57 protein-coding genes, 4 tRNA genes and 1 riboswitch (1 of these 62 only partly in view) are annotated in these 54498 nt (G+C 59.3%); of the genes, 42 read left to right on the top strand and 19 right to left on the bottom strand.

The features are described 5' to 3' along the window. Positions 1-109 precede the first annotated feature (109 nt). Entirely contained in the window at positions 110-847 is a 738-nt protein-coding gene (locus MMG91_RS09290) for a DUF599 domain-containing protein (RefSeq protein WP_048394339.1), read from the top strand. Then, a complete protein-coding gene (locus MMG91_RS09285) occupies positions 847-1248 on the top strand; it encodes an MAPEG family protein (RefSeq protein WP_310659399.1) in 402 nt (133 codons plus the stop codon). The genes MMG91_RS09290 and MMG91_RS09285 overlap by 1 nt, the downstream gene beginning before the upstream one ends. 78 nt (positions 1249-1326) lie before the next feature. Here MMG91_RS09285 and MMG91_RS09280 read toward each other — a convergent pair whose 3' ends face one another. After that, positions 1327-1572: a hypothetical protein gene (locus tag MMG91_RS09280; RefSeq protein WP_305422562.1), complete on the bottom strand. Its 246-nt coding sequence runs from the start codon at positions 1570-1572 to the stop codon at positions 1327-1329. A 156-nt stretch (positions 1573-1728) separates the two neighbouring features. Between MMG91_RS09280 and MMG91_RS09275 the strand changes: the two genes are divergently transcribed. From MMG91_RS09275 to MMG91_RS09260, 4 genes are all read left to right on the top strand, one after another. After that, positions 1729-2217 carry a PaaI family thioesterase gene (locus MMG91_RS09275; protein WP_305448816.1) on the top strand — a complete coding sequence of 163 codons (489 nt, stop codon included), beginning with the start codon at positions 1729-1731 and terminating at the stop codon, positions 2215-2217. Then, the gene (locus MMG91_RS09270; protein ID WP_253548917.1) at positions 2214-2666 is read left to right on the top strand and encodes a PaaI family thioesterase; all 453 of its coding nucleotides are present in this window, start codon (positions 2214-2216) and stop codon (positions 2664-2666) included. The genes MMG91_RS09275 and MMG91_RS09270 overlap by 4 nt, the downstream gene beginning before the upstream one ends. Before the next feature lie 81 nt (positions 2667-2747). Then, the gene (htpG, locus tag MMG91_RS09265) at positions 2748-4652 is read left to right on the top strand and encodes a molecular chaperone HtpG (RefSeq protein ID WP_310659398.1); all 1905 of its coding nucleotides are present in this window, start codon (positions 2748-2750) and stop codon (positions 4650-4652) included. Positions 4653-4718: 66 nt separating this feature from the next. After that, a complete protein-coding gene (locus MMG91_RS09260) occupies positions 4719-5447 on the top strand; it encodes a dienelactone hydrolase family protein (RefSeq protein ID WP_310659397.1) in 729 nt (242 codons plus the stop codon). Positions 5448-5688: 241 nt separating this feature from the next. On the opposite strand, the gene MMG91_RS09250 is transcribed toward MMG91_RS09260, so the two are convergent. Both MMG91_RS09250 and MMG91_RS09245 read right to left on the bottom strand, forming a co-directional pair. Then, positions 5689-6576: a pirin family protein gene (locus tag MMG91_RS09250; protein WP_305448820.1), complete on the bottom strand. Its 888-nt coding sequence runs from the start codon at positions 6574-6576 to the stop codon at positions 5689-5691. A gap of 62 nt (positions 6577-6638) precedes the next feature. Continuing rightward, positions 6639-7055 carry an OsmC family protein gene (locus tag MMG91_RS09245; RefSeq protein ID WP_305448821.1) on the bottom strand — a complete coding sequence of 139 codons (417 nt, stop codon included), beginning with the start codon at positions 7053-7055 and terminating at the stop codon, positions 6639-6641. 164 nt (positions 7056-7219) lie between these two features. Here MMG91_RS09245 and MMG91_RS09240 point away from each other — a divergent pair, with 164 nt between their 5' ends. Both MMG91_RS09240 and MMG91_RS09235 read left to right on the top strand, forming a co-directional pair. Then, positions 7220-8230 carry an amidohydrolase family protein gene (locus MMG91_RS09240; protein ID WP_310659396.1) on the top strand — a complete coding sequence of 337 codons (1011 nt, stop codon included), beginning with the start codon at positions 7220-7222 and terminating at the stop codon, positions 8228-8230. A 124-nt stretch (positions 8231-8354) separates the two neighbouring features. Then, complete coding sequence (locus MMG91_RS09235) at positions 8355-8819, top strand: DUF3859 domain-containing protein (protein ID WP_305505398.1); 465 nt, start codon at positions 8355-8357, stop codon at positions 8817-8819. Between the two features lie 70 nt (positions 8820-8889). Here MMG91_RS09235 and MMG91_RS09230 read toward each other — a convergent pair whose 3' ends face one another. The 3 genes from MMG91_RS09230 to purM are packed head-to-tail and all read right to left on the bottom strand — an operon-like array spanning position 8890 to position 11332. Then, positions 8890-9603, bottom strand: a complete 714-nt coding sequence (locus tag MMG91_RS09230) for a DUF3108 domain-containing protein (protein ID WP_123496149.1) — start codon at positions 9601-9603, stop codon at positions 8890-8892. A gap of 8 nt (positions 9604-9611) precedes the next feature. Continuing rightward, positions 9612-10262 carry a phosphoribosylglycinamide formyltransferase gene (purN, locus tag MMG91_RS09225; RefSeq protein ID WP_018925121.1) on the bottom strand — a complete coding sequence of 217 codons (651 nt, stop codon included), beginning with the start codon at positions 10260-10262 and terminating at the stop codon, positions 9612-9614. Between the two features lie 11 nt (positions 10263-10273). After that, positions 10274-11332 carry a phosphoribosylformylglycinamidine cyclo-ligase gene (gene purM, locus MMG91_RS09220; protein ID WP_008013877.1) on the bottom strand — a complete coding sequence of 353 codons (1059 nt, stop codon included), beginning with the start codon at positions 11330-11332 and terminating at the stop codon, positions 10274-10276. A 387-nt stretch (positions 11333-11719) separates the two neighbouring features. On the opposite strand from purM, the gene MMG91_RS09215 reads away from it, so the two are divergent. From MMG91_RS09215 to MMG91_RS09195, 5 genes are all read left to right on the top strand, one after another. Further along, the gene (locus tag MMG91_RS09215; protein ID WP_310659395.1) at positions 11720-12778 is read left to right on the top strand and encodes a DUF2066 domain-containing protein; all 1059 of its coding nucleotides are present in this window, start codon (positions 11720-11722) and stop codon (positions 12776-12778) included. Positions 12779-12808: 30 nt separating this feature from the next. Continuing rightward, positions 12809-13882 (top strand): AI-2E family transporter, encoded by a 1074-nt coding sequence (locus tag MMG91_RS09210; RefSeq protein ID WP_305448825.1) that lies wholly within the window; start codon positions 12809-12811, stop codon positions 13880-13882. 227 nt (positions 13883-14109) lie between these two features. Continuing rightward, positions 14110-14814 carry a DnaA regulatory inactivator Hda gene (hda, locus tag MMG91_RS09205; RefSeq protein ID WP_007898944.1) on the top strand — a complete coding sequence of 235 codons (705 nt, stop codon included), beginning with the start codon at positions 14110-14112 and terminating at the stop codon, positions 14812-14814. A gap of 227 nt (positions 14815-15041) precedes the next feature. Continuing rightward, complete coding sequence (locus MMG91_RS09200; RefSeq protein ID WP_305448826.1) at positions 15042-15695, top strand: C40 family peptidase; 654 nt, start codon at positions 15042-15044, stop codon at positions 15693-15695. A gap of 165 nt (positions 15696-15860) precedes the next feature. After that, positions 15861-16397: a C40 family peptidase gene (locus tag MMG91_RS09195; protein WP_038979712.1), complete on the top strand. Its 537-nt coding sequence runs from the start codon at positions 15861-15863 to the stop codon at positions 16395-16397. 151 nt (positions 16398-16548) lie between these two features. On the opposite strand, the gene MMG91_RS09190 is transcribed toward MMG91_RS09195, so the two are convergent. Together MMG91_RS09190 and MMG91_RS09185 are read right to left on the bottom strand one after the other, a co-directional pair. After that, positions 16549-17856, bottom strand: coding sequence for a sorbosone dehydrogenase family protein (locus tag MMG91_RS09190; RefSeq protein ID WP_310659394.1), 1308 nt, complete (start codon positions 17854-17856; stop codon positions 16549-16551). A 68-nt stretch (positions 17857-17924) separates the two neighbouring features. Continuing rightward, the gene (locus tag MMG91_RS09185; RefSeq protein WP_305448828.1) at positions 17925-18509 is read right to left on the bottom strand and encodes a hypothetical protein; all 585 of its coding nucleotides are present in this window, start codon (positions 18507-18509) and stop codon (positions 17925-17927) included. Positions 18510-18663: 154 nt separating this feature from the next. After that, a riboswitch (cobalamin riboswitch) is annotated at positions 18664-18899 on the top strand. 80 nt (positions 18900-18979) lie between these two features. Here MMG91_RS09185 and cobO point away from each other — a divergent pair. From cobO to MMG91_RS09115, 14 genes are read left to right on the top strand one after another with little or no spacing between them, the layout of a single operon-like run. Continuing rightward, complete coding sequence (cobO, locus tag MMG91_RS09180) at positions 18980-19591, top strand: cob(I)yrinic acid a,c-diamide adenosyltransferase (protein ID WP_305448829.1); 612 nt, start codon at positions 18980-18982, stop codon at positions 19589-19591. Continuing rightward, positions 19588-20913, top strand: coding sequence for a cobyrinate a,c-diamide synthase (locus tag MMG91_RS09175; protein WP_310659393.1), 1326 nt, complete (start codon positions 19588-19590; stop codon positions 20911-20913). The genes cobO and MMG91_RS09175 overlap by 4 nt, the downstream gene beginning before the upstream one ends. Next, the gene (bluB, locus tag MMG91_RS09170; RefSeq protein ID WP_310659392.1) at positions 20910-21560 is read left to right on the top strand and encodes a 5,6-dimethylbenzimidazole synthase; all 651 of its coding nucleotides are present in this window, start codon (positions 20910-20912) and stop codon (positions 21558-21560) included. Before MMG91_RS09175 ends, bluB begins: the two co-directional genes overlap by 4 nt. After that, positions 21557-22465, top strand: a complete 909-nt coding sequence (gene cbiB / locus MMG91_RS09165; protein ID WP_310659391.1) for an adenosylcobinamide-phosphate synthase CbiB — start codon at positions 21557-21559, stop codon at positions 22463-22465. The genes bluB and cbiB overlap by 4 nt, the downstream gene beginning before the upstream one ends. Next, positions 22458-23450 (top strand): threonine-phosphate decarboxylase CobD, encoded by a 993-nt coding sequence (gene cobD, locus MMG91_RS09160; RefSeq protein WP_310659390.1) that lies wholly within the window; start codon positions 22458-22460, stop codon positions 23448-23450. The genes cbiB and cobD overlap by 8 nt, the downstream gene beginning before the upstream one ends. Beyond that, on the top strand, positions 23447-24898 hold the full coding sequence (locus MMG91_RS09155) for a cobyric acid synthase (protein ID WP_310659389.1): 1452 nt from the start codon (positions 23447-23449) through the stop codon (positions 24896-24898). Before cobD ends, MMG91_RS09155 begins: the two co-directional genes overlap by 4 nt. Positions 24899-24955: 57 nt before the next feature. Next, entirely contained in the window at positions 24956-25477 is a 522-nt protein-coding gene (cobU, locus tag MMG91_RS09150) for a bifunctional adenosylcobinamide kinase/adenosylcobinamide-phosphate guanylyltransferase (RefSeq protein ID WP_305448835.1), read from the top strand. Next, the gene (gene cobT, locus MMG91_RS09145) at positions 25474-26529 is read left to right on the top strand and encodes a nicotinate-nucleotide--dimethylbenzimidazole phosphoribosyltransferase (protein WP_310659388.1); all 1056 of its coding nucleotides are present in this window, start codon (positions 25474-25476) and stop codon (positions 26527-26529) included. The genes cobU and cobT overlap by 4 nt, the downstream gene beginning before the upstream one ends. Next, positions 26526-27101 (top strand): alpha-ribazole phosphatase family protein, encoded by a 576-nt coding sequence (gene cobC / locus MMG91_RS09140; protein ID WP_310659387.1) that lies wholly within the window; start codon positions 26526-26528, stop codon positions 27099-27101. Before cobT ends, cobC begins: the two co-directional genes overlap by 4 nt. A 2-nt stretch (positions 27102-27103) precedes the next feature. Then, on the top strand, positions 27104-27841 hold the full coding sequence (locus MMG91_RS09135; protein ID WP_310659386.1) for an adenosylcobinamide-GDP ribazoletransferase: 738 nt from the start codon (positions 27104-27106) through the stop codon (positions 27839-27841). Between the two features lie 50 nt (positions 27842-27891). Beyond that, positions 27892-28296: a MarR family winged helix-turn-helix transcriptional regulator gene (locus tag MMG91_RS09130; RefSeq protein WP_048394362.1), complete on the top strand. Its 405-nt coding sequence runs from the start codon at positions 27892-27894 to the stop codon at positions 28294-28296. 52 nt (positions 28297-28348) lie between these two features. Continuing rightward, on the top strand, positions 28349-29557 hold the full coding sequence (locus MMG91_RS09125) for an MFS transporter (protein ID WP_310659385.1): 1209 nt from the start codon (positions 28349-28351) through the stop codon (positions 29555-29557). Continuing rightward, positions 29554-29676: a hypothetical protein gene (locus MMG91_RS09120; protein ID WP_305448839.1), complete on the top strand. Its 123-nt coding sequence runs from the start codon at positions 29554-29556 to the stop codon at positions 29674-29676. Before MMG91_RS09125 ends, MMG91_RS09120 begins: the two co-directional genes overlap by 4 nt. Positions 29677-29732: 56 nt before the next feature. Further along, a complete protein-coding gene (locus MMG91_RS09115) occupies positions 29733-30284 on the top strand; it encodes a glutathione peroxidase (protein ID WP_305505416.1) in 552 nt (183 codons plus the stop codon). 89 nt (positions 30285-30373) lie between these two features. Here the strand turns inward: MMG91_RS09115 and MMG91_RS09110 are convergent, their stop codons facing one another. The 3 genes from MMG91_RS09110 to MMG91_RS09100 form a co-directional block, all read right to left on the bottom strand. Then, on the bottom strand, positions 30374-31645 hold the full coding sequence (locus tag MMG91_RS09110; protein WP_310659384.1) for an outer membrane protein transport protein: 1272 nt from the start codon (positions 31643-31645) through the stop codon (positions 30374-30376). Between the two features lie 147 nt (positions 31646-31792). Beyond that, positions 31793-32275: a hypothetical protein gene (locus tag MMG91_RS09105; RefSeq protein ID WP_038979731.1), complete on the bottom strand. Its 483-nt coding sequence runs from the start codon at positions 32273-32275 to the stop codon at positions 31793-31795. A 275-nt stretch (positions 32276-32550) separates the two neighbouring features. Continuing rightward, on the bottom strand, positions 32551-32775 hold the full coding sequence (locus MMG91_RS09100; protein WP_007898912.1) for a hypothetical protein: 225 nt from the start codon (positions 32773-32775) through the stop codon (positions 32551-32553). 993 nt (positions 32776-33768) lie between these two features. On the opposite strand from MMG91_RS09100, the gene MMG91_RS09095 reads away from it, so the two are divergent. Both MMG91_RS09095 and rmuC read left to right on the top strand, forming a co-directional pair. Continuing rightward, complete coding sequence (locus tag MMG91_RS09095) at positions 33769-34092, top strand: sel1 repeat family protein (protein ID WP_310659383.1); 324 nt, start codon at positions 33769-33771, stop codon at positions 34090-34092. A gap of 61 nt (positions 34093-34153) precedes the next feature. Then, complete coding sequence (rmuC, locus tag MMG91_RS09090; RefSeq protein WP_310659382.1) at positions 34154-35632, top strand: DNA recombination protein RmuC; 1479 nt, start codon at positions 34154-34156, stop codon at positions 35630-35632. 117 nt (positions 35633-35749) lie between these two features. On the opposite strand, the gene MMG91_RS09085 is transcribed toward rmuC, so the two are convergent. Together MMG91_RS09085 and MMG91_RS09080 are read right to left on the bottom strand one after the other, a co-directional pair. Continuing rightward, the gene (locus MMG91_RS09085; RefSeq protein WP_310659381.1) at positions 35750-39220 is read right to left on the bottom strand and encodes a PAS domain-containing hybrid sensor histidine kinase/response regulator; all 3471 of its coding nucleotides are present in this window, start codon (positions 39218-39220) and stop codon (positions 35750-35752) included. Between the two features lie 172 nt (positions 39221-39392). After that, positions 39393-39932 (bottom strand): TetR/AcrR family transcriptional regulator, encoded by a 540-nt coding sequence (locus tag MMG91_RS09080; protein ID WP_305448845.1) that lies wholly within the window; start codon positions 39930-39932, stop codon positions 39393-39395. Positions 39933-40023: 91 nt separating this feature from the next. On the opposite strand from MMG91_RS09080, the gene MMG91_RS09075 reads away from it, so the two are divergent. From MMG91_RS09075 to MMG91_RS09060, 4 genes are all read left to right on the top strand, one after another. Next, the gene (locus tag MMG91_RS09075) at positions 40024-41217 is read left to right on the top strand and encodes an MFS transporter (RefSeq protein WP_310659380.1); all 1194 of its coding nucleotides are present in this window, start codon (positions 40024-40026) and stop codon (positions 41215-41217) included. Positions 41218-41259: 42 nt separating this feature from the next. Then, positions 41260-41571 (top strand): cupin, encoded by a 312-nt coding sequence (locus MMG91_RS09070; protein WP_310659379.1) that lies wholly within the window; start codon positions 41260-41262, stop codon positions 41569-41571. A 105-nt stretch (positions 41572-41676) separates the two neighbouring features. Beyond that, complete coding sequence (locus MMG91_RS09065) at positions 41677-42828, top strand: TDT family transporter (RefSeq protein WP_310659378.1); 1152 nt, start codon at positions 41677-41679, stop codon at positions 42826-42828. A gap of 112 nt (positions 42829-42940) precedes the next feature. Next, on the top strand, positions 42941-44815 hold the full coding sequence (locus MMG91_RS09060) for an MFS transporter (RefSeq protein ID WP_310659377.1): 1875 nt from the start codon (positions 42941-42943) through the stop codon (positions 44813-44815). 101 nt (positions 44816-44916) lie between these two features. Here MMG91_RS09060 and sugE read toward each other — a convergent pair whose 3' ends face one another. The 3 genes from sugE to rdgC form a co-directional block, all read right to left on the bottom strand. Next, positions 44917-45231 carry a quaternary ammonium compound efflux SMR transporter SugE gene (gene sugE / locus MMG91_RS09055; protein WP_310659376.1) on the bottom strand — a complete coding sequence of 105 codons (315 nt, stop codon included), beginning with the start codon at positions 45229-45231 and terminating at the stop codon, positions 44917-44919. Between the two features lie 118 nt (positions 45232-45349). Beyond that, on the bottom strand, positions 45350-46315 hold the full coding sequence (locus MMG91_RS09050) for a bile acid:sodium symporter family protein (RefSeq protein WP_310659375.1): 966 nt from the start codon (positions 46313-46315) through the stop codon (positions 45350-45352). 145 nt (positions 46316-46460) lie between these two features. After that, complete coding sequence (gene rdgC / locus MMG91_RS09045) at positions 46461-47381, bottom strand: recombination-associated protein RdgC (RefSeq protein WP_052967943.1); 921 nt, start codon at positions 47379-47381, stop codon at positions 46461-46463. Between the two features lie 160 nt (positions 47382-47541). Here rdgC and MMG91_RS09040 point away from each other — a divergent pair. The 4 genes from MMG91_RS09040 to MMG91_RS09025 all read left to right on the top strand — a co-directional run bounded on the left by MMG91_RS09040 (position 47542) and on the right by MMG91_RS09025 (position 48071). After that, positions 47542-47617, top strand: a tRNA-Val gene (locus MMG91_RS09040). Between the two features lie 18 nt (positions 47618-47635). Next, a tRNA-Asp gene (locus tag MMG91_RS09035) sits at positions 47636-47712 on the top strand. Between the two features lie 187 nt (positions 47713-47899). Next, positions 47900-47975: transfer RNA gene (locus tag MMG91_RS09030), tRNA-Val, on the top strand. A 19-nt stretch (positions 47976-47994) separates the two neighbouring features. Beyond that, positions 47995-48071 (top strand) — tRNA-Asp (locus tag MMG91_RS09025). A 144-nt stretch (positions 48072-48215) separates the two neighbouring features. Here the strand turns inward: MMG91_RS09025 and MMG91_RS09020 are convergent. Both MMG91_RS09020 and MMG91_RS09015 read right to left on the bottom strand, forming a co-directional pair. Further along, entirely contained in the window at positions 48216-49352 is a 1137-nt protein-coding gene (locus tag MMG91_RS09020) for a catalase family protein (protein ID WP_310659374.1), read from the bottom strand. Between the two features lie 3 nt (positions 49353-49355). Further along, positions 49356-51185 (bottom strand): di-heme-cytochrome C peroxidase, encoded by a 1830-nt coding sequence (locus MMG91_RS09015; RefSeq protein ID WP_310659373.1) that lies wholly within the window; start codon positions 51183-51185, stop codon positions 49356-49358. A gap of 269 nt (positions 51186-51454) precedes the next feature. On the opposite strand from MMG91_RS09015, the gene MMG91_RS09010 reads away from it, so the two are divergent. From MMG91_RS09010 to MMG91_RS08990, 5 genes are all read left to right on the top strand, one after another. Further along, on the top strand, positions 51455-52168 hold the full coding sequence (locus MMG91_RS09010) for an FKBP-type peptidyl-prolyl cis-trans isomerase (RefSeq protein WP_305448853.1): 714 nt from the start codon (positions 51455-51457) through the stop codon (positions 52166-52168). 294 nt (positions 52169-52462) lie between these two features. After that, positions 52463-52918, top strand: a complete 456-nt coding sequence (locus MMG91_RS09005) for a YkvA family protein (protein ID WP_305505436.1) — start codon at positions 52463-52465, stop codon at positions 52916-52918. Positions 52919-53033: 115 nt separating this feature from the next. Next, positions 53034-53375, top strand: a complete 342-nt coding sequence (locus MMG91_RS09000; RefSeq protein ID WP_030131674.1) for a helix-turn-helix domain-containing protein — start codon at positions 53034-53036, stop codon at positions 53373-53375. Then, the gene (locus MMG91_RS08995; protein WP_007898892.1) at positions 53372-53743 is read left to right on the top strand and encodes a hypothetical protein; all 372 of its coding nucleotides are present in this window, start codon (positions 53372-53374) and stop codon (positions 53741-53743) included. The genes MMG91_RS09000 and MMG91_RS08995 overlap by 4 nt, the downstream gene beginning before the upstream one ends. Then, complete coding sequence (locus MMG91_RS08990) at positions 53744-54148, top strand: sel1 repeat family protein (protein ID WP_310659372.1); 405 nt, start codon at positions 53744-53746, stop codon at positions 54146-54148. Positions 54149-54400: 252 nt separating this feature from the next. Here the strand turns inward: MMG91_RS08990 and MMG91_RS08985 are convergent, their stop codons facing one another. Next, positions 54401-54498, bottom strand: the final stretch of a protein-coding gene (locus tag MMG91_RS08985) for a tetratricopeptide repeat protein (RefSeq protein ID WP_310659371.1). 1270 nt of this gene lie beyond the right edge of the window; 98 of the gene's 1368 nt are visible here — the last part of the coding sequence; the start codon falls outside the window, past its right edge — the gene reads right to left on this strand; its stop codon occupies positions 54401-54403.

Raw genomic sequence — 54498 nt, 5'->3', positions numbered from 1 at the left:
ATCAGTATTGCAAAAATGGGGGTGACCATAGATTTTTATGGGTGGGATGCGGTGTCTTTTTCCTTGCGCTAACGTCGAAGCATTGCCAAATCACATCACAAGGACCTGCATGTCGTTCATCCACGCCAATCTGATCCACATCCTCGCCGCGCTCTGGTTTGTCGTCTGCTGGGGTGGCTACACCCGTTACGCAACGTGGAAGGGCCGCGACACCGCGTGCCTGGCCAGCGTGTTGCACCTGTATCGCGAAGACTGGATGCGACGCATGCTGTTGCGCGACAACCGCATTGCCGATGCCAGCGTGATCGGTAACCTGGAGCGCAATGCCTCGTTCTTCGCTTCCAGCACATTGATTATCCTGGCCGGTATTCTCACCGTATTGGGTGCGTCCGACAGAGCCGTGTCGTTGCTGGCGGATATCCCGATGGTGCAACAGGCTTCCCAGGGGATGTCGGAGATCAAGTTGTTGTGCCTGGCGCTGGTGTTTGTCTATGCGTTCTTTACCTTCAGCTGGTGCATGCGTCAGTACAACTTTGCGGCCATTCTCGTGGGCTCGGCACCGATGATCGGCGAGCGCCATGTATCCGAGCAAGAGCGCAAAGCCTTTGCTTCCAGAGCCGCCCGTGTCATCTCCATGGCGGCCAACCAGTTCAACTTTGGTCTGCGTTCCTATTACTTTGGCATGACCATGCTGGCGTGGTTCGTCAGCCCCTGGTTGTTCATGTTGATGAGTGCCGGCGTCGTGCTGGTGTTGTATCGCCGCGAGTTTCACTCCGACGTTCTTGATGTGATGGTCTATACCCCTACAGAGGCGCCATTGCCTGAAGCAAACAAGGAAGCTGCTTGATGAGTATTCCGTTCTGGTGTGTGTTTATCAGCGCATTGTTGATTTACGTAGCTCGTATACCTGTGGCCAAAGCCATGAAAGAGCAGGGCGGTTACGACAATCACTTGCCGCGTCAGCAACAGGCGCAACTAACCGGTTTCGGCGCCCGCGCATTGGCGGCCCATCAGAACAGTTTCGAGGCGTTCATATTGTTTGCGGTAGGGGTGTTGATGGCGCACACCACGCAGACGGCGGGATGGCTGATCGATACGCTGGCAATCATTTTCGTGATCACGCGCATCATTTACTTGCTGTGCTATTGGGCAGATCTGGCCTGGCAGCGCAGTCTGGTGTGGTTTGTGGGTTTAGTGTGTTCGTTGTTGCTGATGATTAGTCCGACTTTTAGGACGATTTTGGTCTAATGCCGCATTGAAAAACAAAAGCCGCAGATAAAAGAAAACCCGCACTTGGCGGGTTTTCTTTTATCACTAAAAACGCTTTTAGTTTTTAGGTGCTTCTGGCGCGGCTTCTTTTGTCGCTGCTGCGTTCGATTCGGCCTGAGCTTTGGCAGCTTCGGCGTTTTCTTTTGCGGCTTCGTTCACTTTATCCTGAGCTTCGCTCATTTTTTCTTGAGCTTGCTCAGAATGTTTGGCGGCATCTTGAGCTTTGTCCTCGGATTTTTTATCGCAGGCAGCGAGACCGAGGGAAGCGGTCAACATCAAGGCAATAGCTAAAGTCTTACGCATGGGGTGTTTCTCCTTATGGAAAATATCTACTGGCCTTTCGAGCATGGCGATCAGGGTTAAGTTCCTCAAATCACACAGATATATAAGTTTGTTTTGCTACGGAACTTTTACCCCTTGGCCTGCTACTTTTCCCGGACACTAAGGAGCGTTTATCAAATGGCCGAAAACCCCGTTTTTGAGCGTGCGACGCGCTTTCTGTCGGCATTGCGCCATTGTCAGGTACTCGGCATGCGTGTTCACAGCGCCAGCAGCGAAGGGCTGACGGTGATTTTGCCGTACAGCCCGCAGATCGTCGGCAACCCGCAAACCGGGGTGATTCATGGCGGTGCGCTGACCTCGCTGATGGACACTGCTTGCGGCATGGCCACCCTTTGCGTGCTGCCCGAGTTCGAAGTCTGCCCGACGCTCGACTTGCGCATCGATTACATGCACGCCGCCGAGCCGCACAAGGACGTGTACGGCTTCGCCCAATGCTACCGAGTGACCACCGACGTGATCTTTGCGCGCGGTTTTGCCTATCAGGATGACCCCGAACAGCCCATTGCCCATGTGGTGGGCACCTTCATGCGCATGGGCAAGGGCATCAAAGGCACCAAAGGGTTTGGCGGTGTCATTGCCGGTGCCCTTACTGGAGTTGCGAAATGACCGACACATTCAAGGAGCAACTTCAACAGGCCCATGCGCAGGGCGACTACGCCTCTCTGCTGCAACTGATCCCTTACGCCAGACTGATCGGTGTTGAATGTTCGCGTGTCGGGGATGAGCTGCTGTTTCGTCTGCCGGCCAACAAAGACAACATTGGTAATCCTTTATTGCCAGCGATTCATGGCGGGGTGATTGCCGGCTTCATGGAACTCTCGGCGGCACTGCACCTGCTGATTTTCACCGGCTCGCCCGGCGTGCCGAAGATTATCGACTTCTCCCTCGATTACCTGCGCGCGGGGCAGTTTCGCGATACCTGGGCCAGATGCCAGGTGTGCCGACAGGGGCGCCGAGTGGCAAACGTGGCAATTACCGCCTGGCAAAGCACCGAAGCCGAGCCCATTGCCACGGCCCGCGCTCACTTCAAAATCGAAGAGCCCTTGAAATCCTGATCTCAGCCCCCAACTCTGATGACAACCCGCCGCCGACCCTCAAGGTCGCGGCTTATGCCATCTGATTGGAGTTTGATGACCATGAGTGTGGAAACTCAAAAGGAAACCCTGGGCTTCCAGACCGAGGTGAAGCAACTGCTGCACCTCATGATCCATTCGCTGTATTCCAACAAGGAAATTTTCCTTCGCGAATTGATCTCGAACGCCTCTGACGCTGTCGACAAATTACGCTTTGAAGCGCTGGCCAAGCCTGAGTTGCTGGAAGGCGGCGCTGAACTGAAAATCCGTGTGAGCTTCGACAAAGACGCTAAAACCGTCACCCTCGAAGACAACGGCATCGGCATGAGCCGTGACGACGCGGTCACCCATCTGGGTACCATCGCCAAGTCCGGCACTGCCGATTTCATGAAACACCTGTCTGGCGATCAGAAAAAAGACTCGCACCTGATCGGTCAATTCGGTGTCGGTTTCTACTCGGCCTTCATCGTCGCCGATAAAGTTGACGTATTCAGCCGCCGTGCCGGCCTCGCTGCCAGCGAAGGCGTGCACTGGTCGTCCAAGGGCGAAGGCGAATTCGAAATTGCCACCGTCGAGAAAGCCGACCGTGGTACTCGCATCGTTCTGCACCTGAAGTCCGGTGAAGACGAGTTCGCCGATGGCTGGCGTCTGCGTAACATCATCAAGAAGTATTCCGACCACATCGCCTTGCCGATCGAGTTGCCGAAAGAAGTGGCAGCCGTTGAAGGTGAAGACAAGCCAGCCGTTGAATGGGAAACCGTCAACCGCGCCAGCGCCCTGTGGACTCGCCCTCGCACTGAAGTGAAAGACGAGGAGTATCAGGAGTTCTACAAGCACGTCGCTCACGATTTCGAAAACCCGCTGAGCTGGAGCCACAACAAGGTCGAAGGCAAGCTCGAGTACACCTCGCTGCTTTATGTGCCGACCCGTGCTCCGTTCGACCTGTACCAGCGTGAAGCGCCGAAAGGCCTGAAGCTGTACGTGCAGCGTGTGTTCGTCATGGATCAGGCCGAATCGTTCCTGCCACTGTACCTGCGCTTCATCAAAGGCGTTGTCGACTCCAATGACCTGTCGCTGAACGTGTCGCGGGAAATCCTGCAGAAAGACCCGATCATCGACTCCATGAAGTCGGCGCTGACCAAGCGCGTTCTGGACATGCTGGAAAAACTGGCGAAGAGCGAGCCTGAGCAATACAAGGGCTTCTGGAAGAACTTCGGTCAGGTCATGAAAGAAGGCCCGGCTGAAGACTTCGCCAACAAAGAAAAAATTGCTGGCCTGCTGCGTTTCGCGTCCACTCAGGGCGATGATGGCGAGCAGGTCGTAGGTCTGGCCGACTACCTGGCTCGGGCCAAGGAAGGTCAGGACAAGATCTACTACCTGACCGGCGAAACCTACGCGCAAGTCAAAAACAGCCCGCACCTGGAAGTCTTCCGCAAGAAAGGCATCGAAGTGCTGCTGCTGACCGACCGCATCGACGAGTGGCTGATGAGCTACCTCAACGACTTTGACGGCAAGAGCTTTGTCGACGTGGCACGCGGTGACCTGGACCTCGGCAACCTGGATTCGGAAGAAGACAAGAAAGCCGCGGAAGAAGTCGCCAAGTCCAAAGAAGGCCTGGTTGAGCGTCTCAAGACCGCTTTGGGTGAATCCGTCGCTGAAGTGCGGGTTTCCCACCGCCTGACCGATTCCCCGGCGATTCTGGCCATCGGTGAGCAGGACCTGGGCCTGCAAATGCGCCAGATCCTGGAAGCCAGCGGTCAGAAGGTTCCGGATTCGAAGCCGATCTTCGAATTCAACCCGGCTCACCCGCTGATCGAGAAACTCGACAACGAGCAGAGCGACGAGCGCTTCGGCGACCTGTCGCACATTCTGTTCGATCAGGCGGCCCTGGCGGCCGGCGACAGCTTGAAAGACCCGGCCGCTTATGTGCGCCGTCTGAACAAGCTGCTGGTTGAACTGTCGGTTTAACCGCGTTGTAAAAAAACCCGCTTCGGCGGGTTTTTTCATTCTGGGGCTTTTTACTGGGAGTTAGTCATGAGCCAAATCACTGTTCGTTCCGTCGCCTATCAGATCGACGGCCAGTCGTATGAAAGCCGTCTAGTCTTCGATGCCGACCATAAGAGCCCGCGCCCCGGTCTGTTGATGGCGCCGAACTGGATGGGCGTCAGTGCCGGTGCTGAAGAGATCGCCAAGTCGGTGGCCTCCAAGGGCTATGTGGTGTTGATCGCGGATCTCTATGGTCAGGCGACTCGTCCGCAGAACGGCGACGAGGCGGGCGCAGCAATGATGCCGTTGAAGAATGACCGCGCCTTGCTGCGCAAACGCATGCAGGCTGCCTTCGAACAGCTGCAAGGGCAGGGCGAGGCGGCGATCGATACCTCGAAACTGGCAACGTTCGGTTTCTGCTTCGGTGGTTGCTGCGCGCTGGAACTGGCTCGTACGGGCGCGCCGGTGAAAGCGGCGGTGTCGTTCCACGGCACATTGGATACGCCGAACGTGAACGATGCGAAAAACATCAAGGGCTCGGTGCTGGTGCTGCATGGCGCTGCCGACCCGCTGGTGCCGAAAGAGCAACTGCCGGCGTTCGAAGCTGAAATGAACACCGCTGGTGTGGACTGGCAATTGCTGAGCTACGGCGGCGCGGTGCATTCGTTCACCGATCCCCACGCCAATGTGCCGGGCAAAATGATGTATGACGCAAAGACCGCGGCTCGCGCGTTCATGTCGATGCATAACTTGCTGGATGAAGTGTTTAAAGGTTGATGGCTGGACACNGATCCCCACGCCAATGTGCCGGGCAAAATGATGTATGACGCAAAGACCGCGGCTCGCGCGTTCATGTCGATGCATAACTTGCTGGATGAAGTGTTTAAAGGTTGATGGCTGGACACTGATCGTTCCCACGCTCCGCGTGGGAATGCCTCTAGGGACGCTCCGCGTCCAGTGACGCGGAGCGTCACGGGCTGCATTCCTTTGCTGCGCGTGGGAACGATCAGCCGATCAGTTACAAGGGAGTTGGCGGGCTTCGGTGTTTCGGTAACTCGATCCGCTCGCTTTCGCCCGGCACTGTCGGCCAATCCCCGGCCGCCCAGCGCCGACGTGCTTCATCGATCAATGCCGGATCGCTGGCGACGAAATTCCAGTTGATCCGTCGCGGGCCATCCAGCGGCGCGCCGCCAAACAGCACGGCATGACAGTCGCTCTCGGCAAACAAGGTCATCTCTTTCCCGGCCGGCAATACCACCAGCGCATGCGGCTCTAGCGACTCGCCATCCAGTTGCGCTTCACCGCTCAGCACATACAGTGCCCGTTCTTCATGCTCGGTGGGAATCAGCAATGTGGTCGCCGTTTGCAGGTTCAATTCGGCGTACAGCGTAGGAGAAAGCACCGGCACTGGCGATTCGAGGCAAAAGCCTGACCCGGCGATCATCCGTATCTTCACGCCAAGGTTATCGCTGACGGGCAGCGTGGCAGCCGGATGGTGGCTGTAGTGTCCCGGGCCGTGTTCATGATCCTTGGGTGAAGCCAGCCAGATCTGTAAGCCGTGCATCGTAAAGCCGCTGTCTTTCAATGCTTCGGGTGTGCGTTCGACGTGGGCAATTGCACTGCCGGCGGTCATCCAGCTGACATCGCCGGCATTCACCACCTGATCGGAGCCGAGGCTATCCTTGTGCTGGATTTGCCCTTCGAACAAGTAGGTGAGGGTGGACAGGCCGATGTGCGGATGCTGACGGATGTTCATGCCTTTGCCCGCCGGGTAACGGGTTTCGAGCATGTGGTCGAAAAAAACGAAAGGCCCGACGTTGCGGCATTTGGCTGATGGCAACGGGCGAAGAATCGGCTGACCTTCGACATCTTCGGCGCGGGGACGGATCACAAGCGGAGTGTTCATGGTGCATTCCAGGCTGAGCGGGTGACGCAGAGGAGCATAACCCGCTTGTGCAGCCCTTGCCGCTATTGGCTGAAGGCGCCTTCGGACAGGTGGGTTTCAATGCTGATGTCGGAAGTGGTCATCAGCTTGTGTACCGGGCAGCGGTCGGCCACGCGGTGCAGCTCGTCACGCTGGGCGTCGGTGAGCACACCTTTGAGCGTGAGTTCGACGTGCAGGGCGTATTTGCCTTTCTGCTCTTCGCTGTTGTCGCGCGTGACCTCAACCTCGACGCCTGTCAGCGGGATGTCCTTCTTCTTGGCATACATTTTCAGCGTCAGGGCCTTACAGGCACCGAGGGCGGCGTCGAAGTAGTCGTGTGGTTCAGGCGCCGTGCCTTCGCCGCCAGAGGTTTTCGGCACATCGGCAAAAAGTTCGTGGTCATCGATCTGGACGCTGTGACGAAAACCTTCGGCGGAGACGGTATTGACGGTAACAGTCATGGGAAACCTCGCGGGCAATATGAAAAGTCATTCGATCAAAAAAGACCCTGAAGTTATAGAGCATTCCTTCAAATTCGCGTTCCACTTTCTTACCGGCTGAACCCCGGTTTGCGTGGTGCGGTCTATGTTGCTCGTACCGCAGTTGCCCATCACAGGAGAATTCCGTGCCCCCGATCCGCTTGAGCCTCGCCTGGTTGCTGGCACTGTGCGGCACTGATGCCTACGCCCGCGAATATGCCTACAGCGATGCGCACCTGCATTACGTCGATTTCTTCCAGGAAACGGCGGGCATGTCGAAATTGCTCACAGCCATGGACGACAATGCTATCGATCATGTGATGATTTCCGGCATTCCGGTGGCCAAGAAATGGCACGAAGACGAACCCAAACGCCCACGTTATTACGCCGGCGATGACGCCGATGCCTATTGGTATAGCGCGACCGATGTGATCGTCGCGGCGGCGGTGAATAAGCTGACCACAGAGCAGCGCCAGCGTTTTCACCCTTTCCTGTCAGGCTTCAACCCGAATGACAAAAACTCCGCGGCACACATCCAGCGCATGCTCGACCTCTATCCCGGGCTTTGGCAGGGCATTGGCGAAGTCTTTACCCGTCACGACGATCTGACTGCGCTGACATCCGGCGACACGCCGCGGGCCAACAATGAGGCGATGACCCGTATCTATCACTTGGCTGCCGAGAATGACTTGCCGGTGATGCTGCATTCCAACATCACCTCCAAACGTGAGAAAAATCCGCTGTACCTGGCAGAAATCGAAGAGCCGCTGCGCAATCATCCACACACGCGATTCATTTGGGCTCACGCGGGCAGCAGTGCGGAAATTCATCGGCACCAGACCCAGCTGGATTTTCTGTTGCCGACGCTGTCGCGAATGCTCGAGGCTTACCCCAATCTGTTCGTTGACCTGTCCTGGAGCATGCTGACGCCTTACCTGCTGGACGAGCAGGGCACGCCTCGGGATGAATGGGTGAGACTGGTGGAGCGCTTTCCGGAGCGCTTCATGCTCGGTTCCGATGTGGTGGGACGTTTCAACAAGCTCGGTCAGGAAATGCACAGCTTCGATCCGTTTCTTGATGCCTTGCCGGAGGATGTTGCCAGAAGGGTTGCGCGGGATAACTTTTTGGCGATTCTGCCTCGGGCTGTTGTGAAGTAACAATGGGACTTCAACTCCCGGATTGGGCAAGCCCCCTCACTTCAGGGTTGCTGAACTCAAGGTTGTCATCGTCCTGTCACCCCCGCGTCATACCCTCGCGCTCATCTCAATCAAGGAGCGCACCATGCACCTCACCCGTTTAGCCGCCCTGGCCACAATGATGTTCGTCAGTGGTCTGGCCAGTGCCGAAGTCCGCGTCGAAGGTCCGGTGGAATATGGCGTGTTCGCTGGCCCGAAAGCCGAACTGCAATCGGGCGAGCGAGTTTTGCGCCGCAGCAATGAACAGATCCAGCAAACCGAAATCGTCCCCGCCAAACTCGGCACCAAGTTCGGTATGCGTTACCAGTTGGCCGGTAAGGTCGCCGAAGATCAGCCGCTGACTTTGCTCTATTTCACGCCGGGCATCCGTACTCCGGATGGCGTGCGTCACGACAAACTGGAAGTGACTCAAAAACTGGTACCCGGTGCTCCGCAGGATGTGATGGCATACGAGTTCACCGAAAGCCACGAAGTCGTTCCCGGCGAATGGCGTTTCATGGTGTTTCAGGGCGACCGTTTGCTGGCCCAGCACCGCTTTACCGTGCGCTGATCGCTCTCGCCCAGCCAAATGCCAGACGAAAAAAAGCCCCGCGTTTGCGGGGCTTTTATATCGTTGCGAATCAGCTGCCTTTGACCGTCTTGCCGTTGACCGTACCGTCGAGGAGCATGATGTTGTACTCCTTGCCGTCGGTTTCGACCTGTTGCAGACGGACCAGCAGGTAATCCCAATCCTTGGCGAACCACAGCACGGTGATGCGCTTGCTTTGTGTCGGATCGCGCACGCGTTCGACCTTGATCGCATCGATCTGGCCAGCCTTGGTGTCGACTTTCTCCGAGCCCAGTACGCGGAAGTCATAGGTATCGACTTCGCCGTCATCGACGACCTGATAGCTCATGCTTTTCTTGCCGGCGGCCACGTCATGCTGCAGCGCCAGTTGGTAGGTGGATTTGTCGACCATGCCGCGGTTGAGTGGAAGCTTGACGGCGTCACCGCGATCGGTGCCGGTGACCATCTTGTTGGTCCAGTCGAAGTCCAGGTCAGCCTTCTTGGCTTTGCCCAGGCCACCACGTTCGAAGTGGTAGGACTGTGGCAGCAGCGTGTCCTTGTCCAGGGTCAAGGTGCTTTCTTCGGTCAGGCTGGCGATCATCATCGACGCCTTGAAGCTGAGTTTCCAGACGCCGTTGGCTCCCTTGGTCAGGCTGCGTTCGGCGGTGCCGCTCATGGGCAGCTGTTTCCAGTCGGCGGTGTAGCTGGCGGAGAAGGGCTGAAGGTCTGCGGCCTGCGCAAACGGCAGGGCGAGCAGAGCACAAGCGAAGAGCAGGGCGCGACGCATAAAATCTCCTAGGTTCGAATCAAGTGGCCGCTGGCCGCGAGTAACTGTCCGTCCAGTAAAGCACCTTGTTCACCGAGTGATAAACGGCCTTCGGCAAACCAGCGTACGGCCATCGGGTAAATCAGGTGTTCCTGGGTATGGACTCGCTGCGCCAGACTCTGCGGCGAATCGTGCAACTCTACCGGTATTACTGCCTGTACGACCAGTGGTCCGCCATCGAGTTCCTCGGTGACGAAGTGCACGGAACAGCCGTGTTCAGTGTCGCCGGCCTCCAGCGCGCGCTGATGGGTGTGTAACCCTTTGTATTTGGGCAGCAGCGAAGGATGGATATTGAGCAGGCGACCCTGATAGTGGCGCACGAAGTCAGCGCTGAGAATGCGCATGAAGCCGGCCAGTACCACGAGTTTGGGGTTGAAGGCGTCGATCAGTTCGATCAGCGCGGCATCGAAGGCCTCGCGACCTTCGAAAGCCTTGTGATCCAGGGTGCGGGTGTCGATACCCGCGTCCCTGGCGCGTTGCAGGCCGTAAGCGTCGGCGCGGTTGGAGATCACCGCGGCGATGCGGGCCGGGCTGTCGCCGGTCCGCGTGCTGTCGATCAAGGCCTGCAAGTTACTGCCGGTGCCGGACAACAGCACCACCACATCACAGGTCTGGGACATCCGCTCTTGCATCAGTGTGCCTTGAGGTTCTTCAGTTCAACCTGAGCCGCGCCTTCGGCAGCGGTGGCGATCTGACCGATGACCCAAGGCTGCTCGCCGGCTTCACGCAATACGTTCAGCGCGGTTTCAACGTGCTCTTGAGCCACGCAGATAACCATGCCGACGCCGCAGTTCAGCACGCGGTGCATTTCGTTTTCGTCAACGTTGCCTTTCTCTTGCAGCCAGTCGAACACGGCAGGGCGAGTCCAGCTTGCAACGTCAACTACCGCTTGTGCGCCTTTTGGCAGAACGCGCGGAATGTTGTCCAGCAGGCCACCACCGGTGATGTGGGCCATGGCTTTGACGGCGCCGGTTTCTTTGATCAGCTTGAGCAGCGGCTTCACGTAGATGCGGGTCGGAGCCATCAGCAGGTCGGTCAGCGGTTTGCCGTCGAGCTGGATGTTTTCGATGTCTGCACCGGACACTTCGATGATCTTGCGGATCAGCGAGTAGCCGTTGGAGTGCGGGCCGGAAGACGGCAGGGCGAGCAGGGCATCGCCGGCAGCGACTTTGGAACCGTCGATGATTTCGGACTTTTCCACGACGCCGACGCAGAAGCCGGCCAGGTCGTAGTCTTCGCCTTCGTACATGCCAGGCATTTCAGCGGTTTCGCCGCCGACCAGGGAGCAGCCGGACAGTTCACAGCCAGCGCCGATGCCGGTCACGACCTGGGTCGCGGTTTCGACGTTCAGTTTGCCGGTGGCGTAGTAGTCGAGGAAGAACAGCGGCTCGGCGCCGCAGACCACCAGGTCGTTCACGCACATGGCAACCAGGTCGATGCCGATGCTGTCGTGCTTGTTCAGGTTCAGCGCCAGGCGCAGCTTGGTGCCGACGCCGTCAGTGCCCGATACCAGCACCGGTTGTTTGTAACCGGCCGGGATTTCGCAGAGGGCGCCGAAACCGCCCAGGCCGCCCATGACTTCCGGGCGCGCAGTGCGCTTGGCGACGCTCTTGATGCGTTCGACCAATGCTTCACCGGCGTCGATGTCTACACCGGCGTCCTTGTAGCTCAGGGAGGGTTGCTTGCTCATGATCCAGGCCTTTAGGGGGGATTCAGGGGTAACGACCGAGTCCAGTGGGACCGCCGAAACAAACGAAGGCGAGTGCCATCCGCGAATTTCAGGGTGCCCGGCTGTTGCCGGTCTGCGAAGGCGCGCGATTTTATCAGGCTTGAGGGGCAGCGGCCATCCTCGTACCGACGGGCAGGAGCATATCGCGTTAAAAAAACCGATATTGCCCGTGTTGGTGGCGTCCCGGATGGCTGTATAAGGTATCGACGTTAACCGTCTATCGTTATGACAGTGCGAAAACTACCGGGATCGGGTGAATGTTTTGCTTGAACGTGTGGTCAACAGACCCCTGGTTCAATCATCTTCACGCGGTCTGTTCCAGCCGCTCTTGTCGTCAGGAATCTTTTTATGCGTTTTCTTAAATTCTTGTTCGTGGGCTGTTTATCCGTGGTCAGCCTGACCACTCATGCCGAAACCGTCAAAGGACTCTATCAAGTGCGCGAGCCTGTCAGCAGCCAGACGCCGGAGGAGCGCGATCAGGCGACTCAGCGGGCGCTGGATACGTTGGTGTTGCGCCTGACCGGTGACCCCAAGGCGGCGCAGAGCCCGGGTCTGGCGACCGTGCGCAAAGATCCTCAGCAGATCATCAGCCAGTTCGGTTATGAGGCCGGGCCGCCGCAGGTGCTGAAAGTCGATTTCGATCCTGCTACCACCGAACAGGCCTTGCGTCGTGCCGGGTTGGCCATGTGGGGCAGCAACCGGCCGTCGATTCTCGGTTGGTGGTTGAACGATTCCACTGAGGGTTCGAGCCTGGTCGGCGATGGCCAGGCCAGTGCCACGCCGCTGCTTCGAGCGGCGCAACATCGTGGGCTGCCGCTGCGTTTGCCACTGGCAGACCTGAACGAGCAGATTGTCGCCACTGCGCCGAATCTGGAAAGTGCAGACCCTGCACCGCTGCGGGGTGCATCCGACCGTTACAATGCCGACGCCTTGCTGGCGGTGCATGCCCGTGAAGAGAGTGGCCAATGGCAAGCCAAGTGGCGTTTGTGGTTGGGCGATCAGAAAGAAGTCGGTAGCGTGCAGGGCGCCGATACCGCAGCGCTGGCCGATGCGGTGATGCTGGCGGTCAGCCAACGCCTGGCGCCGCGTTTTGTCGCCAAACCGGGTGCATCGAGCGAGCAATTGCTGGAAGTGCAGGGGATGAATCTGGAGCGTTATGCGACGCTCGGGCGTTTGCTGGAACCTTTTGGTGCTCGCCTGCAAAGCGTTGATGGCGACCGCGTACTTTATCGGGTCAACGGCAGCGCCGATCAGCTGCGGGCGCAGTTGTCTTTGGCCAAGTTGCAGGAAATTCCGGCAGGTGAGGCGCCGGCCCCCGCGATGTCTGTTCAACCCGTGGCGGCTGGCGCGACACCGGTCGCAGCGCCAGCCTCGGTACCGACGCCGCAGTTACGTTTTCGCTGGTAGTTTTTCTTTATATAGAAGCAGGAGTGGTAAATGGCCGATTCACGGCGTTGGTTCTGGCTCGGTGGGGTGGTCCTGCTTTGCGCGTTTGTTTACCTGTTGCATCCGATCCTGACACCATTCCTGGTGGCGCTGTTGCTGGCCTATCTGTTCGACCCGCTGGTGGATCGGCTGGAGAAGTACGGTCTGTCACGGACCTGGGGTGTGGTGGCGGTGTTCGCCTTGTTCACGTTGATCGTTACCGCGTTACTGTTGGTGTTGGTGCCCATGCTCGCCAAGCAGCTGTTTCGCTTGTATGAACTGGCGCCGCAAATGCTCGACTGGTTGCAGCACACCGCCGTGCCGTGGGCGCAATCGAAGATCGGGTTGTCGGACGGCTTCTGGAAGTTCGACAAGCTCAAGGCGGCGTTCAGCGAGCACATGGGTCAGACCACCGATGTGGTCGGCGTAGTGCTGAGTCAGGCGACGGCATCAGGCCTTGCGCTGATCGGGTGGCTGGCCAACCTGGTGCTGATTCCGGTGGTGAGTTTTTACCTGCTGCGCGACTGGGATCTGATGATGGCCAAGATCCGCAGCCTGCTGCCCCGTGATCGTGAAGAACGCGTCATGTCCCTGGCGGGAGAATGCCATGAAGTGCTCGGGGCCTTCGTGCGCGGGCAGTTGCTGGTGATGCTGGCGCTGGGCGTGATTTATGCCGCCGGCTTGATGATCGTCGGGCTGGAGCTGGGGCTGTTGATCGGTCTGATTGCCGGGTTGGCGGCGATCGTGCCGTACATGGGGTTCGTCATCGGGATTGGCGCGGCGTTGATTGCCGGTCTGTTCCAGTTCGGTGGCGATCTGTATCCCATGATTGGTATTGTCGCGGTGTTCATGGTCGGCCAGGCGCTGGAAGGCATGGTCCTGACGCCGTTGCTGGTGGGTGACCGGATCGGCCTGCACCCGGTGGCGGTGATCTTCGCGATCCTGGCCGGCGGCGAACTGTTTGGTTTTACCGGTATATTGCTGGCGTTGCCGGTGGCGGCGGTGATTATGGTCCTGGTGCGTCACGTACACGATTTGTACAAGGATTCAGAAATCTACGGCGGTGTCGACGAATCCGAGGTGTAAGCTTTTAATCCCCGTAGCGGGCAGTCTGGTTTCGTGCCAGGTTTGCCCGTATCCCTCGCGTGGCTGTCACATGCGCCGTCAAAGAAACTGTCATAAAACCAGCACGTTAACGCAAACCTTTGATTTTGCTTGTGGTCTGTCGCATTGTGCGCTCAGCCTCACGGGTATAAACTTCGCAAACTTTACACAGAGGCCACTAACGGTTCCTTTGGAACTGTTCAGTCAGCATGAAACCGATTCAGCTGCCCCTAGGTGTGCGTCTGCGTGATGACGCTACCTTTATCAATTACTACCCAGGCGCCAATGCCGCTGCACTCGGCTATGTCGAGCGGCTCTGCGAAGCCGACGCCGGCTGGACGGAAAGCCTGATTTACCTCTGGGGCAAGGATGGGGTAGGGCGCACGCATTTGTTGCAGGCGGCGTGTCTGCGCTTCGAGCAACTGGGTGAGCCGGCGGTGTATCTGCCGTTGGCCGAGTTGCTGGACCGTGGCATCGAAATCCTAGACAACCTCGAACAGTACGAACTGGTCTGCCTGGACGATTTGCAGGCGGTCGCCGGCAAGGCGGATTGGGAAGAGGCGCTGTTCCATCTGTTCAATCGTCTGCGTGACAGCGGCCGGCGTCTGCTGATCGCCGCCTCGACGTCCCCGCGCGAACTACCGGTGAAGCTGGCGGATCTCAAATCGCGGCTGACACTGGCACTCATCTTCCAGATGCGCCCACTCTCTGACGAAGACAAATTGCGTGCCTTGCAGTTGCGCGCATCCCGTCGTGGCCTGCACCTGACCGACGAAGTCGGGCATTTTATTTTGACCCGTGGCACCCGCAGCATGAGTGCGCTTTTCGAGCTGCTCGAACGCCTCGATCAGGCCTCCCTTCAAGCTCAGCGCAAGCTGACAATCCCGTTCCTGAAAGAAACCCTGGGCTGGTAAAGAACCTGATCAAGCTCAGATTTTACGCGGGTTTTGGCAAATTCCAGGCGTCAACAAATCCGCTTTCCTGCAAGAGGGCAGGCTGCGCAAAGGTTCAAAATGGGCTTAAGCGCTTAGATGTAAACGAGAAACCGATAAGTCACATAAAGATCGATTGAATTTGCAAATGAGGTTGATAGCGGGCATAGTCTCGGCTTCTTTAGAAACTATCAGCCACGGTCGTGCCCATGCTAAATCGCTTCGCACCCCTCGTGCCTCTCGCACTCGTCACCCTGCTGTTCGGTTGCGCTGCTCACTCTCCAGTGTCCCAGCCAGAGCAGCAACAGCAGGTTAAAAACTCAGTTACTGCGCAATCTTCTTCCGTTCTTTTCCAGGAAGCTCTTTACCAGGACGGCGTGGCCACCGATAAAGAACTGGCAGACTTCGCCGGCGGCAAGTCGTACCAGCTTCCGGTTCTGGCCGACAGCATCCTCGAACGTGGCATGTCCCTGATCGGTACCCGGTATCGTTTTGGCGGCACCTCCGAGGCTGGCTTCGACTGCAGCGGCTTCATCGGTTATCTGTTCCGTGAAGAAGCCGGCATGAACCTGCCGCGCTCCACTCGCGAAATGATCAACGTTGACGCTCCTCTGGTTGCTCGCAGCGCCCTGAAGCCGGGTGATCTGCTGTTCTTCGCCACCAATGGTCGTCGCGGTCGTGTCAGTCACGCCGGGATCTACCTGGGTGACAACCAGTTCATCCACTCCAGCAGCCGCAAAAGTGGTGGTGTCCGGATCGATAGCCTGGGCGACAGCTACTGGAGCAAGACCTTCATCGAAGCCAAGCGCGCACTCGCGATGGCACCGACGACGGCCCCGGCTATCGTTACTGCACGCAAGTAAGCGGACAGTTTGTAAGGCGAACTTAAAGTCTTACTTGAAGTTTGCCGTGTAGCCGCTAGAATCCTGATCTATTATTGATGGCAAACCGCCTGCGTTCTGCGCAGGCGGTTTTCTTTTCTGCCTTCTCGGTAGAAAAAGCCGCAGCCAGATCAGGATGTTCTGCTTATGACGATGTCGGCCCGCCTCGCACTCATGTTCTTCGCAGCGCTGCTCAGCGCCTGCGCCAGCCGCACACCGCCACCTGCGCCGGTGGTCCGCGCTCCGATTGTTTTTGGTCCTTCCCAAGCCTTCTCCCCCGCGGCAGAAGACGTGCTGTTTCGCGCGTTGGGCCTGGTGGGAACGCCTTATCGCTGGGGCGGCAACACGCCAGATTCCGGGTTCGATTGCAGCGGTCTGATCGGTTATGTGTATCGCGATGTCGCAGGCATTTCCTTGCCGCGCTCCACCCGCGAGATGATCGGCATGCAGGCCCCCAATATCGGTAAGGAAGGCCTGCAAACCGGTGATCTGATTTTCTTCGCCACCAATGGCGGCTCCCAGGTCAGTCACGCCGGGATCTACGTCGGCGAAGGCCGCTTCGTCCACGCGCCAGCCACGGGCGGCACGGTCAAGCTGGACAGCTTGTCCAAAGCTTACTGGCAGAAAGCTTATCTGAGCGCCAAGCGCGTCTTGCAACCTGAGCACTTGGCACATAATCCGTAGCGGAGGTTGTCATGACCGCTCGTTTGAAGGCTGAGGCTGCGCAGAAAACTGTAGGAGCGAGGCTTGCCCGCGAAAGCGGTGTGTCAGTCGATATCAATGTTGACTGTGATGCCGTCTTCGCGGGCAAGCCTCGCTCTTACAGTCGAGCTGATTACTTGGCTGCGGAAACGCGCCACACCTTGTTCCCCACATCATCCGCCACCAGCAAGCCTCCTTGCTGATCGATCACCACGCCCACCGGCCGGCCCATGGCTTTTTCCTCGTCATTGAGGAAGCCAGTGAGCACATCCACCGGTTGCCCGGTCGGTTTGCCGGCGTTGAACGGCACGAAAATCACCTTATAGCCGCTGTGCGGTTTGCGGTTCCAAGAGCCATGCTGGCCGATGAAAGCGCCTTGAGTGAACGGTGCGGGCAGTTTGCTGCCTTCGGCAAACGTCAGGCCCAGTGACGCAGTATGTGGCCCCACCGCATAGTCCGGTGCAATCGCCTTGGCCACCAGATCAGGGTTTTGCGGTTCGACGCGAATGTCGACGTGCTGTCCGTAATAGCTGTAGGGCCAGCCGTAGAACCCGCCGTCCTTCACTGACGTGATGTAGTCCGGCACCAGGTCGCTGCCGATTTCGTCACGCTCGTTGACGGCGGTCCACAGTGCGCCGCTCTGAGGCTCCCAGGCCAGACCGTTTGGATTGCGAATCCCCGAGGCGAAGATCCGATGATTGCCGGTGGCGCGATCCACTTCCCAGATCGCAGCGCGGCCTTCCTCCTGATCCATGCCGTTTTCACCGACGTTGCTGTTCGAGCCCACGGTGACGTACAGCTTGCTGCCATCCTTGCTGGCGATGACATTTTTGGTCCAGTGATGATTCAGCGTGCCGCCCGGCAAGTCGACCACCTTGATCGGCTGCGACTTGATCGCCGTCTCACCGTTTTCATAGTGGAAACGCAGCAGGCGATCAGTGTCGGCGACATACAAATCATTGCCGACCAGGGTCATGCCAAAGGGCGAGTTGAGGTTTTCCAGGAATACCGTGCGGGTTTCGGCGACGCCGTCGTGGTCCTTGTCCCGCAGCAGGGTGATGCGGTTCGGGCTGGGGACGCCAGCACCGGCGCGGCCCATGACTTTGCCCATGATCCAGCCACGAATACCGCCATCGGATTTGGCCGGTGCATTGGTTTCGGCCACCAGCACATCGCCGTTGGGCAATACGTAGAGCCAACGTGGGTGTTCGAGGCCTTCGGCAAATGCCGCCACTTGAGTTCCTGCCGCGGCGACAGGTTTCTTGCCTTCAGGCCAGCCGATCGCCGGGGCGATGTTCACCGTCGGGATCAGGGTTTTATTGGGTTCTGGCAGTTTGGGCGAGGGGCCTGTGCCATCCGAGACTTGCAGGCTGGAGGTTTCACCACAGGCGGCGAGCCCTCCGGCGAGCGCGATGATGAAAACGAGCTGGGGTTTGCGCATTACTGATCTTCCCTATGAATGCATTGACGTAATCATAGAGAAGCGTAGACGCTCGATGGTTCAACCGGTCAGCCGCGGGCTTCCTTGAGCAGAACAGCGATGCCTGGATGGTAGTTGCCGGCTTCATTGCGCAACTTGCGGTAGGCGTATGGGAAATACCAGGCCACGGCGCAGCTGTGTTCCTTTTGCAGGTCGTCGACCATGTCCTGAAGTTCTTCCGGTGTAGCGCTCTGCTGAGCTTTTTGCGGCGCTACGAACAGGCAGCCGAGTTTCAGATCGCTGGCGTAGCTGATTCGCTTCGCGTCACTGGTGATGTCCGCCAATGCCTGAGTCAGGTTCAGGCTATTGACCCGTGGCCAGCGCTGGGTGGCCTGGAGATACGCGCGTTCTTCGCTGCTGGCGATAAACAGATCGGCGTGGGCGTTGCGTTCGCCTTCTTCAGTCTGTTTGCGCGTGGATGTTTGTTGCAGCGTGACCATTTCTGCCATCCAGGCTGCGGCGGAGAGCAGGCCGAGGTTGGCGTTTTCGTCGTACCAGTAAGGTGTATCGTTATCGCCGCGTACGGCGTTGAAGCGGTCGATACAGTCAAACCAGCGTTCCAGCACCGGCCGCAGGAATTCCAGCTTCGGATTGCTGATGATCATGCCTTGCATGTGGCTCACCCTTGTTATTGTGTTGTGAGGTTGTGGCTCTTTGATATCACTGCTTGTAGTGTGGCACAAGATTGGCGTCAGTTAATTGATCAATGGCAGTTATTCGCTCAGCGGCGCCCCGGGTTTAATTGACGCTCCACCCCCAACCCTCTAACCTTCGCGGCTTGTTTCAGGTGCTCTGTGACCTTGGTCGACAGAGTGAAACAGGGAAGCCGGTGAGTGAATTTCTTCCCGTGAAAAATGATCACGATCCCGGCGCTGCCCCCGCAACGGTAAATGAGTAAAAGCTGCGCCTTGAGCCACTGTGTCGATTGTCGACATGGGAAGGCGCGCAGTTGGCCCTGGTGCCGCTCATGAGCCCGGAGACCGGCCTGATTCATCCAACGGCATCACGGTGGGCGATGCCAGGCTTCTTGCCGTCTATTCTTGTGCCTGCCCGCCGTTATCCAGCCTCAACGGAGAGCTCCCCCATGACTGATACTCCCGATCGTGACGAACGCCATCTGGCGCGCATGCTGCGCAAAAAAGCGGTGATCGACGAACGCATCGCCAACTCCCCGAATGAATGCGGTTTGCTGCTGGTGCTCTCCGGCAACGGCAAAGGCAAGAGCAGCTCGGCGTTTGGCATGCTTTCCCGGGCCATGGGCCACGGCATGCAGTGCGGCGTGGTGCAGTTCATCAAGGGGCGCACCAGCACCGGTGAGGAGCTGTTCTTCCGACGCTTCCCGGAGCAGGTGCGTTTTCATGTGATGGGCGAGGGCTTCACCTGGGAAACCCAAGACCGCCAGCGCGACATCGCCGCCGCTGAAGCCGCCTGGGCGGTGTCCCGCGAATTGCTGCGTGATCCATCCATCGGTCTGGTAGTGCTCGATGAGTTGAACATCGCCCTCAAGCACGGCTACCTCGATCTCGATCAGGTGCTCAGCGACTTGCAGGCTCGTCCGCCGATGCAACATGTGGTGGTCACCGGTCGTGGCGCCAAACCGGAGATGATCGAGTTGGCGGACACCGTCACTGAAATGGGCATGATCAAGCACGCCTTCCAGGCCGGAATCAAAGCGCAAAAAGGCGTCGAGTTGTGAGTCAACCACATCATTGCCCGGCGGTACTGATTGCCGCGCCGGCCTCCGGTCAGGGCAAGACCACCGTCACCGCCGCGCTCGCTCGTTTGCATCGCAATCAGGGGCGCAAGGTCCGCGTGTTCAAATGCGGCCCGGATTTTCTCGACCCGATGATTCTCGAGCGCGCCAGCGGTGCACCGGTTTATCAACTCGACATGTGGATGGTCGGCGCGCGGGAAAGTCGGCGGCTATTGTGGGAGGCCGCGGGCGAAGCCGATCTGATCCTCATCGAAGGCGTCATGGGGCTGTTCGACGGTACGCCTTCCAGCGCCGACCTGGCGCGGCACTTCGGTGTGCCGGTGCTCGGCGTGATCGACGGCACCGCCATGGCGCAGACGTTTGGCGCGCTGGCCCTGGGCCTTGCGCGTTATCAGCCGGATTTACCGTTTGCCGGTGTGTTGGCCAACCGGGTCGGCACCGTGCGCCATGCGCAGTTGCTCGAAGGCAGCCTGACTGAAGGCTTGCGCTGGTACGGCGCGTTGTCCCGGGAGACCGGCATCGAATTGCCGAGTCGGCATCTCGGCCTGGTTCAGGCCAGTGAGCTGAATGATCTCGATCTGCGCCTCGACGCGGCGGCCGACTCACTGGCCAGCAGTTGTGATGTGGCTCTACCGCCGGCCGTGGAATTCGCCGCGCCTGAAATGATCGCAGCCGAACCGTTGCTGGCCGGGGTGCGGATTGCCGTGGCCCGGGACGAAGCTTTCGCGTTTACCTACGGTGCGAGCCTTGATCTGTTGCGGGCCATGGGCGCCGAATTGTCTTTCTTCTCGCCGATCCGCGACAGCGGGTTACCGGAGGCGGACAGTCTTTATCTGCCGGGCGGTTACCCCGAATTGCACCATGTGGCGTTGTCACAAAACACGCCGATGCTGACCGCGATCCGCGCTCATCACGCGGCGGGCAAACCGTTGCTGGCCGAGTGTGGCGGCATGCTGTATTTGCTCGATTCACTGACCGATGTCGAGGGCACACGCGCTGAATTGGTCGGCTTGCTGGCCGGTGATGCGGTGATGCAGAAGCGTCTTGCCGCGTTGGCCTTGCAGGCGGTCGAATTGCCGGAAGGTTTGCTGCGTGGGCACACGTACCACCACTCGTTGACCAGCACTGAACTTGAGCCAATTGCTCGAGGTTTGAGTCCCAATGGCGGGCGAGGGGCGGAGGCGGTTTATCGTGAGGGGCGGATGACGGCTTCTTATGTGCACTTTTATTTCCCGTCCAATCCGACAGCGATTGCAGCGCTGTTTGCGCCTGACCCTGAAACCGCTTTCGCGAGCAGGCCATGACGGACAACACATTCAGCCAGGCCGAACGCGAAGCTGTTTATCGCGCGATTGCAGAGCGCCGCGACATGCGTCACTTCAGTGGCGGCTCGGTTGAGCCCGAGTTACTGAGGCGTCTGCTCGAAGCCGCGCATCAGGCCCCAAGTGTTGGCCTGATGCAGCCCTGGCGTTTCATCCGCATTAGCGACCGGGCACTGCGCGGCAAGATCCAGCTGCTGGTGGAAGACGAACGCATCCGCACTGCCGAAGCCCTCGGCGAGCGCTCCGACGAATTCATGAAGCTCAAGGTCGAAGGCATCAACGATTGCGCCGAGGTGCTGGTCGCCGCGCTGATGGACGATCGCGAGCGACATATCTTCGGCCGTCGTACATTGCCGGAAATGGACATGGCCTCGTTGTCCTGCGCCATCCAGAACCTTTGGCTGGCGTCCCGCGCCGAAGGCCTGGGCATGGGCTGGGTGTCGCTGTTCGAGCCGCAAGCGCTGGCGGACTTGTTGGGCTTACCGGCCGGGGCCAAGCCTTTGGCTGTTCTTTGCCTGGGGCCGGTCAAGGAATTCTATCCGGCGCCGATGTTGGTACTCGAAGGTTGGGCGCAGGCGCGTCCACTCAGCGAGTTGCTGTATGAAAATTATTGGGGAGTGAGTCAATGAGTGTGGCGTTGTTGAGTGTCGCCGCGGTCGCGCTGGATGCGCTGCTGGGTGAACCCAAACGCTGGCATCCGCTGGTGGCGTTCGGTCGTTTTGCCGATCGCATCGAGCAACGTTTCAACTCCGGTGGCCGTGGCTGGCGCAGTCATGGGGTTACGGCCTGGGTGATGGCGGTCGTGCCGCTGACCTTGCTGGGCACCGCACTTTCCTGGGCGCCTTATGTCGGTTGGATTGTCGAGATTCTCGTGCTCTATTGCGCCCTCGGCATGCGCAGCCTCGGCGAGCATGTCGAGCCGGTGGCCAAGGCCCTGCGCAGCGATGACTTGATCGAGGCGCGCAAACGTGTCGGTTATCTGGTCAGCCGTCAGACCAGCGAACTGGATGAAACCGAAGTCGCCCGCGCCGCCACCGAATCGGTGCTGGAGAACGGCAGCGATGCGGTGTTCGCCGCACTGTTCTGGTTTGCCGTGGCGGGTGCGCCCGGCGTGGTGCTCTATCGCCTGAGCAACACCCTCGATGCAATGTGGGGTTATCGCAACGAACGCTTCGAACGTTTCGGTTGGGCAGCGGCGAAGATCGATGATGTTCTGAACTACATTCCTGCACGCCTGGTGGCGTTGACTTACGCACTGCTGGGCAAAACCCGACTGGCGCTGAAGTGCTGGCGTACCCAGGGCTCGACCTGGGACAGCCCGAATGCCGGGCCGGTGATGGCGGCCGGGGCCGGTGCGCTGGGTGTCGAGTTGGGCGGGGCGGCGATCTATCACGGTGAACTGCATCAGCGTCCGCCATTGGGCGAAGGCGTGCCGGCGGATGCCGATTCCATCGACCGTGGCTGGCAATTAGTCCAGCGCGGGGTATGGTTATGGCTGCTGATTCTCTGCGTGGGGGCTGAATTCTATGCTTGAGCACGGTGGCCGGCTGCGCAAGGCGGCGCTTGAATACGGCATCGCCGAGGCCGATTGGCTGGATCTGTCCAGTGGCCTGGCGCCCTGGCCATTTCCGGTCCCGGACATTCCGCTGCGAGCCTGGGCGCGCCTGCCGGAAACCGATGACGGTCTGGAGCAGGCCGCCTGCGACTATTACGGTGCGGCCCAGGTGTTGCCAGTGGCGGGTTCGCAAATGGCGATCCAGTTGCTGCCGCGTTTGCGCCGGGCCGGCAAGGTCGGCGTGCTGTCGCCGTGTTACGCCGAACACGCCGAAGCCTGGCGTCGCAACGGTTACATCGTGCGTGAAGTGCTGGAGCAGGAAGTCGATTTTTTTCTCGACAGCCTCGACGTGCTGGTGGTGGTCAACCCGAACAATCCCACGGGCCTGAGCCTGACCCCGGCCCGCCTGCTGGATTGGCATTCGCGGCTGGCCCAGCGCGGTGGCTGGCTGGTGGTGGACGAGGCGTTCATGGACAACACGCCGCATTTGAGTCTGGCGCCGTTCGCCGATCAGATCGGCTTGATCGTGCTGCGCTCCTTCGGCAAGTTTTTCGGCCTGGCCGGTGTGCGGCTGGGTTTTGTGTTGGCTGAGCGCAAGTTGCTCAAGCTGCTGGCTGAACAGGTCGGGCCTTGGGCGGTCAGCGGTCCCACTCGAGTGCTGGGCCAGGCGTGTCTGACAGATACGGAGGGGCACACCCGACAGCGCATTCGTACTGACGAGGCCGGCGAGCGTCTGGCGTTGCTGCTTGAACAATACGGTTCCAAACCTCAGGGCGGCTGCGCGTTGTTTCAGTGGCTGATCACCGAGCGAGCCGAAGCGCTGCATGAGTTCATGGCCCGACGCGGCATTCTGCTGCGGTTGTTCACCCACAACAGCAGCCTGCGTTTCGGCTTGCCGGCGGATGAAGCGGATTGGCAGCGTCTCGAGCAAGCGCTTGAAGCCTACGTTAAGGAAGCGCAATGACAACGTTGATGGTGCAAGGCACCACGTCCGACGCCGGTAAAAGCACGCTGGTGACGGCGCTGTGTCGCTGGGTCACGCGCCAGGGCGTGAGCGTCGTGCCATTCAAACCGCAGAACATGGCGCTCAACAGCGCGGTGACTGCCGACGGTGGCGAGATCGGGCGTGCTCAAGCGGTGCAGGCTCAAGCCGCCAATCTCGAACCGCACACCGACATGAACCCGGTGCTGCTCAAGCCCAACAGCGATACCGGCGCCCAAGTGATCATTCATGGCCGCGCAGTCACCACCATGAACGCGGTCGCGTATCACGACTACAAGGCCATCGCCATGCAAGCGGTGCTGGCCTCCCATGAACGTTTGAGCGCGGCATATCCGGTGGTGATGGTCGAAGGGGCGGGCTCGCCGGCAGAGATCAACCTGCGGGCCGGCGACATCGCGAACATGGGGTTTGCCGAGGCGGTGGACTGCCCGGTGGTGTTGATCGCCGACATCAATCGCGGCGGGGTTTTCGCGCATTTGGTCGGTACGCTGGAGCTGCTGTCGCCCAGCGAACAGGCACGGGTCAAAGGCTTCATCATCAACCGTTTTCGCGGCGACATCGCCTTGCTGCAACCTGGTCTCGATTGGCTGGAGGAGCGCACCGGTAAGCCGGTGATCGGCGTGTTGCCGTATGTGATGGACCTGCATCTTGAGGCCGAGGACGGCCTCGATCAGCGTCAGACCGACAAGGCCGATCAAGTGCTCAGCGTGGTGGTGCCGGTGTTGCCGCGTATCAGCAACCACACCGATTTCGATCCGCTGCGCCTGCATCCGCAAGTGGACCTGCAATTCATCGGCCCCGGTCAGGCGATTCCGCCGGCCGACGTGATCATTCTTCCCGGCTCGAAAAGCGTGCGCAGCGACCTCGCGTACCTGCGGGCCAACGGCTGGGATACGGCTATCTCGCGACACTTGCGCTACGGCGGAAAAGTACTTGGAATCTGCGGCGGTCTGCAAATGCTCGGCGAGCAGGTGCACGATCCGCTGGGCCTCGAAGGCGCGCCGGGTTCCAGTGCCGGTTTGGGCCTGCTGGCGTTCGAAACGCAGCTCGAAGAAGAGAAGCAGTTGCGCAATGTGCGTGGGCGTCTGGCGCTGGAAGATGCGCAGGTCAGCGGCTATGAAATTCATGCCGGCGTGACCACCGGGCCGGCGCTGGAAAACGCCGCGGTGCAGCTCGACGATGGTCGCTGCGATGGCGCGCAAAGTGTTGATGGGCAGATTTTCGGCACGTATCTGCATGGCCTGTTCGAGTCACCGGCGGCGTGCGGTGCACTGTTGCGTTGGGCTGGGTTGCGGGATGTGCAGGAAGTGGATTACCACGCCTTGCGAGAGCGCGATATTGAACGGCTGGCGGATCTGGTGGAGAAGCATTTGGATACCGGGCTGTTGCGGGAGCTCTGTGGTTTTTAAGGGGAGTGTGCTCGCGAAGACTGGAGTCGCCTCACCGCACATCTTAAGGAATAAACCATGCTGCAACTGATCCTCGGCGGCGCCCGCTCCGGCAAAAGTCGCCTGGCTGAAAAACTGGCGACAGACAGTCAGCTTCACGTCACCTACATCGCCACCAGCCAACCCCTGGACGGTGAAATGAACGAACGGGTAGCCCATCACCGCGCCCGCCGTCCGGCCGAGTGGGCGTTGATCGAAGAACCGCTGGAACTGGCACGCGTGCTGCGCGAAAGCGCCAGTGCCGATCGTTGCTTGCTGGTGGATTGCCTGACGCTGTGGCTGACCAACCTGCTGATGCTCGATAACGCCGAGCGTCTCTCGGCCGAACGCGAAGCCCTGCTGGACTGCCTGGCGTCATTGCCAGGTGAAATCATTTTTGTCAGCAACGAGACCGGCATGGGTGTCGTGCCGCTGGGCGAGTTGACTCGCCGCTATGTCGATGAAGCCGGTTGGTTGCATCAAGCCTTGGCCGAGCGCTGTCAGCGAGTCGTCCTGACCGTCGCCGGCCTGCCCCTGACTTTGAAAGGAACTGCGTTATGACTCACTCCTGGTGGCTGAACCCGTGCAAGCCAATCGACGCGCAAGCGGTCGAACAGGCGCAGGCGCGTCAACAGCAACTGACCAAGCCTGCCGGCTCGCTCGGTCGGCTCGAATCGGTGGCGGTGCAACTGGCCGGGTTGCAGGGGCAGGTCAAGCCGACGCTCGATCAGTTGTGGATCGCGATTTTTGCCGGTGACCATGGTGTGGTTGCTGAAGGCGTGTCGGCGTTTCCGCAGGAAGTCACCGGGCAGATGCTGCACAACTTTGTCAGCGGCGGCGCGTCGATCAGCGTGTTGGCGCGGCAGTTGGGTGCGTCCCTGGAAGTGGTCGACCTCGGCACCGTCACGCCGTCGTTGAATCTGCCGGGTGTACGTCACCTGAATATCGGCCCGGGTACGGCGAATTTTGTTCAGGGGGCGGCGATGACCCAGGCCCAGGGCGAGCTCGCCTTGCAGGCCGGCCGCGACAGTGTGCAGCGCGCCATCGCGGCAGGCGCGCAGTTGTTCATCGGCGGCGAAATGGGCATCGGCAACACCACCGCGGCCAGCGCGTTGGCCTGTGCCTTGCTCGATTGCCCGGTAGTGCATCTGGCCGGGCCGGGTACCGGATTGAACGCGGCGGGTGTCAGCCATAAAGCCCGGGTCATCGAACGTGCTTTGACGTTGCACAGTGTTCAGCGTGGCGATGCGCTGCAAACTTTGCTCAACCTCGGCGGTTTCGAAATCGCTGCGCTGGTCGGCGCGTACCTGGCCTGTGCTCAGGAAGGCGTCGCGGTGTTGGTTGACGGATTTATTTGCAGCGTCGCCGCACTGGTGGCGGTGCGTTTGAATCCGGCTTGTCGTGAGTGGTTGCTGTTCGGCCATCGCGGCGCCGAGCCAGGCCATCGCCATGTACTCGAAACCCTGAAGGCCGAACCGTTGCTGGATCTTGGCCTGCGACTGGGCGAGGGCAGCGGTGCGGCATTGGCCGTGCCATTGCTGCGTCTGGCCTGCGACCTGCACGGGCAGATGGCGACATTCGCCGAAGCCGCGGTGGCGGATCGCCCGGCATGACCTTGCGCCTGGACCTGTTGCGCCATGGCGAAACCGAACTCGGCGGCGGTTTGCGCGGCAGCCTCGACGATGCGCTGACCGGCAAGGGCTGGGAGCAAATGCGCGCCGCGGTGGTCGAGCAGGGGCCCTGGGATCGACTGGTCAGTTCGCCGTTGCAGCGTTGCGCGAGTTTTGCGCAAGAGCTTGGGGCGCAACTGGGTTTGCCGGTGCAGCTGGATAAGGATCTGCAAGAGCTGCACTTCGGCAACTGGGAAGGGCAGAGCGCGGCGGCGCTGATGGAAACCTGCGCCGAGGCGTTGGGCTTGTTCTGGGCTGATCCTTATTCGTTCACGCCGCCTGAGGGTGAGCCGGTGGCGGACTTTTCAACGCGGGTGTTGGCGGCCATCGAACGGCTGCACGCGGCCTATGCGGGTGAGCGGATCTTGCTGATCAGCCATGGCGGCGTCATGCGTTTGTTGCTGGCTCAAGCGCGCGGATTGCCGCGTGAGCAGTTGCTCAACGTTGAAGTCGGCCATGGCGCGCTGTTCTCGCTGTCGGTCGAATCCGGTGTCTTGTTAAGGGAAGCGATCTGACCATGTTGCCGTTCTGGATCGCCCTGCAATTTTTGAGCAGCCTGCCGATTCGCCTGCCGGGTATGCCGACGCCCGAGGAATTGGGCCGGTCGCTGCTGTTTTATCCGCTGGTCGGTTTGCTGTTCGGCGCGATTCTGTGGGGGCTGAACGGGCTATTGCTGGGCACGCCATTATTGCTTCACGCGGCACTGCTGCTGAGTGTTTGGGTCGTGCTCAGCGGCGCGTTGCACCTGGATGGCCTGGCCGATAGCGCCGATGCGTGGCTCGGGGGGTATGGCGACCGCGAACGAACTCTGACGATCATGAAAGACCCGCGCAGCGGGCCGATCGCCGTGGTGACGCTGGTGCTGGTGTTGCTGATCAAGTTCGCCGCGTTGCTGGCGTTGATCGAGCAGCAGCACAGCGTGGTCCTGATCATCGTTCCACTGATTAGCCGCAGCGCGTTACTGGGGTTGTTCCTCACCACGCCTTATGTGCGTCCGGGTGGATTGGGGCAGGCGTTGGCCGATCATCTACCGCGTTTGGCCGGGAAGCAGGTGTTGGTGATCAGTGCGGTGGCTTGTGTGCTGATGGCTGGACTCGGCGCTGTATGGGCGCTTGCACTGGCGACAGTGCTGTTTGTCTGGTTGCGGCAAGTGATGGTGCGGCGATTGGGCGGGACAACGGGTGATACAGCGGGGGCTTTGCTGGAATTGTTGGAGGTGGCGGTGCTGGTGGGGCAAGCCTTGCTCCTACGGTAATATGTGTCAAAAAATTTGCTTTCATTTAACCGCGGGTATATACACGCACTATGCTTCCTTCTCAATGTTTGTGCACTAATCTGCGTCGCGCCGCTCGTGGCGTCAGCAGGCATTACGACGGCGCCCTCGACGGCTTCGGGATCAACGTTGCCCAGTATTCTCTGCTGTGCAATCTGCAGCGTCTGGATCAGCCGAGCATCTCATCTCTGGCCGAAGCCATGGGCCTGGATCGCAGTACCCTCGGGCGCAATCTGCGAGTGCTGGAGGGTGAAGGCCTGGTGACGCTGGTCGAGGGCGAGGACATGCGCAATCGCATCGTCCTGCTCACCGAGACTGGGCGCGAACGTTTGGCAGCGGCCTTGCCGGCCTGGGAAGCGGCGCAACAGCGGTTGATCGACCGTCTGGGTGCCGAGAAGCGTGAAACCTTGCTGAAATTGCTGGACGAACTGGCTTGAGGCCAGTTTGTTCGATCTTAAGCGGGTATATACCCGCTACCGGAGAACAAGAATGACATCAATGTGGCGTACATGCGGTTGGGTGCTGTTGGGAAGTGCGCTGATTCTGGCGTTGTCCCTGGGTGTGCGCCACGGCTTCGGGCTGTTTCTGGCGCCCATGAGTGCCGAGTTCGGCTGGGGCCGCGAAGTGTTTGCCTTCGCCATTGCTTTGCAGAACCTGATCTGGGGCCTGGCGCAGCCATTCACCGGCGCACTGGCCGACCGCTTTGGCGCCGCGAAAGTGGTGTTGATCGGTGGTGTTCTGTACGCGTTGGGTCTGGTGTTCATGGGGCTGTCCGATTCGGCGGTGACCTTGTCCTTGAGCGCCGGCTTGTTGATTGGTATCGGTCTGTCCGGCACTTCGTTCTCGGTGATCCTCGGCGTGGTCGGCCGTGCCGTGCCACCGGAAAAACGCAGCATGGGCATGGGTATCGCCAGCGCCGCCGGTTCTTTCGGTCAATTCGCCATGTTGCCCGGCACGCTGGGGCTGATCGGCTGGCTTGGCTGGTCTGCGGCATTGCTGGTGTTGGGTCTGATCGTGGCGTTGATCGTGCCGCTGGTGAGCATGCTCAAAGACAAGCCGCTGCCGGTTCTCGGGCACGAGCAAACCCTCTCTGAAGCGCTGCGCGAAGCCTGTTCCCATTCAGGATTCTGGCTGTTGGCGTTCGGCTTTTTTGTCTGCGGTTTTCAGGTGGTGTTCATCGGCGTGCATTTGCCGGCCTATCTGGTGGACCAACACTTGCCGGCCTCCGTCGGCACCACGGTGTTGGCGCTGATCGGGCTGTTCAATATCTTCGGTACTTATACCGCGGGCTGGCTTGGCGGACGGATGTCCAAGCCGCGTTTGCTCACCGGTCTGTATCTGTTGCGGGCGGTAGTTATTGTGCTGTTCCTCTGGGCGCCGGTCACTCAGGTCACGGCTTATTTGTTCGGCATGGCCATGGGCTTTCTCTGGTTGTCGACGGTGCCCTTGACCAACGGCACGGTGGCAACCTTGTTCGGTGTACGAAATTTGTCCATGCTCGGTGGGATCGTTTTCCTCTTCCATCAGCTTGGCTCGTTCCTCGGCGGCTGGTTGGGCGGGGTGGTGTATGACCGAACCGGGAGTTACGACTTGATCTGGCAGATGGCGATTCTCTTGAGTCTGGTGGCTGCAGCCCTGAACTGGCCGGTGCGCGAGCAGCCGGTGGCGCGTCTGCAAACCCGGATGAGTGCCGCATGAACAGTCTCTGGCCGCGGATGGCTGTAATCGCCATCGGCGTACTGCTGCTGGCTGTGGCTTGGTGGGGCTGGCATCAGGGTGGCCTGGCATTGATGCAGCTGGGTATGGGTGCTTGCTAGCGAGCGGTGAAGGCGAGTAATTTCGTTTCCTGACGATTGTTCAAGGATGCACTGACATGCTGATGCGCTGGCTTGCAGTTCCCGCGTTGTTGATGGCTTTTACCGGGTTGGCCCAGGCGGCGGAATGCCCGGAGTTGCTACAAGGCTCATTGCCCAAGCTGCGTGCCAAGGAATCCATCGATCTGTGCCAGCGCTTCGCCGGCAAGCCGCTGGTGGTGGTCAATACCGCGAGCTTCTGTGGTTTCGCCCCGCAGTTCAAAGGCCTTGAGGCGTTGTATCAGCGTTACAAGGATCAAGGGCTTGAGGTGGTCGGTGTTCCGTCCAATGACTTCAAGCAAGAGTCCAAAGATGGCGCAGAGACTGCCAAGGTCTGTTACGTGAACTACGGCGTGACCTTTACCATGACCGAGCCGCAGAAAGTCCGCGGTAATGACGCAACGCATTTGTTCAAGGTCCTTGCTGAACAAAGCAGTGCGCCAAAGTGGAATTTCTACAAGTATGTGGTCGATCGCCAAGGCAAGGTGGTCGCCAATTTCTCCAGCCTGACCAAACCGGATAATCCCGAATTCATCGAGGCGGTGGAGAAAGCCCTGGCCTCGAAACTCTGATCGACGGCCACTAAAAAGCCCCGCCTCTGTACAAGAGTGCGGGGCTTTTTCAATTCAGGCGGCGAGTGATTCAAGTTCGCCGTGAATCATCAGAAACGGTAGGTCGCGCCGACACCGAAACCGTTCGCCCGGTTTTCATACTTGGCGTTGTAGGTCTGGCCACGGTTGTTGCTGTTGTTGATCTTGACCGACTCTTCATGCAGGTACGAGTACGCCACGTCGATGGTCAGGTCGTCGGTCGGGCTCCAGCCGGCGCCCAGACTGAAAATCTTGCGATCGCCTGTCGGGATGCGTGGGGAACGATCGACGTTGTTGGTCGGTGCCTGGTCAATGGACAGACCGGTACGCAGTACCCATTGCTTGTTCAACTGGTAGGACGCGCCGATGGCGTGAGCCCAGGTGTCGTGCCAGTTCTGCTCTTCGGTGATGGTGCCGAATTGGCCATTCAGGATGGTCGGAACACCTTTGTTTTCGACGGTGATTTCTTTCAGGCGGCTCCAGCGAGTCCAGGTGCTGCCTGCATAGAGGGTCCACTTGTCGTTCAGCTCATGAGTGACCGAGAAATCCACCGACTCAGGCGTGGTCAGGTCCAGCGAAGCATCGTACTTCTGGTTTGGGCTCTGGCCCACGGCCGCGAGGACGTTGTAATCGACCTTGGTGTCGCCTTCGAGCTTGTACTTCACTTTCGAGTGATAGGTCAGACCGACGCGCGTGCTGTCGGTGGCTTGAACCAGCACGCCGATGTTGTAGCCCAGCGCGGTGTCGTCACCCTTGATCTTGACCTTGCCGTCCGGCGCGGCCTGGGTAATCGACAGATTCGATTCCAGGGTGCCCTCGATACGGTTGATGGTCGGGCCGAAGCCGATCGATACCTTGTCGTTGAAGGCGTAGCTGACCGTCGGTTGCAAAGTGATGACTTTTACTTCGCTCTTGCTGCCGAAGTAACGGCCAGCAAAGCCGTTCTCGTAGTCGGTCACCAGACCGAACGGGGCATACATGCCAATGCCGAATGCCCAATGTTCATCGATTGGCTTGACGTAGTAGCCCATTGGTACGGCAACGAGGGGAACCATGTCGCCATCGTTGCTGCCGCTGTTCGGGCTGGAACTGGCGTCGCTGATGTCAGTGCGTGCGTCGAGCAGTGCAGCGCCGCCGGTCACTTGTTCGCGCTTGAGGCGAGATATACCGGCAGGGTTGCCAAAAATGGTGCTTGCGTCGTCGGCAGAGGAAGATCGCCCGGCAAAACCTGTGCCCATCCCACTGATGCTTTGTTCGTTGAGGGCAAAGCCACTTGCGAAGATCTGGGTGGATGCCAAGGCAACGGCAAAGCTAAGGGTTGTTTTGAGCATTACTTTTTTCATTATTAGAACTCTTGGTGATCACCGGGGCGAAAATTACCAACATTTTCGTCTGGGCGCTATAGCCTGTAACGCTTGATTTAGAGCGGTTTTGTAGGACAATCCGACCAAAATCGCGACATGTTGTGCGATCTTTCGGAAACGGGTGGGTCAGCAGGCGACCTGATTCAATGATGAAACACAGGTTTGCCAGGCGTAGGTGAAATCTCGCAGACGACCTTGGGGCTGGAAAGTCTGGCGCCAGATTCGGGCCATTCCCAGTAGATCATCGGAGGCGGGGAGGGGGGTGTTCTGTTCTTCCACCAGCAGCCAGGCGATGGCGGTGGCGTAACGTAGGTTGACGGTCAATTCCAGGTGCGGCCCACTGAGAAAAGCATGCTGGCTGGCGAGGCCGCGGACCAGACTTGCCCGATCCGGGTCCAGGGCCAGATAGTGATCCCATAAGGCCTGGTGGCGGGGTTCGGCGATTCGGTACAGGCCGTGTCCACGGCGGTCATGCAGGGCTGACCCAAGGGCTGACTGACTGGCGGCAATGCCCAGCAGCAGGGATTCGGCAGTTGCGCTATGGCGTCCGAGGTAGATCAACGTCGGACGGATCACATAACGACACAGTTCGCTGGCAGCGATTCCCATAAAGCCCTCGAAACCTGAAGTGGTCGGCGATACCTGAAGGGGGCCTTGGCAGCAATGGATCGATTCAGGCTCGCCGGAAGCGGATCAAGCCGCTTGAGTTGAAGTGTAGTGTCATTATTTTGCTGTAAAGGACTGTTTTTAAAATATTTCCGGCTTCGAGTTATAACCGTTATATCGGTTGGTGCTTAGCCGTAGGCCACGAAATGAGAAATATCGGGCAATAAAAAGCCCCGCTTTTCAGCAGGGCTTTTGAGGTTTTCAGCCTTTCTGGCGTCTCAGGCAACCAGTGCCTGGCGAGTACGCTCGATCACAGCCTGCAGCGGTTCTGCGCTGGAGTATTGATCAGGGTACAGGCGTTCGCTGTGACGAGCGATACCGTGTTCGTTGACCAGAGTGAAGCTGAAGCAGCCTTTGCGAGCGGCCATAATCAGGCAGTTCATTGGAGCAAAAGCGTTGGTTAGGGTGCGAATGGCATCCTGAGTGTGGATTTGAGTGGACATAATTGGTGTTCCTACAAGCGACACGGATAAGAACCGTGCAAAGTTAAAACGTTCCAGTGACGACGACCACCATTGGTCGAACGAAGAACCCGACTGGAACAAAGCAGCCAGTTTGAAGCGCTGATAAATTGGCGCGCTTGGGCTGGCAGGTAGGTACTTAGGAGGGCAGGCAACACATCAAGGGCAAAGGTTCTGGGCCCGGGGTGAAGATCCTGATCAATTTGCAGGCTGGTTCGGTCAGAGTAAGTGAGCTTGGCAACACCCTTTGCTTTCGATTCAAAGGCTGTGTTGGTGCAAGATTTACCTGGAAACCATCGAGGTGGTCGATCCCGTTTTGTCGGTGGAGGCTTCTCTTAGGGAAGGCTGACCGGGGGATTTGTTCGACCAGAATTGACTTTCAGCTTGGTACTAACGCCGCGGATACTAACGGATTGAATGGCCGAAGGGAAGTCTGTTCGCAAAAAAGATCGCTGGAGTGCCTGCCGTCCAGACCCGGCTGATCGATTGGAAGAGCCCTTCGGCAGACCCTGCGCCCCGTAATAGCCCAGAACCCGACCGTTGATCCGAGAGGACGATCGAGCCAGGATCAATCTGTAGCGCGGGTTGCCCTGGTTTTGTCCCCAGACCTTACCTGAAAACGCGCCGAAAAAGCGCATCGATATAACCGCCTTGCAGGTACTTGTGCACATAAGTTGCGGGAACTGTCATCCCACTGTCATCCTCGCCTCAATGGGAGTGGGTGCCTGTAATGAAAATTTAAGTCAATGAAAAACATCGCTTTTTTTTACTGGTGAAAAAATCGTCAGTTTGACTGCGAGCCCCACACCACACGGCTTTGCGCGAGTTCAAAGGCGGTTGTCCACTGAGTTATCCACAGCTTCTGTGGATTGTCCCAAGCGCTTGCTCTAGGACGGGCGTGCAGGCTTTTTTCGACTTTACCTGTACGAAAAAAAGAGTAGAGTGGCGCGCCTCCGATCTGCCCCACAGTGCTTTATGAAGTTTCGCTCAGTATCAGTCACTGCTACCTCAACAACCCTCAGTGTTACCCCACCCAAGCGCTTTTCGATGCGCGTGGCTGAGTGGTTACTCGACAGCCCGCGCCTGGGCGAAAACTCCAACGTCAAACATTTCGCCGGACGCTTGCTCAAGCAGCCTGCCCGTGAAGGCGTGGTGGCTGCGCAAAGCCGTCTCGGCCAGCTGATGTGCCGCGAATGCGGTAACGCCCGGGATCGCCGCATCGGTCAGGAGCTATTGCGTCAGGCCGCCCGTGCGGGCGACCGACGCGCGCAACAGGAACTCGGCCTGAGCGAAGACTGAGCTGTCCAAGACCTGACGCCTTGGTTAACCTTCACGCTTTATCGAATGGGCAGGAGTGGCTATGGCGATGGACTTGACCAGCGTATTGCTGGGTCTGGCGGGCGCTGGGCTGCCGTTACTGGTACTGGCCTGGCAACTTCAGCGTCGGGCGAGTGCGGGGCAGGCCGAGCTGGCGCTACTGGAAGAGCGCCTTGCCATTGCCCAGCTGACACAGAATGGCTTGAATGCTCAGCTTGACACCTGCCGTGATGAAATCGCTGACCTGAGCCAGGCCAACGCCTCCAAACAGGCCGACTTGGCCGCCGTGCGCCGTGAAGTCGAACTGCTCCAGATCGAACGCGACGACGCTCGCGACGCGGCCCACGCCTGGAACATCGAACGTGCCGGCAAAGAGGCTGAGCTGCGTCGTCTCGACGCTCAGGCTGCCTCCCTTAACGCCGAGCTGCGCGAGCAGCAGGAAAGCCATCAGCAGCGCCTCAACGACCTTCAAGGCTCGCGAGACGAACTGCGCGCGCAATTCGCCGAGCTGGCGGGCAAGATCTTCGACGAGCGTGAGCAGCGTTTTGCCGAAACCAGTCAGCAGCGCTTGGGGCAGTTGCTCGATCCGTTGAAGGAACGTATCCAGTCGTTCGAAAAGCGCGTTGAGGAAAGCTATCAGGCTGAAGCCCGCGAGCGTTTCTCCCTGGCCAAGGAACTGGAGCGGCTGCAACAACTGAACCTGCGCCTGAGCGACGAAGCCACCAACCTGACGCGAGCCTTGAAAGGACAGAAAACCCAAGGCAACTGGGGCGAACTGATTCTCGAGCGGGTGCTTGAGCATGCGGGCCTGGAGAAGGGGCGCGAGTACCAGACTCAGGTCAATCTCAAGGGGCCGGACGGTGAGCGTTTCCAGCCGGATGTGATTATTTATCTGCCCGGCGACAAGCAGGTCGTGGTCGATTCCAAGGTCAGCCTCACGGCTTATCAGCAGTATGTGGCGGCCGAGGACGATGCCATCGGCCAGATTGCCATCAAGCAGCATGTGCTGTCCCTGCGCAGTCACGTCAAAGGCTTGGCCGGCAAGGACTACAAGCGGCTCGACGGCTTGCACAGCCTGGATTTCGTTCTGCTTTTCGTCCCGATCGAAGCGGCGTTTTCTGCAGCGTTGCAAGCTGAGCCGACGCTGTTTCAGGAGGCATTCGACCGCAATATCGTGATCGTCAGTCCGACCACGTTGCTGGCCACTTTGCGGGTCATCGACAGCCTGTGGAAGCAGGAGCGCCAGAGCCAGAACGCCCGGGAAATCGCCGAGCGCGCCGGTTGGCTATACGACAAGTTCGTGTTGTTTATTCAGGATCTGGATGAAGTCGGCAATCGCCTGCAGCAACTGGATAAAGCCTACAGTTCTGCACGCAATAAGCTGACGGAAGGCCGCGGCAACCTGGTCAGTCGCAGCGAGCAGCTCAAGTTGCTTGGGGCGCGGGCCAGCAAGAGCTTGCCGGCGGACCTGCTGGAGCGGGCGATGACAGATGTCGATGGCTTGGCCGAACTGCCCGAATAAAGAGCAAAAGATCGCAGCCTTCGGCAGCTCCTACATTGACCGCGTGGAAACTCGATCCTGTAGGAGCTGCCGAAGGCTGCGATCTTTTCGAAGACAACACAGACCTCAATCATCACCCTACAACGGCAAATGCCGACTCAACAACGCCCGCAACGCCGCCGGTTTCACCGGTTTGGCCAGGTAATCCAGGCCCGCGGCATGCACCTGCGCCACTGTCTCCGGCCGACCATCGGCACTGATCACCACCCCCGGCACCGGCTCGCCCAGTTGCGTGCGTAACCAAGCCATCAACTCGGTCCCGGTCTCGCCATCGTCCAAGTGGTAATCAACCAGTGCCAATTGCGGACGCATCCCGTCGCCAAGCAGCGTCGCGCATTCCTCACGGTTGCGCGCGGTCCAGACCTGGCAACCCCAGCGGGTGAGCAAGCTGTTCATGCCGATCAGGATGCTGTCTTCGTTATCGATACACAGCACCTGCGCGCCGCTGAGCAAGTGGCCATTGAGTTCGGCCACCTTGGCCGGCGTCGCGGTTTGTGCCCGAGCCAGCGGCACGCTGACACTGAACACGCTGCCGCGACCCGGCCAGGAACGCACGCGCAAGGTGTGACCCAGCACGCGACACAGCCCATCGGCAATCGCCAGGCCCAGGCCCAGACCTTTCTCGGCCCGGGTCTGGTGGCTATCGAGGCGTTTGAACTCTTCGAAAATCACCTGCAGTTTGTCTTCCGCAATGCCCGGTCCACGGTCCCAAACCTCCAGACACAGCTCGCTATTGCGCCGCCGAACGCCGAGCAGCACCGGGCCTTTGGCGTAGCGGAAGGCATTGGTCAGGAAGTTCTGCAAAATCCGCCGAAGCAGTTTGATGTCACTGTCGACCCGCAGCGCGCTGCCCCTGACGCGAAATTTCAGCCCCTGTTCCTGCGCCAGTGCCTTGAATTCGGCGCCTAGCGTATGGAATAAATCATTGAGCTCGAAGGGCTTGCGATCAGGGTTGATCTTGCCGTTTTCCAGGCGGGAAATGTCCAGCAGGTCGCTGATCAGGTCCTCGGCCGAGCGCAGAGAACTGTCCAGGTGATGAACCAGTTTCCGGGCTTCACCGGATAAGTTTTCCTCCTGGTGGGAGAGGGCGGCAGAGAACAGTCGCGCAGCGTTCAGCGGTTGCATCAAGTCATGGCTGACGGCGGCCAGGAAACGGGTTTTGGATTGGTTGGCCGATTCGGCGATGCCTTTGGCTTCGGTCAGGGCAACGTTGAGTTGCGACAGCTCGTGGGTCCGTTCGGTGACCCGTTGCTCGAGGCCTTCGTTCGCTTCGGTCAGCGCCTGCTCGGCCTCGCGGAACGCGGTGATGTCGGTGAAGCTCATGACGAAACCGCCACCGGGCATCGGGTTACCGATCAGCTCGATCACTCGACCATTGGGGAACAACCGCTCGGAGGTATGGGCTCGGCCCTGACGCATCCAGTGCAAGCGCCGGGCGACGTGCACTTCAGCTTCGCCGGGGCCGCACAGACCGCGCTCGGCGTTGTAGCGAATAATGTCGGCAATCGGCCGGCCCACGCTGATCAAACCGTCGGGGTAATTGAAGAGTTCAAGATAACGCCGGTTCCAGGCCACCAGTTTCAACGACTGGTCGACCACGCTGATGCCTTGGGTGATGTTCTCGATGGCACCTTGCAGTAGGGCGCGGTTGAACTGCAGCACTTCTGAAGTTTCGTCGGCGATCCGCACGACATCCTCGAGTTGCATTTCCCGACCTTCGATGGCGGCTTTTACCACCGCCCGGGTCGAAGATGCGCCGAGTACGCCGGCCAGCAAGCGTTCGGTATGGGCGATCCATTCACCGTCCGCGTTCTGGTTCGGGTTGAAGCCTTTGCCCTGACGGTAGGCGAAACGGATGAAGCTCTGACGAGCCCGCTCTTCGCCGACAAAACGGGCGGCCAGTTGCAGCAAGTCGTTGATCTGTACCGCCAGCATCGAGCGGGCGCTCGGGCGGGCACTGATTTCCTGGCCGATGAAGCGGCCGGCCTGCCAGTGCTCCGAAACCCGCGTGCGTGACAGTAGCGAGACCCAGGCGAACAAGGTGAAGTTGCCCGCCAGGGACAGCACCACGCCTTGAGTCAGCGGCGTGATCGGCAGGTTCAACGGGTTGCCTTGCAGCCATGCCAGCCCCGGAAAACTGCTCAGGGACAAGCCGAGACTCTTGGCGGCGATCGGCAACACCAGGGTGTAGAACCAGAGGAACGTCCCAGCGGCCAGCCCCGCGAACACCCCACGACGGTTAGCCTGTTTCCAGTACAGCGCGCCGAGCATGGCCGGGGCCAGTTGGGTCACGGCGGCGAAGGCGATCTGGCCGATGGTTGCCAGACTTGCGGTGGAGCCCAGCAGTCGATAACTGACGTAGGCCAGCAGCAGAATGACCACGATGCTCACCCGGCGCACCGACAGCATCCATTGGCGGAACACTTCGAACGGCCGCTCGGCGTTGTTACGCCGCAGCAACCACGGCAGCAGCAGGTCGTTGGAAAGCATGGTCGACAACGCCACGCTGGCCACGATCACCATGCCGGTCGCCGCCGAAGCGCCACCGATAAACGCCAGCATCGCCAAGGCGGGGTGAGATTCGGCCAGCGGCAGGCTGATGACGAATGAGTCCGGCAGCACCGAACTGGGCAGCATCATCTGACCGGCCAGCGCGATTGGCACGACAAACAACGCCGCCAGTGCCAGATAGGCCGGGAACACCCACTTGGCCAATCGCAGATCCTGAGGATCGATGTTTTCCACCACCGTCACATGGAACTGGCGGGGCAGGCAGATGATCGCCATCATCGCCACGCCGGTTTGCACCACCATGGACGGCCAGTTGATGGTTTCTTTCCAGTACGCTTCGAGGCGCGGGGCGAGCATGGCCTGGTCGAACAGGTCGTCGAAACCGTCGTACAGGCCATAGGTCACGAACGCGCCGACCGCGAGAAAAGCGAACAGCTTGACCAGCGATTCAAAGGCAATCGCCATTACCATGCCGCGGTGGTGTTCCGTGGCATCGAGGTTGCGGGTACCGAAAACGATGGTGAACAGCGCCAGCACCAGCGACACGATCAGCGCCGTGTCCTGCGCGCGCGTGCCCATGGCATCGGCTCCGGCGCCGATCAGCAGGTTCACGCCGAGCACAATGCCTTTGAGTTGCAAGGCGATATAGGGCAATACACCGACCAGACAGATCAGCGCCACCACCACCGCCAGCGATTGGGATTTACCGTAGCGGGCGGCGATGAAGTCGGCGATGGAGGTGATGTTTTCCTGCTTGCTGATCATCACCATTTTTTGCAGAACCCACGGCGCGCACACCAGCAGCAGGATCGGCCCGAGGTAGATCGGCAGGAATGACCAGAGTTGTTCGGCCGCCTGGCCCACGGCGCCAAAGAATGTCCAACTGGTGCAATAAACGGCCAGCGACAAGCTGTACACCCAGGCACGCACCCGTGGCGGCAACGGCGCGCTGCGCCGGTCACCGTAAAAGGCGATAGCGAACAGGATGGCCATATAGGCCAGGGCGACGGTGGCGATCAGCCCGATGGACAGCGACATGGGAACTCCAGGCAAAAGACATCCGGGGCTCCGCCCGGTCAGGACAGTCTCGCATGACCGCATGAGTTAGTCAGTGTCGACCAAGGTCGTGGCGTGGCTGGGTGTCGCAGGTTGGGAGACTGCCAGATCTTTGGTGTCTGTGCGGCCTGTGGGAGCCTGCTCGCGATGGCGGTTACTGACTCAACGCAATATCGATCAACCGATGCAGCTCTTCAACCTCCAGCGCCTGCGCCGCAAACAGGATGCGAAACACCGTCGGCGCCACCACCATATTGATCAGTTGATCGACATTTGGCTTCGGCTGATCAGGATAGCGATCCAGAATCGTCTGCAACTGCCCGCCAATGATCGTCACGCAATAGCCCGGCGTAGCGCTGGATTGCACGTCGCGCATCATGTTGCGTCCGGGCTCGGAACTCATTTCGTCCAGATACTGCTCCGCCCACGCCCGCACGTCACCGCGCAGGCTGCCGGTATTGGCCGGTTCACTGTCGGGGCGCATGCGGGCGAGGGCGACGTCGGCCAGCAGCACCGACAGATCACCCCAGCGCCGGTAAATGGTCGACGGCGTCACACCGGCCCGGGCAGCGATTTGCGGCACGGTCACGCTCGCGCGATCCTGCTCTTCGAGGAGCGCGCGGACTGCCGAATGAATCGACTCTTGCACCCTGGCGCTGCGGCCACCAGGACGTAAACCTTCTTTAATAGCCATACGGCGGACCTTAACACAAAGAATTTGCTTTAAGCGTTTACCAGTAGCACACTCCGCAAAAGCAAAAAGTTAGCTTTTGCGGAGTGTGCTTATGTCCCGTTTAACATCAAACCGTTCCAGCCTGTGGTTTCTGGCGATCACCTTACTCAGTTTTCTCGCCGCTTCCACCGCGCCAACGCCGTTGTATCACTTGTATCAAGAACACCTGCAGTTCTCGGCAGCGACCTTGACCCTGATTTTCGGCGTTTACGCCCTCAGCTTGCTGGCGGCGTTGCTCACGGTCGGTTCGCTTTCGGATTATCTGGGGCGCAAACCGGTGATTTTTACTGCCGTATTGCTGAACATGCTGGCGATGTTGCTGTTTATCAACGCCGACAGCGTCGCTTGGCTGATCAGTGCGCGGGTCCTGCAGGGTTTTGCCACGGGCATGGCCACCGCCGTCTTGAGTGCGGCGCTGCTGGACACCGACCGTCAGCAGGGGCCAATGGTCAACAGTGTGGCGCCGTTGCTGGGCATGGCGCTGGGTGCCATGGGCTGCGGCGTGTTGGCCGAGTTTGCTCCGCTGCCGCTGCAATTGACGTATTGGGTGCTGTTCGCGCTGTTTGTGATGCAAGCACTGTACGTCTGGCGCCTGCCGGAAAGCGTCACACGGCAATCGGGTGTCTGGGCCTCGCTGCGCCCGACGCTGCATGTGCCGATTCAAGCGCGGCGTATGTTGTGGCGGGTGCTGCCGATAGATCTAGCAGTGTGGGCGCTCGGCGGTTTTTTCGCCTCTTTGGCGCCGTCTCTGGTGCGGACCGCCACCGGGTCCACCTCGAATCTGATTGGCGGGGCGACGGTGGCCGTACTGACGGTGACCGGCGCCTTGACGATCTACACCTTGCGCAATCGGTCGGCCGACAAAGTCTTGCTGTTGGGCGCTAGCCTGCTGCCGGCAGGCGTAGCGCTGATTCTGCTGGCGGTGCACAGCGCCAGCCTGCCGTTGTTTTTCTTCGGCACCCTGGTGGCGGGCGGCGGGTTTGGCGCGGGCTTCCTGGGTGCCCTGCGAAGCATTGTGCCGCTGGCCTTGCCTCATGAGCGTGCGGGTTTGATGTCCGCGTTTTATGTGCTCAGTTACCTGGCGTTCTGTTTGCCGTCGTTGCTGGCCGGCAGTCTGACGCGGACCTTTGGGCTCGTGGCCACCACCGATGGTTATGGGGCGGTGCTGATCATCTTGTCGCTCGGTGCGCTGGTCGGGTTGATGCGTGAGCGGTCTGTCGAAGTCTGTGGCGTCGATGTTCGATGACCGTTAGCCTTGGCACCGCCATTCATTTCGACGGACCGACCCATGAAGATCATCCGCAGCAAATCCTTCACCGCTGACCGCGCCTGGGCGGCGCTGGACATCGCTAACATGAACGGCATCACCACCCGTTTGCACTGGACCGATCAGCCTTACAAATGGCACATCAACGATGGCCAGGAAGTGTTCGTGGTGCTCGATGGCCAAGTGCAGATGCGTTATCGCGAAGAAGGCCTCGAGCAGGAAACCCTACTAGAGGTTGGGGATATTTTTTATGCGTCGGTGGGCACCGAGCATGTGGCTCATCCACTGGGCGTGGCACGGATATTGGTGATAGAGACTGAAGGTAGCGTCTGATTCAATATCTGTAAAACAGATAACTGTTAGAGATATTACCCGTTATATCGATATTCGATTCGGATCTACCATGAGCTCCACCTCACGAGAGGACAGGAGTTCACCATGACCTGCACCCATAGCATTAAACCCGGTATCAAACCGCTCAGTCATTTGCAGCACCCACGAGAGGCCATCCGCCAATTCACCCCCAACTGGTTCGCGGCGACCATGGGCACGGGGGTATTGGCGCTCGCGCTTGCGCAATTGCCGGTGTCCAATCCCGGTCTGCATGCCTTTGCCGAAGGCCTGTGGCTGTTCAATATTGTTCTGTTTGTTGTGTTCACGGCCATGTATGCCGCCCGTTGGGTCATGTTCTTCGACGAGGCGCGGCGGATTTTTGGGCACTCCACGGTTTCGATGTTTTTCGGCACCATTCCCATGGGCCTTGCGACCATCATCAATGGCTTTCTGCTGTTCGGTTTGCCGCGCTGGGGCGACGGTGTGATTCATCTCGCCGAAATGCTGTGGTGGCTGGACGTGGCCATGTCACTGGCCTGCGGCGTGTTGATTCCCTACATGATGTTCACCCGCCAGGAGCACAGCATCGACCAGATGACCGCCGTCTGGCTGTTGCCAGTGGTGGCGGCGGAAGTGGCGGCTGTCTGCGGCGGCTTGCTGGCGCCACACCTGGCCGATGCTCATTCACAACTGGTGGTGTTGGTGACCAGCTACGTGCTCTGGGCGTTTTCCCTACCGGTGGCGTTCAGCATTCTGACTATCCTGTTGTTGCGCATGGCGTTGCATAAATTGCCCCATGAGAATATGGCTGCTTCGAGCTGGCTGGCCCTTGGGCCGATTGGCACCGGTGCGCTGGGGATGTTGCTGTTGGGAGCCGACGCGCCAGCGATCTTTGCCGCCAATGGTCTGCCGGGTATCGGCGAGATTGCCGCAGGGCTTGGCTTGGTGGCCGGCATCACGCTGTGGGGCTTCGGGCTCTGGTGGATGCTAGTGGCGTTGTTGATCACCGTGCGTTATTTGCGCGCCGGTATCCCGTTCAACCTCGGCTGGTGGGGCTTCACTTTCCCGCTGGGTGTCTATTCCCTGGCTACGCTGAAACTCGCCGGCACCTTGAACCTGATGTTTTTCAGTGCCTTTGGTTGCGTGTTGGTCGCGTTGCTGGCGTTGTTGTGGCTGATTGTCGCCAACCGTACGGTGCAAGGCGCGTGGCGGGGCGAGTTGTTCGTTTCGCCGTGCATTGCAGGATTAAAGAAATAACCGGCGAAGATTAGGTAATCTGTGGCCTGGATCGACGTTCGACATTCCAAAAACAGTATCCACGCCACTCTCTACCTAACATCAGCTACCCAACATCAGGGACACATGGAAGATGAGTCACCCCTCACAGTTCACCTTGCTCCGCACTCGGCGCTTTCTGCCGTTTTTTGTCACGCAGTCCCTCGGGGCCTTCAACGACAACATCTTCAAGCAGTCCCTGATCCTCGCCATTTTGTACCGGCTGACTATCGAGGGTGACCGTTCGATCTGGGTCAACTTGTGTGCGTTGCTGTTTATCCTGCCGTTCTTCCTGTTCTCGGCCCTGGCCGGGCAATTCGGGGAAAAGTTCGCCAAGGACGCGCTGATCCGTCTGATCAAGCTCGGGGAAATCGTCATCATGGCGGTGGGCGCGGTCGGTTTCATGTTCGATCACCTGTCACTGATGCTGGTGGCGCTGTTTGCCATGGGCACCCACTCGGCGCTGTTCGGGCCGGTGAAGTACTCGATCCTGCCGCAGGCTTTGCGCGAAGAGGAGCTGGTGGGCGGCAACGGTCTGGTGGAAATGGGCACCTTCCTGGCGATTCTCGCCGGGACGATTGGTGCCGGGATCATGATGTCCACCAGCAACTACGCGCCGGTCGTGTCCACGGCAATCATCGGGATCGCGGTGCTCGGTTACCTGGCCAGCCTCAACATTCCTCGGGCCGCGGCGGCATCGCCGGAAATGCGTTTGAACTGGAACATTTTCAGCCAGTCCTGGGCCACCTTGAAGCTGGGCCTTGGGCAAACCCCTGCGGTATCGCGTTCGATCGTCGGCAACTCATGGTTCTGGTTTGTCGGGGCGATTTATCTGACGCAGATTCCGGCGTATGCCAAGGAATGGATGCACGGCGACGAGACTGTGGTAACGCTGATTCTTACGGTGTTCTCAGTCGGTATCGCACTGGGGTCGATGCTCTGCGAGAAGCTCTCCGGGCGCAAAGTCGAGATCGGTCTGGTGCCGTTTGGCTCATTCGGTCTGACGGTGTTTGGCCTGCTACTGTGGTGGCACTCAGGCGGAATTCCGGACAGCGTTGCCGGCCATGGCTGGATCGAAGTCCTTGGGTTCGGTCACGCCTGGCTGGTGTTGATCGACATCCTCGGGCTTGGTGTCTTCGGCGGTTTCTACATCGTGCCGCTGTATGCGCTGATCCAGTCGCGCACCGTCGAGAATGAGCGTGCGCGGGTGATCGCTGCGAACAACATTCTTAACGCCCTGTTCATGGTGGTGTCGGCGATTGTGTCGATCGTTTTGCTGAGCATCGCCAAGCTGTCGATCCCGCAGCTGTTTCTGGTGGTGTCGCTGCTGAACATCGGTGTTAACGCTTATATCTTCAAAATCGTCCCTGAGTTCAGCATGCGCTTCATGATCTGGCTGCTCGGCCATTCCATGTACCGTGTCGAGCATCGCAACCTGGAACTGATTCCCGATGAAGGCGCGGCATTGCTGGTTTGCAACCATGTGTCGTTCGTCGATGCCTTGCTGATTGGCGGCGCAGTGCGTCGGCCGATTCGCTTTGTGATGTATTACAAGATCTACAACCTGCCGGTCCTGAACTTCATCTTCCGCACGGCCGGGACGATTCCGATCGCAGGGCGTCAGGAAGACATTCAGATTTACGAAAAAGCCTTCACCCGCATCGCCCAATACCTGAAGGACGGCGAGTTGGTGTGCATTTTCCCTGAGGGCAAGTTGACCACCGATGGCGAGATCAATGAATTCAAGGGCGGGCTGACGCGGATTCTTGAAGAAACGCCGGTGCCGGTGATTCCGCTGGCGTTGCAGGGGTTGTGGGGGAGTTTCTTCAGCCGTGATCCGGACAAGGGCGTGTTTCGCAGGCTGTGGTCGCGGGTGACCCTGGTGGCGGGGCCGGCGGTGGCCGTTGAAGTGGCTGAGCCGGCGACATTGCAGGCGTTGGTGGGGGATTTGCGTGGGACCGTCAGGTAGTCGGTGACTTTGCGGGCCTCTTCGCGAGCAAGCCCGCTCTCACCCCCAGTCTAATTCCTGCGCAAGACACAAGCGGGCTTGCTCGCGAAAGCGGTAGAGGCCTAAGCGCTAACCTTGAGCCCAACCAACCCGGCAATGATCAACGCCACACTGGCCAGCCGAAACAGCGCCATGGATTCGCCAAACAAAATGATCCCGGCGATCACGGTGCCCACCGCACCCACGCCAGTCCAGACCGCATAGGCTGTGCCCAGCGGCAATTCCTTCATGGCAAGGCCCAGCAGGCCAAGGCTGATCGCCATGGCGGCAATGGTCAGTGCAGTAGGAAGAGGGCGTCTGAAACCGTCGGTGTATTTCAGGCCTACGGCCCAGCCGACTTCGAACAGGCCGGCGAAAAACAGAATGATCCAGGACATCACAGACCTCATCGATGGATGGGGTCGTCCCCGGACTAATGACTCGAACGAGCCGCGAGGTCGTCCCCGCGTTGGGTAATAGAGTGCCCATCATTAATCCGAGGATCAAGTTTCCGGCTTAGTCCGCCGCCTGCTGAGCAGCGGTTTGCCGATCTTCTTTCTCGCTCATGCGACGGAAATACGTCGAGAGCAGCGCTCCGGAAATGTTGTGCCAGACGCTGAACAACGCGCTTGGCACCGCCGCCAGGGGCGAGAAGTGCGCACTGGCCAGGGCCGCACCCAGACCGGAGTTCTGCATGCCGACTTCCAGTGCCAGGGATTTGCGCTGGGCCAGCGGCAGGTTGAACAGGCGCCCGGTGAAGTAACCCAGCAAGTAGCCGAAGCTGTTGTGCAACATCACCACGGCCATGATCAGCAGGCCGGACTCGGCAATCTTCGCCTGGCTGGCGGCCACCACGGCAGTGACGATGATCACGATGCTCACCACCGACACCAGTGGCAACACGTCTACCGCGTGACGCACCCGATCACCGAGTACGCGCTGGGCAACCACGCCGAGCACGATTGGCAGCAGCACGACTTGCAGGATCGACCAGAACAGCTCCATGAACGACACCGGCAACCAGGCCGAGGCCAGTAGCCAGATCAGGGCTGGTGTCAGCAGTGGAGCGAGGAGGGTGGTGACGGCGGCGATGGCCACCGACAACGCCAGATCGCCACGCGCCAGCCAGGTCATCACATTTGACGAAGTGCCGCTCGGGCAGCAGCCGACCAGAATCACACCGACGGCGATTTCCGGCGGCAGGTGGAAAACCTGGCAGAGCAACCACGCCACACCGGGCATGATCACGAAATGGGCGACCACGCCCAGTGCCACGCGCCACGGATGGCGAGCGACTTCGGCGAAGTCTTCGAGCTTGAGGGTCAGGCCCATGCCGAACATCACCAGTCCCAGCAGCGGCACGATGGCGCCTTTCAAGCCGATGAACCAGGTCGGTTGCAGAAACGCCACGACGGCGAAAATCAGTACCCAGTAAGCGAAGGTGTTGCCGACAAAACGACTCAATGCAGCCAGTGCGCGCATGGCCTGATCCTTGTTATCAAGTAGCACCACAAAACTAATGTGGGAGCGAGCCAGCTCGCGATGAGGGGCTGACATTCAACAATGATGTTGACTGAAACTCCGCTATCGCGAGCAGGCTCGCTCCCACAGGGGCAATCATTTGCCTTTAGATACCTTGCGGTGTCTCTTCACCACCCAGCGCTTCAACCATCGACGGCAGGAAGTCGCCGAAGGTCAGCATCATCAGGGTGAAGCTGGCGTCCAGTTGGCCCAGGGCTTCGTCGCCACCGTCCTGTTCCGCCTGATCTTGCAGCAGGTCTTCGAACTTCAGGCGCTTGACCACCATTTTGTCGTCGAGCACGAACGACAGTTTGTCCTGCCAGGCCAGCGACAGTTGAGTGACCACTTTGCCGGTGCTCAGGTGCAGCTGGATTTCTTCGCTGGTCAGGTCCTGACGCTTGCAGCGCACGATGCCGCCGTCTTCGTGGGTATCGCGCAGTTCGCACTCGTCCAGCACGAAGAAATCATTCGCGGCTTTCTGCGTGGTGACCCACTCGGTCATGGTGGCGGTCGGCGACATCTTCACCGTCAGCGGACGTACTGGCAGCGAGCCGATCACTTCGCGCAGAGTGGACAGCAGGTCTTCGGCACGTTTCGGGCTGGCCGAGTTAACCAGGATCAGGCCCTGTTTCGGCGCGATGGCGGCGAAGGTTGACGAGCGGCGGATAAAGGCGCGGGGCAGGAAGGCCTGGATGATTTCATCCTTGATCTGATCGCGTTCCTTTTTGTAGACCTTGCGCATTTGCTCGGCTTCGATCTCTTCGACCTTTTCCTTCACAGCGTCACGCACGACACTGCCCGGCAGAATGCGTTCTTCCTTACGGGCGGCGATCAGCAGGAAGTCGCCGCTGATGTGCACCAGCGGCGCGTCTTCGCCCTTGCCGAATGGCGCAACGAAACCGTAGGTGGTCAACTCCTGGCTTGCACATGGACGCGCCAGTTTGGTGGCCAGTGCAGTTTCCAACGCCTCGGCATCAAAAGGCAGATCTTGGGTCAGGCGATAGATAAGCAGGTTTTTGAACCACATGAGGTGAGTCTCTCCTTCATACAAAGGGGGGCATTATTGTCCTCCGTGTGCCATAGGCCAACCCTTCTCTAAGCCTTTGGAAGGCCTGAGAAAATTAATTAAAAAAGTGCTTGCCAGAGGTTGGGGCGCTCCGTAGAATGCGCGCCACACCGAAAGTGAAGGGTGATTAGCTCAGCTGGGAGAGCGTCTGCCTTACAAGCAGAATGTCGGCGGTTCGATCCCGTCATCACCCACCATTCGCTTTAGTGTTACGCGCAGCGGTAGTTCAGTCGGTTAGAATACCGGCCTGTCACGCCGGGGGTCGCGGGTTCGAGTCCCGTCCGCTGCGCCATATTCGGTAACCTGGAACGCTGAACGCCAGGTCACCACGGAAAAGCCCGCTAACGCGGGTTTTTTTCTGTCTGAAGTTCCTGCAGGGTGTGTCGTTTTAACGGTTTTCAAATTTTTTTGATTTTTTATCAATTAAATCAACACTTTATGAAAATCTGTGGCACAATGCGCCCCGCAACGAAGGTAAAGGGTGATTAGCTCAGCTGGGAGAGCGTCTGCCTTACAAGCAGAATGTCGGCGGTTCGATCCCGTCATCACCCACCACTTACTTTCAACGCTACGCGCAGCGGTAGTTCAGTCGGTTAGAATACCGGCCTGTCACGCCGGGGGTCGCGGGTTCGAGTCCCGTCCGCTGCGCCATATTCGGTATCTGGAATGCTGAACGCCAGATCACCACAGAAAGCCCGCTTAATGCGGGCTTTTTGCTGTCTGGGATTTGGCTTTGTGCTGGCCTTCCACTGAAAAAGCGACCTGCTCGGGTCGCTTTTTTCGTTTCTACCTTGCTTATTGTTCGGCGTTGCGACTGTGCCGGTAGTCGCTGACGGCCTCGTATACCGCTTTGCGCAACCGGTTGATCCCGCCAATCGGCCTATGGGCTTCAAGGCCGAACCATGGGTTGAACGATTGGTTGTCGCATTGCAGGTTCAGCGCTGGGGTGTCGAAATCCTGGGCAGGCAGTTTGATCCTGGCTACGGTTTCGAAGGGTGCGTCGCTTTCGCTCCACTCGATACTGGTGTCTTCGATCGGCATGTACTTGCCCGCATCCTGACGCTGGATCTGCAAGACGAAACACGCCGGCACCCGGTCAGTCGATAACTGCTGGTTCAACGCGCTACGCAGGAAGTTCGGCAGGTTCTGATTTTGCGTGGGCAGGGCGTAGACCGGGCAGCTATCAGGATCCGGCATCACCCGGAATTTGGCGTTGGCCTCACCGAACTTGTACGGCGAAACCGAAAAGTAAGTGGTCTGCGTCGGGCTTGCCGGGGCAGGGGAGAGCGTCGCCAGCGCAATAAACAGATGGCGAACCTGCCAGGTGCGCGGGTCCCAGCCCGGGAAGAACGCCATCGCCTTTTTGCCATTAGCCTGAGCGGCCACATTCTGACGATACTCCGCGACATCGCTGACAAAGAAGTTCGGATGGTTGAACATCACGAAATCCTGTTCGTTGCGCCCTTGTCGGTCACTCAGCAACTGTTTACCAGGCACATTGAACAGTTTGATCGCCATGCCCCGAGCATCGCGGATGCTGTCGAACTGCGGATACGCATTGCCATTGGACAGCCGTATCGTCGCTTGCCAGGTTTTGCCGGGCTCGCTGAAAACGCCTTGGCGTAACGCCGTCGCCAGATCCGGCAGCACCTGAACCTCGGCCTTTACGCAGCCATGGGCCTTGGCATGGGCATCGCGCAGGTAGCGAGTACTTTCACGGTGTTGATCGACGATACGCACGGCCGTCTGGATGATGTCCTGGGTCATTGCCGCTTCGCCGTCCGGAATCAGTTCTTCAGCCGATACCGGGCCGCGATGCTGCCAGGCGGACCAGGCCATGATCAGCGCCCAACCGAGCAGGCCCAGACCCAGCAACCACAGCAGGGTTTTGCCGAGGAAGGCGCCCAGGCGCAACCAGAGAGTGATCAGCATGGGTCAATCCTTTTGAGTGAGCTGGGTGGCCAATTGCGACTCCAAAGGGCCGCCTAACACTTTCAAGTACTCCAGCAGCGCCCAGCGTTCCTCCGGTTGCAGCAGGCGACCAATCACGCCATTGCCGCGCTCGCCAGCGCGGAATTCGTGGCCGCTGTTGTGATTGCCGGTGATGCGCGTGTCGAACTCGAATCCGTTGGGAAAGGCTTCGGTACGATAGCCCAGGTGTTTGGGATCGTATTCGAAGGTGCCTTTGTAGAAGGTGATCGGACGTTCAGCCTGGGGCGAAAGCAGTTGATAGATGCTCGGCACCGAACCGTTATGCAGAAACGGCGGCGTGGCCCAGACGCCCGCCAGTGGTCGGGCTTTGTAGCTACGCAACTCTTGAACGCCGATCGGCAGGCCGAATCCGTCCAGATTCGGACGTTCCGCGGGTGTCACATTGGCTGCGCGGTAGGCCTGGTTGCTCACGAAAGCAGTGACATAGGCTAGCCCCTTGGCCACTGACAACTGGCTCATATCCAAGGGTTCTGTGGGTTTGGGGTGCAGTTTTACGTCCAGTTGCGCCAGTTCTGCCGGATCCCACTGCAAGGCAGTGAGATCGAAGCGATGGTCGGCAATATTGTTGGCCGCGCCGGGATCTGTACCGATCACCTCCACGGGCAGCAATTTCAGATGTTGCACCGGCCTGCCTTCGCTTTGGGTGACGCGGGGTACGTGGCACCCGGCGCAGTTTTCAGCGAATAGAACGCTGCCTTTTGCGGCCAGGGGCTTGTCGATATTGCCCAACAGGGCTTCCGGCCAGGCAGGCGGTTTGAGTCGTTGCAGGGTTTCTTCGATCTGGTGCAGATCGCGCACCCGGACGCTGGACGGGTAGCGGTCGTCGCCCTTGAGCGGCTGCCCGCTGCTGTCGAAGAAATTCAGCGTGGCGCCCACACCCAAGGCTTCACCGATATTACGGGCCATCGGTTGCTGCGCCGACCCGTTCCACTGCACCCAGTCGAAGGTCCACATGTCCCACAGTTGCGGGTAGTCCACCGGAGCGTTGGCCACGCGGTAGTTGGCGGGTGAAATCGCGTCGCCGAAGCTGGCGTTGGCAATTCGCCCGAAGGCATCGGTGCGGCCGGGGCCTTCTTCGGTGGGGTAGAGGCCGCGATGGGTATCGTTCCAGGCCACTTTCAAGAAGGTATCGAGTGAGACTTTAAAATCCCGGCGTAGTTGTTGATGCCGTGCGTCGTAGTCCTGACCCAGAACGTTGCGGGCGAAACGTTCGAATTTCCAGGGGTTGTAGTAAGTCGAGGCGAGGCTGGCCACCAGTGCCTGGCCGAAGCTGCCGCCTCGCAGGGTCGGAACGCTGGATGGCAATACATGCTGGGCCGAGCCGCCGTCGATGCGTACGGCTTGGCCATTGAAGCGTAATTCGCCGGTGTGGCAGGCGGCGCAGGTGATGTCCAGAAACTCGTCCTGGCTGCCGGGGTTTTGATGACGGGCAAAACCGACGGGCAGGTTACCAGGGTTGCTCGGCGTGGCTTTCTGGCTCGGGTCGATCAGAAAACCAAAGCGTGCGAGGTATTCGGGAGCGGCGAATCGTTTTTGCGAGAAGGGCAATTCCAGGGCGTTGAACCAGTCATAACGCAAGCCTTTGACCTGGGTACCTTGAGGTGTGAAGTAGTAAGCCTGGCGGTCGGCGGCGCTCCATTGCTCCAGGTAATTCACCTGTTGCGCCGGTGACCAAACCGGCAATTTCGGGTTGGCGACGTAATACAGCACTACGGCGAGGCCTAGCCCCAGCAGTACTGCGATCAGAATCAGCAAACGGAATATGAGGCGCACGATAAACATCCTTGTCAATTTGTAGCTCTCTTATGCCTCAGCTGGCGAAGTGCGGCAAGAGGCCATTACGCCAGAGGCTGTGGGAACCGGCCCTTGAGTCTATAAGAGCCAAATGACAGAAGCTTCATCCTTCTATAGCCGAAATGCGTTTAAACCCCTGAACTTATCAGACGTTTCCTGCTCTCATGCCGGTAGCCATTGGTCGTGGCGGCCTGATAAGCTCGCGGCTTTACTCGATTGCCCTTTAGGCGCATGAACAAGGAAATAGCATGAAACAGCATCGGTTGGCGGCGGCGGTGGCCCTGGTTGGCCTGGTACTTGCGGGTTGTGATTCGCAGACCAGCGTAGAGCTGAAAACCCCGGCGCAAAAAGCTTCCTACGGTATCGGCCTGAACATGGGCAAAAGCCTGGCTCAGGAAGGCATGGATGATCTGGATTCCAAAGCGGTAGCCCAGGGCATCGAAGATGCCGTCGGCAAGAAAGAACAGAAGCTGAAAGATGAAGAGTTGGTCGAAGCCTTCGCTGCACTGCAAAAGCGTGCTGAAGAGCGTCTGACCAAGATGAGCGAAGAGGCGGCAGCCGCCGGCAAGAAATTCCTCGAAGAAAACGGCAAGAAAGCGGGTGTCACCACCACGGCTTCCGGCCTGCAATACGAAGTGGTCAAGAAGGCCGACGGTGCTCAGCCTAAGCCGACCGACGTAGTGACTGTTCACTACACCGGTAAGCTGACCAACGGCACCGTTTTCGACAGTTCCGTCGAGCGCGGCAGCCCGATCGATCTGCCGGTCAGCGGTGTGATTCCGGGTTGGGTCGAAGGTCTGCAACTGATGCACGTTGGCGAGAAGTACAAACTGTACATCCCTAGCGAACTGGCTTACGGCGCCCAAAGCCCAAGCCCTGCGATTCCAGCCAACTCGGTGCTGGTATTCGACCTGGAGCTGCTGGGGATCAAGGATCCAGCGAAACAAGACGCTGCCCAGTAATACGCGTCTGCTCTGAAAACAACGCCTCGCTTATGCGGGGCGTTGTTGTATCTGCGTTAAGCGAAGGTAAACAAACCGAACAGATGCGGGTACGCTGGAGTCATAGCCATTGAGGGCGCCTGAGGTAGACGGGCTGGAGCGCCAAGTCAATGAAATCTTGGGTTTTTTTATGTGAGTAAAAAACGCCCGATCTGAGTCAGGCCCTTATGAAACGGGGCTTTCAGCGATGAAATGCAGCTCTGTTCACAAGGTTATCCACAATTTGTGTGGATAACATTTCAGCGGGAGGAAAAGATGAAAATGCCCTGGAATTTCGCCCGTTTCCTGCCACTGGCCGGGCGCCTGCTCGCCCGTGGCCGTTTGCCTACCTTGCTGTTTGCGGTTGCCAGCAAAAGTGCCAGCCAGGGTAATCGTCTGGGCAAGCTCAAAGACGATCTGCGGCTGTTGCAGGCACTCTGCCTGGCCTACTGGCGTGGCGAATACCGGGCCATCAGCCCGAAAGCATTGGTCTCGGTGGTGGCCGGCCTGATGTATTTCCTGAGCCCGGTCGATGCCATCCCGGATTTCATCCCGGTATTTGGCATGCTCGACGACATTGCCGTGCTGGCCTGGTTGATGAAAGTCCTCGATGACGAGCTCAACGCCTTCCGCGCCTGGCGCGAGCGCCAGCTGCCGGAGAAGCTCGCGGTAGTCGAACGCTTGCCTGATACCCCCGAACAATTACAGCTGCAGGGCCCGAAAAAAAACTGAGCCAATTCAGAATCGTCCATATATTCATACCCCCCCGCGACCTTGGCCGCTGTTAGGATTACACTTCTAAGGAAAAGCGCCGACTCGCTAAGTGTCGTTGTCCTACGGGGTAGTCATGGATATTCAGATAATTACACGCGAAGGCGAGCCCGAATATGCGGTTCTGCCATGGGCTCAGTATCAGGCTCTACTGAAAGCAGCAGGCATCAAGCAACAACCACCGCGTGACGCCACAGTGCCTCCCGCGGCGGCACCAGACCAGATTCTTCCGGGTCTGGATCAACTACGCAATTTGCGCGAAGGGAAGGGCATCGCCATTGAGGCGCTGGCCCGCACGGTAGGCATCAGCCCGTCATATCTCGCCTTGATCGAAAGCGGTGAGCGTCAACCCGACGCTGCTATTCGCCGCAGCCTCGCCTGGGAATTGACGGTGCCAGGATGGAGGGATGAATCGTGAGCGTACGCATCAGTCGTCAACATTGGGATGGATTGCTGGGGGAGCTGGATCAGGCGCGTCGTCAGCGCCATCTTTTGACTTATCGGGCGTTGCTGGAGCGTTTGCAGCTACCCACGCCGGCCATGCAAACCTTGACCGCAGCCCTTGAGCACCTGGCCGCGCTGGATGCCAGAGCCGAGCAGCCGTTGCGCAGCTCGTTGGTGATCAGCCAAGGCGCCAGCCGCTTGCCGCGCACTGGTTTCTTCGAATGTGTCGAGCGCCTCGGGCGCTTCTCCGGACCGTCCGATGGCGTGGCTGCCGCGTCCTGGCATGCCTCGGAAGTGGTGCGGGTGTTCGAATACGAGTACCCCGAGTCGGCGGAAGCCTGAGTGTTTCTGCGACTCAAGGCGCGGGCCGGTTACTGGCTGGCCCGCCGGTTGTTCCACTGGTCGTGGTTTGTGCGCCAGCCGCGCGGCTGGCGCTGGCTCGAGGGCCAGTACGCGCGCATGGCGAACCTGGGGGACGTCAGCGCCCAGAGTTTCTACGGCCACATCCTGACCTTTCGCGGCGTCGGTCTTGGGGCACGCGAGGAAGGCGTGCGATTACTGCGCCTGGCCGCGTTGGCGGGGGATGGCAAGGCGGCGTATCAGGTTGGCGTGATCAGCCTGGCGGGGACGCCGAGCAAGGCGCCGGATCCGGTGGAAGCGGCGCGGTTTTGGCGTATTGCTTTGAAGGCCGGGCATCCGTTGGCTGAGATCAAGTTGAAAGGGTTGGCGAGTGGCGATGCTGAGTAGTGATTCGATGTCCTTCGATGAGCAGGCGTTGTGTGGGGGGCCTACCGATGGTCAATTATAAATTCTATGATGAGCTGTCTTCGGTCAATAGCAGCCGTTGGTATTAGGACGGTATTTAGGCTGAAAAATCTCCAGGAAAGCCGGGGCGATTCAACATCGTGGGTTGGTACAAGCCAAATTTCATCCGCCGACTGACCGCTTTTGGCCGATAGTTGCCTGTCAGAAAGGGCCGAAATCGACCCATTGCGGTCATCAGTAAGCGTCGTCCTGTAGTAGACGGTATCCCGCAGGCAGCGACTGTAATTGACCAGCGCGCATTTTCCAGGCGCGGTTGATCGGGCTCTCAGGCT

The sequence above is a fragment of the Pseudomonas sp. JL3 genome (assembly GCF_031570575.1).
GTDB lineage: Bacteria > Pseudomonadota > Gammaproteobacteria > Pseudomonadales > Pseudomonadaceae > Aquipseudomonas > Aquipseudomonas cucumis.
This window is presented reverse-complemented; position numbering and strand designations above follow the sequence as displayed.

What these genes read in the sequence shown, in the direction of transcription:
- MMG91_RS09290 (WP_048394339.1), top strand. Translation starts at nt 110, where the DNA reads ATGTCGTTCATCCACGCCAATCTGATCCACATCCTCGCCGCGCTCTGG.
- MMG91_RS09285 (WP_310659399.1), top strand. Translation starts at nt 847, where the DNA reads ATGAGTATTCCGTTCTGGTGTGTGTTTATCAGCGCATTGTTGATTTAC.
- MMG91_RS09280 (WP_305422562.1), bottom strand. Translation starts at nt 1,572, where the DNA reads ATGCGTAAGACTTTAGCTATTGCCTTGATGTTGACCGCTTCCCTCGGT.
- MMG91_RS09275 (WP_305448816.1), top strand. Translation starts at nt 1,729, where the DNA reads ATGGCCGAAAACCCCGTTTTTGAGCGTGCGACGCGCTTTCTGTCGGCA.
- MMG91_RS09270 (WP_253548917.1), top strand. Translation starts at nt 2,214, where the DNA reads ATGACCGACACATTCAAGGAGCAACTTCAACAGGCCCATGCGCAGGGC.
- htpG (WP_310659398.1), top strand. Translation starts at nt 2,748, where the DNA reads ATGAGTGTGGAAACTCAAAAGGAAACCCTGGGCTTCCAGACCGAGGTG.
- MMG91_RS09260 (WP_310659397.1), top strand. Translation starts at nt 4,719, where the DNA reads ATGAGCCAAATCACTGTTCGTTCCGTCGCCTATCAGATCGACGGCCAG.
- MMG91_RS09250 (WP_305448820.1), bottom strand. Translation starts at nt 6,576, where the DNA reads ATGAACACTCCGCTTGTGATCCGTCCCCGCGCCGAAGATGTCGAAGGT.
- MMG91_RS09245 (WP_305448821.1), bottom strand. Translation starts at nt 7,055, where the DNA reads ATGACTGTTACCGTCAATACCGTCTCCGCCGAAGGTTTTCGTCACAGC.
- MMG91_RS09235 (WP_305505398.1), top strand. Translation starts at nt 8,355, where the DNA reads ATGCACCTCACCCGTTTAGCCGCCCTGGCCACAATGATGTTCGTCAGT.
- MMG91_RS09230 (WP_123496149.1), bottom strand. Translation starts at nt 9,603, where the DNA reads ATGCGTCGCGCCCTGCTCTTCGCTTGTGCTCTGCTCGCCCTGCCGTTT.
- purN (WP_018925121.1), bottom strand. Translation starts at nt 10,262, where the DNA reads ATGTCCCAGACCTGTGATGTGGTGGTGCTGTTGTCCGGCACCGGCAGT.
- purM (WP_008013877.1), bottom strand. Translation starts at nt 11,332, where the DNA reads ATGAGCAAGCAACCCTCCCTGAGCTACAAGGACGCCGGTGTAGACATC.
- MMG91_RS09215 (WP_310659395.1), top strand. Translation starts at nt 11,720, where the DNA reads ATGCGTTTTCTTAAATTCTTGTTCGTGGGCTGTTTATCCGTGGTCAGC.
- MMG91_RS09210 (WP_305448825.1), top strand. Translation starts at nt 12,809, where the DNA reads ATGGCCGATTCACGGCGTTGGTTCTGGCTCGGTGGGGTGGTCCTGCTT.
- hda (WP_007898944.1), top strand. Translation starts at nt 14,110, where the DNA reads ATGAAACCGATTCAGCTGCCCCTAGGTGTGCGTCTGCGTGATGACGCT.
- MMG91_RS09200 (WP_305448826.1), top strand. Translation starts at nt 15,042, where the DNA reads ATGCTAAATCGCTTCGCACCCCTCGTGCCTCTCGCACTCGTCACCCTG.
- MMG91_RS09195 (WP_038979712.1), top strand. Translation starts at nt 15,861, where the DNA reads ATGACGATGTCGGCCCGCCTCGCACTCATGTTCTTCGCAGCGCTGCTC.
- MMG91_RS09190 (WP_310659394.1), bottom strand. Translation starts at nt 17,856, where the DNA reads ATGCGCAAACCCCAGCTCGTTTTCATCATCGCGCTCGCCGGAGGGCTC.
- MMG91_RS09185 (WP_305448828.1), bottom strand. Translation starts at nt 18,509, where the DNA reads ATGCAAGGCATGATCATCAGCAATCCGAAGCTGGAATTCCTGCGGCCG.
- cobO (WP_305448829.1), top strand. Translation starts at nt 18,980, where the DNA reads ATGACTGATACTCCCGATCGTGACGAACGCCATCTGGCGCGCATGCTG.
- bluB (WP_310659392.1), top strand. Translation starts at nt 20,910, where the DNA reads ATGACGGACAACACATTCAGCCAGGCCGAACGCGAAGCTGTTTATCGC.
- cbiB (WP_310659391.1), top strand. Translation starts at nt 21,557, where the DNA reads ATGAGTGTGGCGTTGTTGAGTGTCGCCGCGGTCGCGCTGGATGCGCTG.
- cobD (WP_310659390.1), top strand. Translation starts at nt 22,458, where the DNA reads ATGCTTGAGCACGGTGGCCGGCTGCGCAAGGCGGCGCTTGAATACGGC.
- MMG91_RS09155 (WP_310659389.1), top strand. Translation starts at nt 23,447, where the DNA reads ATGACAACGTTGATGGTGCAAGGCACCACGTCCGACGCCGGTAAAAGC.
- cobU (WP_305448835.1), top strand. Translation starts at nt 24,956, where the DNA reads ATGCTGCAACTGATCCTCGGCGGCGCCCGCTCCGGCAAAAGTCGCCTG.
- cobT (WP_310659388.1), top strand. Translation starts at nt 25,474, where the DNA reads ATGACTCACTCCTGGTGGCTGAACCCGTGCAAGCCAATCGACGCGCAA.
- cobC (WP_310659387.1), top strand. Translation starts at nt 26,526, where the DNA reads ATGACCTTGCGCCTGGACCTGTTGCGCCATGGCGAAACCGAACTCGGC.
- MMG91_RS09135 (WP_310659386.1), top strand. Translation starts at nt 27,104, where the DNA reads ATGTTGCCGTTCTGGATCGCCCTGCAATTTTTGAGCAGCCTGCCGATT.
- MMG91_RS09130 (WP_048394362.1), top strand. Translation starts at nt 27,892, where the DNA reads ATGCTTCCTTCTCAATGTTTGTGCACTAATCTGCGTCGCGCCGCTCGT.
- MMG91_RS09125 (WP_310659385.1), top strand. Translation starts at nt 28,349, where the DNA reads ATGACATCAATGTGGCGTACATGCGGTTGGGTGCTGTTGGGAAGTGCG.
- MMG91_RS09120 (WP_305448839.1), top strand. Translation starts at nt 29,554, where the DNA reads ATGAACAGTCTCTGGCCGCGGATGGCTGTAATCGCCATCGGCGTACTG.
- MMG91_RS09115 (WP_305505416.1), top strand. Translation starts at nt 29,733, where the DNA reads ATGCTGATGCGCTGGCTTGCAGTTCCCGCGTTGTTGATGGCTTTTACC.
- MMG91_RS09110 (WP_310659384.1), bottom strand. Translation starts at nt 31,645, where the DNA reads ATGAAAAAAGTAATGCTCAAAACAACCCTTAGCTTTGCCGTTGCCTTG.
- MMG91_RS09105 (WP_038979731.1), bottom strand. Translation starts at nt 32,275, where the DNA reads ATGGGAATCGCTGCCAGCGAACTGTGTCGTTATGTGATCCGTCCGACG.
- MMG91_RS09100 (WP_007898912.1), bottom strand. Translation starts at nt 32,775, where the DNA reads ATGTCCACTCAAATCCACACTCAGGATGCCATTCGCACCCTAACCAAC.
- MMG91_RS09095 (WP_310659383.1), top strand. Translation starts at nt 33,769, where the DNA reads ATGAAGTTTCGCTCAGTATCAGTCACTGCTACCTCAACAACCCTCAGT.
- rmuC (WP_310659382.1), top strand. Translation starts at nt 34,154, where the DNA reads ATGGCGATGGACTTGACCAGCGTATTGCTGGGTCTGGCGGGCGCTGGG.
- MMG91_RS09085 (WP_310659381.1), bottom strand. Translation starts at nt 39,220, where the DNA reads ATGTCGCTGTCCATCGGGCTGATCGCCACCGTCGCCCTGGCCTATATG.
- MMG91_RS09080 (WP_305448845.1), bottom strand. Translation starts at nt 39,932, where the DNA reads ATGGCTATTAAAGAAGGTTTACGTCCTGGTGGCCGCAGCGCCAGGGTG.
- MMG91_RS09075 (WP_310659380.1), top strand. Translation starts at nt 40,024, where the DNA reads ATGTCCCGTTTAACATCAAACCGTTCCAGCCTGTGGTTTCTGGCGATC.
- MMG91_RS09070 (WP_310659379.1), top strand. Translation starts at nt 41,260, where the DNA reads ATGAAGATCATCCGCAGCAAATCCTTCACCGCTGACCGCGCCTGGGCG.
- MMG91_RS09065 (WP_310659378.1), top strand. Translation starts at nt 41,677, where the DNA reads ATGACCTGCACCCATAGCATTAAACCCGGTATCAAACCGCTCAGTCAT.
- MMG91_RS09060 (WP_310659377.1), top strand. Translation starts at nt 42,941, where the DNA reads ATGAGTCACCCCTCACAGTTCACCTTGCTCCGCACTCGGCGCTTTCTG.
- sugE (WP_310659376.1), bottom strand. Translation starts at nt 45,231, where the DNA reads ATGTCCTGGATCATTCTGTTTTTCGCCGGCCTGTTCGAAGTCGGCTGG.
- MMG91_RS09050 (WP_310659375.1), bottom strand. Translation starts at nt 46,315, where the DNA reads ATGCGCGCACTGGCTGCATTGAGTCGTTTTGTCGGCAACACCTTCGCT.
- rdgC (WP_052967943.1), bottom strand. Translation starts at nt 47,381, where the DNA reads ATGTGGTTCAAAAACCTGCTTATCTATCGCCTGACCCAAGATCTGCCT.
- MMG91_RS09020 (WP_310659374.1), bottom strand. Translation starts at nt 49,352, where the DNA reads ATGCTGATCACTCTCTGGTTGCGCCTGGGCGCCTTCCTCGGCAAAACC.
- MMG91_RS09010 (WP_305448853.1), top strand. Translation starts at nt 51,455, where the DNA reads ATGAAACAGCATCGGTTGGCGGCGGCGGTGGCCCTGGTTGGCCTGGTA.
- MMG91_RS09005 (WP_305505436.1), top strand. Translation starts at nt 52,463, where the DNA reads ATGAAAATGCCCTGGAATTTCGCCCGTTTCCTGCCACTGGCCGGGCGC.
- MMG91_RS09000 (WP_030131674.1), top strand. Translation starts at nt 53,034, where the DNA reads ATGGATATTCAGATAATTACACGCGAAGGCGAGCCCGAATATGCGGTT.